Origin of the sequence: Roseibium sp. TrichSKD4, from assembly GCF_000148725.1 — a bacterium.
GTDB lineage: Bacteria > Pseudomonadota > Alphaproteobacteria > Rhizobiales > Stappiaceae > Roseibium.
On sequence record NZ_GL476320.1, the window covers coordinates 612,990 to 656,399 of the forward strand.

The window sequence follows — 43,410 nt, forward strand, 5'->3', positions numbered from 1 at the left end:
CGGCCCTTACACCGAGTTTGAAGGCACCGGAAAGGACATTGGTTATCCCTTAATGCGCGATCAGGGCAACTCGGCCTATATGCGTGATACGGGCGACCCCAAAACAGCAGAAGGCGGCCAGATCGAGTGGGGGTATTACGAGACGGACAACCCGCGCATGTGCCACCCGCGCGACCTGCAGGAAAAGGAAGAGGCGCGACTTTCACCCTCCCAGCGCGACCTGGAAATGGAACAGGTAATCGAGCCGCTGGAGCGGGCCATGGAGCTGACGCCGATCCTCGGCGAGATCGGCTACAACGAGCACTGGTCTTTCAATGGTCTTCTGCAGGTGTCTGCTGCTGGCGGTCCATCCTGTGGTGAAAGTCAGAAAGTGCGCGGTCTTTGGTACTGCGTTGCGATCTGGGTGAAGGACGCGCCGGGTTATGGCAAGCTGATCGCCGACTGGATGACGGATGGGCGGACAGAAATCGACCACGCACCGATTGATTATTCTCGCTTTTATCCGCACCAGCTGACGGAGGAGTATATCGAAGGGCGCTGCTACGAAGCGGCCCAGAAAATCTACTTCCCGGCGATCCACCCGCGTGAGCCTTATGCCAATGCACGAAATGTGAAGCGCTCCCCGTTCTATGAGCGTGAAGTTGAACTTGGCGGCTATTTCATGGAGCTTGGCGGCTGGGAGCGGGCGCATGGCTATGCGGCCAACGAACACCTTCTGGAAAAATACGGCGACCAGGTGCCGGTTCGCGAGAATGAGTGGGACAATCGCCACTTCTGGCGCGTCTCCAATGCCGAACAACTGGCGCTCAGTGAAGACTGCGGCATCATCAACCTGTCCCACTTCTACATGTTCGATGTGGAAGGCCCGGATCATGTTGCCCTGATGGAATGGCTCTGCGCAGCCAAGATCGGCGGCGACAACAACATCGGCAAAGGCATCTACACCCACTTCCTGGATGATGAAGGCAATGTACGGGCAGACCTGACCGTCTTCCGCATGGAAGACCGCTGCCGCATTGTTGACGGAGCGGATGCCGGCCCGCGTGATTATCACTACGTCAAACGCGTGGCAGAGGACAAAGGCTTTGACGTCACCGTGACTGACGTCAACGAGCAGTACACCACCATTGGCATCTGGGGCCCGAACGCCCGCGAGAACCTGAAAAAGGTGGTGAGCGAGCTGTCAGACCTTGATCTGGAAAACTTCCGGTTTGCAGGTCTTCGCCAGATTGAGATTGCGGGCAAGCCTGTTTCCGCCCTGCGCCTTTCCTATGTCGGGGAGCAAGGCTGGGAACTGCACATGAAGTATGAGGACGGTCTGGCTGTCTGGGACGCCTTGCGCGATCTCGGCATCATGGCCGTTGGCGTTGAAACCTACGCAAACTCCCGCCGATTGGAAAAGTCCCTGCGTTTGCAGAACGCGGACCTTCTGACCCAGTACAATCTTTATGAGGCTGATCTTGCCCGTCCAAAGGTCAAGGAAGCGGATTTCCGAGGCAAAGCCAAGCATCTGGAATACCGCGCACGCGACAAGCAACCGGCAATGCTCTGCACGCTGGTGATGACCGAGCACACAGATTCAAAGGGTGTGAAGCGATACCCGGTTGGTACCATGCCGGTTCAAGACCCGGACACAGGCAAGACGCTTGTCGATGAGCTGGGCCGGATTTCCTACACGACCTCAGTTGCCTACGGCCCGACGATTGGCAAGAACATCGTCCTTGCCTATCTGCCGCAGGAGTACGCGCAGGTCGGCCGCAAGCTGCAGGTGGAGTATTTCTCCGAGAGCTATCCGGTTGAAGTGGCTGGTGTCGGCTACGCCCCGCTCTACGACCCGGAAAACCTCAAGCCACGGAGTTAGGCAAGGGATCGAATGGCGCCCCGGACACCGATCCGGGGCCTTTGAGACCGTGAGATGGCCCCGGTTCAAGACCGGGGCGGCGACTACAATATACCAAAACCCGCGTAGACATCTGCGCGGGTTCTGCTATTTCGCATATACAAAGTTATCGCAGCGAAAGCTGCTTTGGTGGGCAAGAAAATCATGTCGAAATTTGAAGATCTTCTGGCGAATAAAGGTGCGCTATTGGCAGACGGGGCCACGGGCACGACCCTGTTTGATATGGGGCTCACTTCGGGTGATGCGCCAGAGCTTTGGAACGTGGATGAGCCTGAGAAAATCAAGGAACTGCACCGCGGCTTTGCCGAGGCTGGTTCGGATATCATTCTCACAAACACGTTCGGGGCCAATCGGCACCGGTTGAAGCTTCACAATGCAGAAGGACGCGTGAAAGAGCTGAATGCAGCTGGTGTTCGTCTGGCCCGGGAAGTTGGTGAAGCGTTAGGCCGCGATGTACTGGTGGCCGGATCGATCGGTCCAACAGGAGAGCTGTTCCAACCTCTCGGCGCACTGAGCTTTGAAGAGGCAGTTGAGGCATTTGTAGAGCAAATCGACGGGTTGATTGAAGGCGGCACTGATATTCTTTGGGTTGAGACCATGTCTGCCCCTGAAGAAATGAAGGCTGCAGCAGAAGCGGCCAAGGGCAAGGGCGTGCCGCTGGTGATCACGGCCAGTTTCGACACCGCTGGCAAGACCATGATGGGCCTGTCTCCAAAAGGTATGGCGCAGCTCAAGTCAGAGTTTTCCTGCGAGCCGGTGGCGATTGGGTCAAACTGCGGTGTTGGCGCGTCCGATCTTCTTGCTGCCATTTCCGAGATCACGGAAGCAGACCCTTCCGCCATCGTCGTTGCCAAGGCAAACTGCGGCATTCCGGAAGTTCGCGGCGACGAAGTCGTTTACACCGGCACGCCGGAGCTGATGGGCAAATACACCCATATGGCGCTCGACGCGGGGGCACGGATTATCGGCGGGTGCTGCGGCACGTCGGCAGGTCATCTCGCCGCTATGCGTTCAGCGATGGACACACACACCAAAGGCGAGCGCCCCACACTGGAGGCAATCCTTTCGGAAATCGGTCCGCTCGTCTCACCTCCCAATCTGGAAGCCGATGCAGCCCGGGAAAGCGATGGCGGCGGGTCTGGACGCAGGCGAGGACGACGGCGCGGGTAGTTTCCAAATATGCATATTGGACGCTGTCATTCCAGACAAGCTGAACCAGAGTGAAGCGCAGATCTGGAATCCAGACATAAGTCAGGCTTCGCGTGGCTTGAGCGTTTTTGGAATTCGCTTAGGCTCATGCTGCAACGCTGGATTCCGGATCATCGTGCAGCTTTGCTGCACTCGTTCGGAATGACTGAAGTAGATGCGCCAACAAGTTGAACACGATAGCGGTGGCTACCCCCGCCGACGCCTTCTGCGTCTACCGCCGTCATCGCTGCCGGCCGTTTCAAGTTCCTTACGCGCTGGCAGCTCGACGGCTGCGCGGAGCTTCGGGAAGGGGTCCACCTTGTTGGGCAGGGCCATGGCATTGACGAAGTGATTCTGGAACTTGGGTTCCAGCGCGGTTTCGATTTTCTCAATGTCTCGAACGGTTTGCTCGATCTCGCGGCGATATCCCATGTTGAGAAGGGCCATGCGCGCGCCTGTGCCAGCTGCGTTGCCAACTCCTGACACATGATCCACCGAGCAATCCGGGATAAGCCCCAAAACCATGGCATAGGTCGGATCAATGTAGCTGCCAAAGGCACCAGCGAGTTTGATGCGGTCAATCTTGTCTGTGCCGAGCTTGTCCTGCAGCAGTTTCACACCGGCATAAAGGGCTCCCTTGGCCAGCTGAATGGCACGGATATCCGTCTGCAGGATTTTGATTTCAACGTCCCGGTCGGCGATCTTGTACGAAAAGGTGCGGCCTGAGGCCTCAACGCGGTCTGTCCGCTCGGCCATGGAACCATCGATGATGCCATCTTCGGTGATGAGGCCTGAAAGATACATTTCAGCGACGGCTTCAATAATGCCGGAGCCGCAGATGCCGGTGACGCCGACCTGATCGATCTTTTCCTCAAAACCGTCTTCATCTGACCATTCATCAACGCCGATGACCTTGTAGCGCGGCTCCAGCGTGTTGCGATCTATGCGCAGGCGCTCAATGGCTCCGGGAGCGGCGCGTTGGCCGGAGGAGATTTCAGCCCCCTCAAAGGCTGGTCCGGTTGGAGAACTGGCCGCCAGAAGGCGGGCCTTGCCGCCCAGAACGATCTCGGCATTGGTGCCAACGTCGACCAAAAGCGTAATTTCTTCAGACGAATAGGGGCTTTCCGCCAGTGTAGCTGCTGCTGCGTCCGCCCCCACATGACCAGCAATGCACGGCAGCATGTAGACATGCGCACCAGGGTTCAGCTCCAGATCAAGATCACGGGCTTTCAGCTGCAAGGCATCAGAAACAGCAAGCGCAAACGGCGCACCGCCCAACTCTACCGGGTCAATGCCAAGGAAGAGGTGGTGCATCACCGGGTTGCCGACAAAGACGGCATCCAGAACATCGGATCGCTCTGCGCCAACATCTGCCACCAGCTTGCCGATCAGCGCGTTGATGGCATCGCGCACAGCCTTGGTGAGATCCGGCAGCTTGGCGGGGTTCATCTGCACATAAGACACCCGCGACATGAGGTCTTCGCCAAAACGGATTTGCGGGTTGGACGTGCCCTGCGAGGTCACTGTGCGGCCATTTTGCAGGTTGCAAAGGTGGGCTGCGATCGTTGTTGAGCCAATGTCGACGGCAAGGCCATAAACGCCGCGTTTTTCGCCCGGCCAGAGAGCCGAAATCGAAGCAGCGTGATCGCCATCTTCATGAAGCGCTGCGGTGACTGTCCATTTGCCTTGACGCAGGATGGTCTGGATACGCGGCAAAAGGGCCGGATCAATTGTCAAGTTGGCCACACCGCAAGCCGTGGCGACAGCTTCGCGCAGGCGGTCAGCATCCCCGCGCGGTGTTTCCATGTCCGGTTCTTCCAAAGTGACTGTGACCAGCCGGATCGGCGAATCTGCCTTTATGGCCTTGGCTTCGGCGCGCTTGCGCACAACTTGCCGGTTGGTCTGGGCATCGGTTGGAACATCAACAACCAGGTCGCCCAGAATTTTTGCCTGACAGGAAAGGCGACGGTCAGCGGGTAGGCTGCGCTTTTCCGCGTAGCGGTTTTCTGCGTCGGTTGCTGGCGCAAGGTGGCTTGCGTCACTGACGACATTTTCCTTGGCAAAGGAACCTTCGGAAACGGAAATCTGGCAGCGGCCGCAAATACCGCGACCACCACAAACAGATTCAACATAAACACCGAGAGAGCGTGCAGCATCCAAAAGAGGTGTGCCAACGGGGAAGGTACCCCGTCTTCCACTTGGCTGGAAAACGACCTTTGCCAGTTCCTTGCCGTTGCTCATTGCCGCTCCCGGTATTGTTTTTATCAGGCCGTCCGACGTGCCGCGCGCCCGCCGCGGCGGCGACCGCCCGCGCTTGGCGCTTCAGTTGGAGCAGCTGATGCCCCGGCTGCTGCCGGTTGGTGATCACGATAGGTCATGATCCATTCCTGACAGTTCGGGTCAGTGCCATTGAGCACGTTCGCTGCACGAACAGCTTCCATTTCCTGCGGACGGCACGGGTTCATGATGGCGGAGGTCATGCCTGTGGCAATAACCATCGGAATGAATGCCCCGTTGATGCCGTGACGATGCGGCAGGCCGAAGGAGATGTTGGACAGGCCACAGGTGGTGTTGACTTTCAATTCGTCGCGGAGGCGGCGAAGCAGTTGGAACACCTGCTGACCAGAAGTGCCAACAGCGCCAATGGGCATGACCAGCGGGTCTACCACAATGTCGTGTGCCGGGATGCCGTAGTCGGCAGCGCGTTCGACGATTTTCTTGGCAACGGCAAAGCGAACGTCCGGATCTTCGGAAATGCCGCTTTCATCGTTGGAAATCGCAACAACCGGCACATCATATTTTTTCACCAGCGGGAGAATCGCTTCCAGCTTTTCTTCTTCACCGGTGACAGAGTTGACCAGGGGGCGGCCCTTAGCGACCCGGAGCCCTGCCTCGATTGCGGCGGTAACTGAGGAATCGATGGAGAGCGGAACGTCGACAAGTTCCTGAACGATCTCAAGCGTCTTGACCATGAGTGGCGGCTCGGTCTCGTTCGGGTTGACCGCCGTCACACCAGCATTGACGTCCAAAACTGTTGCGCCTGCTGCGACCTGTGCCAGAGCGTCGGCTTTTACGGTTTCGAAGTTGCCTTCGTTCATTTCCGCTGCAAGCTTTTTGCGGCCGGTCGGATTGATGCGCTCGCCGATAACGCAGAACGGCTGATCAAAGCCGATGATGACTTCCCTGGTCGCCGAAGCCACAATTGTGCGTGTCATTTTCGTATTTCCCTCAAGCTCTCAGGGATGATGTGTCAGTGCTGCGAAAGGACCAACTCCGACGGTTGGCGAGCCATTCGCCGGTTTTTTGGATGCCGCCAAACGGATAAACATGCAGCTGCTGCAACTGAGTATCTGGGCGGGCTTCAACGCGGGTCTCTAATGGGCCGACCATGGTTTCCGGGTCGTATCCGGCTAGCATGGACACCACGGATCCGCCGCGTTTCTTCAAGAAGTTCAAAGAATTCTCAACACCGGCAAAGGCGGCGTATTTAATCAAGGTGGTCATTTTCGCCGGACCGGCAATGCCGATATGGACGGGGAACTGGTTGCCCCAGCCAGCGATCTCGTCCAGCCACTGGCTGACTTTGTGCGGGTCAAAGCCGAATTGCGTTGCCAGAATGAACTGTGCATCGCTCTCAGCGGCCAGTTCATGTTTGCGCATCAAGAAGGACTTGATGACATCGGGCTTGATTTCGGGCGCACCTTCCGGGTGACCGGCAACCGCAATCGTTTTGATGCCCAGTTTGTCGAAGAGACCGGTTTCCAAAAGAGCGACAGATGAGGTGAGTGGGCCGGCCTTGTCGGCTTCACCAGCAATTGCCAGCACGTCAGTTACGCCGGCTTCCTGGGTCAGGCGCGTGATCCGTGTTTCAAAAGCATCTACGCTCTGATACCGGCGTGCGGCCATATGCGGGACTGGCGTGTAGCCACGGTCGCTCAGAGTTTTTGCGGCAGAGACGATCATGTCTTCTGAGGCATTGCCCAAGTCTGTGACATAGACCCGTGTGCCTTTTGGAATGAACTCCAGCAATTCAGATTTTTCAACCACTTGCTTGGGCGACATTTCTGTCGAAGCGGCAAGGCGGCCTTCCGGCGTCAGGCGGTGATCAGACATGCTCCTTGCCTCCCTGGTCGAGCAATAATTTCAGGCGGTTTTTTGGGTAGGCCGCAATCAGGTCCTGGAGGGCTGTATCAGCCTCTTGCTCCAGTTCGTCTGAGACATCAACAGGATCAGCGCGGCGCCATTCAGCCATATAGGCCTCGCTGTCCTTGGCTCCTACGCGCATGGCGCAGGCATCAATTGCTTCCATGAAAACGGGCGGCATTTCACGGCGCGCACTTTTACGACCCTTTTTGACAAGGATCTGTGCCGGGATATCCCTCCAGAAAACAATGATTTTTTGAGCCATAACAATGTCCCTTCCTCAGCCAGATCATTGCCGGAACGCCCCAACGTCAGGCGGTTTGAATGCGGCACGCGCAAATTCAAAAACGACCTGTCCCCAATCGCCTTGATTTCACGGCAATTCTTCCCCGTGTCGAGGGTCGGTTTCCCGCAGAAAGTCGCCAAGCATTCCGTATCCGGTCACGTGCATTTGAAAGGGGAGTTCAAGGCGCTCTGCAGCAGCTCTTGCGGCGTTTTCCAGCTTGGGGTCGTTCGTCTGCGCGAGGTAAAGAATCCGGGTGTAATGCGCGAAGTAGAGATCTTTGAGTTCCGGTTTCCAATCCAGTCCCAGTGGATCAACAACCATTGTCTGGAAATGACGGGCCAGAAAATCTGTGAGGTAAAAGGTGCCAAGCTGGTCGTCTTCCAGCTGATCAAACGCCTCCAGCCCACTAAAGAAGGCGTAGCAATGGGCGCCTTCAATGCGCCGCGCGCCTGTTTCTTCCAGAACCTTGTCGAGAAGGCCGCCAGTGCCGCAATCGCCGTAACCAATCAGGATATCGTCATAGACGGCCCTGTTTGCCAGGATCGCGCGGTGAACTTCGCCCGGGATTTTGTCTGGGGTGTTGTGCAGCTGCGCAGGCAGGCAGGTGAGATCAATGTGATTGAGCCGGTTGATTTCCTTGATAGCGAGGATTTCCCGGGCCAACGCACCGCAGGCAATAACAAGAACCCGGCCAATTTTCTTGGCCGGGCCTAATTCTTCTTCAGGAAGCGGGAAGAGGGGAATATCCTCTGCCATACCGCTTCACGTCTGATCAGGCCTTGCCGGCCAGTTGGTTGTGACGACGCGCGATGAGGTCTTTTGCCATTTCAACAGCAACTGCTGCATCGCGGCAATAACCGTCAGCTCCAACAGCTTCCCCAAATTCTTCGTTGAGCGGAGCGCCGCCAACCAGAACGATGTAGTTGTCGCGAATGCCTTTTTCTTCCATCGCGTCGATGACAACCTTCATATAGGGCATGGTGGTTGTCAGCAGAGCAGACATGCCAAGGATGTCAGGCTGGTGCTCTTCAAGCGCTTCCAGATAGTTCTCGACCGGGTTGTTAATGCCAATGTCGATCACTTCGAACCCGGCACCTTCCATCATCATGGACACAAGGTTCTTGCCGATGTCGTGAATGTCGCCCTTAACCGTGCCGATGACCATCTTGCCGACTTTGGGTGCGCCGGTTTCCGCCAGAAGCGGGCGCAGAATGGTCATTCCGGCCTTCATGGCGTTGGCAGACAGGAGCACTTCCGGCACGAAGAGGATACCATCGCGGAAGTCGACGCCAACGATCCGCATGCCTTCAACAAGTGCCTTGGTCAGAATGTCGTAAGGAGCCCAGCCGCGCTCAAGCAGAATGTTGACTGCTTCGGTGATTTCTTCCTGAAGCCCGTCATAAAGGTCATCATGCATCTGCTCGACAAGTTCATCGTCGGAGAGGGCGTTCAGGTCAATATCGTCTTCTTCTGACATATGTCGCTCCAAGTGCACCAAGTCGTGCAAACCAGAAATCCAAGTAAAACCTTATGTCTGAGAAGAGTTTGTCGGATATCTTCATTCCGACATGTCTAGTCGTTTTCACGACCCTGACGGAAAGGCGGGCTCGAAAAACAGTTTTTGGGTTTGCTTGCGTTGGGTCGTTTCAGCTGCATCTTGGGCGGAGACGAAAATGCTTCTTCCTAAGTTCTTAAATTGATTCAGGGACGTTTTGTAACTGATTGTAATCGCGTTTGATTACTCGATTGAGAGAAGATCGGCTGTGCTTGGTCTACTAGGGTTCAGACACATTCATTACCAGAATGCAACGAGTGTTGCGATGGCTACAGCGGACAGGAAGTTTCTGGCGAGTTTGTCGTAGCGGGTTGCGACCCGGCGGAAATCCTTCAGGCGGCAGAAGGCGTTTTCGATGAGATGGCGGTTCTTGTAGCGTTCGGTATCATAGCGGATGGCGCGTTTACGGTTTGAGCGGCCGGGAATGACCGGGACGATTGCGCGCTGGCGCAGATGTCTGCGCAAGCTGTTGGCATCGTATCCCTTGTCAGCGAGCAGGTACCTTGCTCCCTTCAAGCCTGCCAGCAGATGAGGCGCAACCGGAGTGTCTGCGGCATTGCCGCCAGTCAGCAGGAACGCAAAAGGACGGCCGATCACGTCGGTAAGAGCATGGATTTTTGTGGTTTGCCCACCCCGCGACGGCCCGACCGCCTGATTTTTCGCCCCCCTTTACCGCCGTGGGCCGAGCGATGCGCCTTGACGTAGGTACTGTCGATGGAGGTGCTTTTGGTCACCGCGCCCGACGTTGCCAGCGTCTCGACCAGATCGGTCCAGAACCGTTTGCGAGACCAGCGGTTGAAGCGGTTGTAGATCGTCGTCGAAGGCCCATAGGCTGACGGGCAATCGCATCAGCGGCATCCCACTTTGAGAACATGGATGATGCCTGAAATCACCCTGCGGTCATCGACCCTGCGAGCGCCCCCTATGTTCCTCGGCAGAAGTGGCTCGATCGTTGCCCATTGCTCATCCGACAGCCAAAACAGATGTCCCATACAAGCCTCCAAATCACATATTTTGGAACCTTGAATCTGATTTGCTACATCAAATCAATGATTTCAATGGGAATTGCCCCCAAGTCATTGTTTCGGAGGTATATTATCTACATATCGCTTATTGTTTTGAATATTTTGGACGCGCGCTTCCGAATTTGTCCGCTCTTTGTGATCAATCAAGTACATATTCTGCGCTTCTTTATTATCCACGATCTCTTTTACTTCCTGTTTAGATATGACTTCTGGGCGGCTTAACCCTAGTTCTCGAGTCAAATCTTGCAACAGATTTCCAAAAATCTCAGCTGTATTAGGCACACTTGATTTTTTGCGTTCGCTCTCGAAAACGTCGTGTGCACTATTGGGCCCAATAAGCATACTTCGCCCCTCCTACAAATCATTCCAACCAATCAAACGATTTGCCTTATATTTAACAGTATGTGAATCAGTGTTATCTACTTAGCAACTCTCAGTGCACTCGGCCCTTGGGAAACCCATTGCAGTTATTGGTTTGGCCCATTAAATAGAATTACTAACTGAAAACAACGACTTCAATGGGTTTTGACCCTAGCGAACGTAGCAGAATAAAAAAGGCGGGCTCGATGGCCCGCCTTTGTCGTCAAGGTGATGTAATCCGCAGCCCTAGAACAGACCTTCGATCTGACCATTGTCATCCAGCTTGATGTGGTTGGCGGATGGAACGCGTGGCAAGCCCGGCATGGTCATGATCTCACCACAAATCGCGACAATGAAACCTGCGCCTGCGGACAGGCGGACTTCACGAACGGGGACGCCATGGCCAGTTGGTGCTCCGCGCATGGCCGGGTCCGTTGTGAAGGAATACTGAGTTTTGGCCATGCAGACCGGCAGATTGCCGTAGCCATCGGCTTCCCAGCGCTTCAACTGATCGCGCACGCTCTTATCGGCAAGGACTTCGTCGGCCCGATAGATGCGTTTGGCGATGGTTTCGATCTTCTCGAAGAGGGACAGGTTGTCGTCGTAAAGTGGTGCAAATTGTGCTGCGCTGCTTTCTGCAAGAGCAACGACCTTCTCAGCCAGTTCTGCCGTGCCTTCTGACCCTTTTGCCCAGTGTGAGGCGAGAACAGCTTCGACACCCAGTTCAGCGCAGTAGTCCTTAACCGCCTGTACTTCTGCGTCGGTATCTGCTGTGAAGTGGTTGATGGCGACAACTGCAGGAACGCCGAATTGTTTTACGTTCTCGATATGGCGGCCAAGGTTGGCACAGCCCTGCTTGACGGCATCGACGTTTTCTTGACCGAGATCGTCTTTGGCAACACCGCCATTCATCTTCAGGGCGCGAACAGTTGCCACGATCACAACGGCATCCGGGGAGAGGCCGGCCTTGCGACACTTGATGTTGAAGAATTTCTCTGCGCCAAGGTCAGCGCCAAACCCTGCTTCTGTCACAACATAGTCAGCCAGTTTGAGAGCGGACTGCGTGGCCATGACGGAGTTACAGCCGTGGGCGATGTTTGCGAATGGTCCGCCGTGAATGAAGGCCGGGTTGTTTTCCAGCGTCTGAACCAGGTTCGGCTGGATTGCCTCTTTCAGGAGAACGGTCATGGCGCCATCGGCGTCAAGGTCGCGTGCATAAACCGGAGTGCGGTCACGGCGATAGGCGACGATGATGTCGCCCAAGCGGCGCTGAAGGTCGTCCAGATCCGTTGCAAGGCAAAGGATGGCCATGATTTCAGAGGCAACGGTGATGTCGAAACCGCCTTCGCGCGGAAAGCCGTTGGCGACACCGCCAAGGGAACAAACGATTGACCGCAGCGCGCGGTCATTCATGTCGAGAACTCGGCGCCAAGCAACGCGGCGCTGGTCGATGCCCAGCTCGTTGCCCCAGTATATGTGGTTTTCGATCAGGGCGGATAGAAGGTTGTGCGCGGAGGTGATGGCGTGGAAGTCACCGGTAAAGTGCAGGTTGATGTCTTCCATCGGCACGACTTGCGCTTTGCCGCCGCCGGCCGCGCCGCCCTTCATGCCGAAGCAGGGGCCAAGAGAAGGTTCGCGCAGGCAGATCATTGCGTTCTTGCCGATGCGGTTCAGGCCATCGCCCAGACCTACAGTTGTCGTGGTCTTGCCTTCACCGGCGGGTGTCGGGTTGATCGCCGTCACAAGGATCAGCTTGCCGTTTTCCTTTGAAGACAGGGACTTCAGGAAGTCGCCGGAAACCTTGGCCTTTGTCTTGCCGTAAGGGATCAGGGCGTCGTCCGGAATGCTCAGCTTTTCTGCAATCTCCTGGATTGGCTTCATGTTCGCTGCGCGGGCAATTTCGATATCACTCGCCATGGGTCGTTCCTCGTTTGGTTTGGCCCTGATAGACCGAGAAAATTTCCTCGAAGCTAGGATTGAAGCTTGCGCCAAATCGTCTTGAAACCGACGCCCGCAGGGCGGGATGCGACGAGGTGTCTCGGAGGGGAAATTAGTTTGTGGTTTTTGAGCCGGGGCAGATCTGGATGGTGAAATTTATTATGAGCTTGGGAATCAGAGGAGTTCAACCGTTCTGTTGGAAATTTCTTAGCGGATTGAGATGTTTATCCGCCTTATCACTGCAGCCTGGTCCAGAAACAATAATGGGCCACATGCGTCACATATGGCCCCTCTGATTGAACTGTATATTTGGTGCTGAGAACTTGGCGGAATAGCCCGTGTCATTCAGTGGCTTGGCTGCGTCCAATCAGTCCGATTTTGGATAGAATGAAAACTCCCGGACAGGTGCCGGTAAAGGCGGCCTGGATCAGGTTGAGACCCATTAGGCCCGTCAGCCAGAGGAAATTGATATTGACCAAGGCGGCCAGGGCAGCCGAGGCCAAAACAATGACACCGACAAGAAGCAAAACCAAACGCTAATTTGACATGGAATGTGTCCTATTTAAATTATTTCGATAGTTTGAACATATTTGAGTTTTGTGCAATTTGGTAGGAAGACCCCTGCGTCACGGCGTCCCTCTCGCGCAGATGTGATGGAACTTTTCCTATTGGGAATTTTAGCACTTGAATTATACTCATAATGAGAATAAGTAAGGGTTGCTGAGGAGTTTAGCGCTACATTCTTTCGAGGGAGTCTCGGATGTCCAGTTTTGATTATGGCGTCTTCATTGGGCGCTTTCAGCCGCTGCACAGTGGCCATGAGGCCGTTATCCGGTCGGCTCTTGAGCAAGTTTCCACGCTTATCGTACTTATCGGATCAGCCCGCACCGCGCGCGATCCACGTAACCCGTTCACTCATGCAGAGCGGGTGGAGATGATTGAGCATGTGTTCAAGCACGAGGTTGCGACCGGGCGGCTCGTACTTCGGCCTGTATCAGACCACCTTTATTCTGACCCGGCCTGGTGCGCCCAAGTTCAGCGCTGCGTCGATGAGACGATTTTGGACCTGCAAAATGGCGGCGGGATCGGACTGCATGGCTTGCGCGATGTCAGCATCGCCCTGACCGGATACGGCAAGGATCGGTCCAGTTATTACCTGAAGCTGTTTCCCGAGTGGGACAACATTCAGCTGGACAGCCAGTATGGCACGTTTTCATCGACAGATATTCGCAGGCAGTTCTTTCAGCGTATTCCTGTCGTTCCAAATACTGTTGTGCCCGATGAAGTGGCAGTTTGGCTCGATCGCTTCAAAATGTCTGAGACATTCCGAGGGCTGTTGGAAGAGGCTGAATATCTGGAAGCCTATCCGACGGAATGGGGCCGCGGACCGTTCGTGACAGCCGATGCCGTGGTGATCCAGTCTGGGCACATTCTTCTGGTGGAGCGGGGACGCTTGCCGGGGAAGGGCCTTCTGGCAATTCCCGGCGGCTTTCTGGATCCGAAGGAAACGGTGCGCAACGCTGCCGTTCGCGAGCTTCGTGAAGAAACCCGCATTCGCGATGAGAAAGGGGAGATCCCGCCGGCAATGCTGGCTTCATTCATTGATGATCGAAAGACCCGTGTCTTCGACCATCCCGAGCGGTCTTTGCGGGCGCGGATCATCACTCACGCCCACCTGTTTCGTCTGCCGGATCGCCGTCAGCTGTTTGAGGTAACTGGCAGCGATGATGCGCGAGCGGCCAACTGGTACAGGCTCGGCGATCTGAGACCTGAGCTGTTTTTCGAGGATCACTGGTCGATCATCAATCTCATGGTTGATCTTTGATCGGCTTTCCGTTTTCTGGCTGCGAGGGAGCCTTGCAGCATATTCCAACCGTCGTGTGAGGAGTTCATATGACCAATCCACTTTTGGCTGTCGACAGCTACAAGCAGTCCCACTTCCTGCAATACCCGCCTGAGGCGCGGCGGATTTCGGCCTATGTCGAGGCGCGTCCCAACGACTTCTCCAAGGAAGTGTTGTTCTTCGGTCTGCAGGCCTTTTTGAAAAACGTGCTCTCAAAGCCGTTCACTCAAGAGGATATAGATCAAGCAGAGGTGATCTGCCGGGCGCATGGCGAACCGTTCAACCGGGCTGGTTGGGAAGTCATTTTGAAAAAGCATGGCGGATTGTTTCCGCTTGAAATCTCCGCACTTGAAGAAGGGAATGTTGTTCCAAGCGGTGTTCCGCTCATTCAGTTACAGAACACCGATGACCGCTTTCCGTGGCTGACAACCTGGATCGAAACTGGGTTGTTGCGCGCGATATGGTACCCCTCGACTGTTGCGACATTGTCGTTCAAATGCAAGGAGATCATCTATGCTGGGCTTCTGAAGACCTCGGAAGCGCCAGATGCACAAGTTCCCTTCAAGCTGCATGACTTTGGCGCGCGCGGTGTCTCGTCTGCCGAAAGTGCGGCGCTGGGTGGCATGGCACATCTGGTGAACTTCGCCGGAACGGACACAATGGAAGCGCTTGGTGCGGCCATGACCTACTATGGCGGTGATGTGCCGGGTTACTCCATTCCGGCAGCTGAGCACTCGACCATGACAAGCTGGGGCCCCAATCGTGAGCGGGATGCCTTTGCCAACATGCTGGACCAGTTCGCGGGCGAAGGGAAACTGGTTGCCGTGGTCTCCGACAGCTACGACCTGTTCCACGCAGTCGATACTATCTGGGGACAGGAGCTGAAGGACAAGGTTCTGGCCAGTAAGGGTACGATCGTGGTGCGGCCAGACAGCGGCGATCCTGTTGAAACACCGTTGAAGGTTCTGGAAAGCCTTTGGAACAGCTTTGGCGGGCGTGAAAACGCCAAGGGTTTCCGCGTTCTGAATGACGCCGTTCGCGTCATTCAGGGGGATGGTATGACCCTGTCGACCATCAAGCAGCTGGTGGACAAGATGATCGCGGGAGGCTGGTCGCTGGACAACATGGCCTTCGGCATGGGGGCAGGCCTTTTGCAGAAGGTTAACCGTGACACGCTTAGCTTTGCCATGAAGGCAAACGCCATGCAGACAGCAGATGGTGACTGGGTGGACGTCAACAAGGCTCCGAAAACCGATGCCCGCAAGGCTTCGAAAGCCGGTCGTCAGGTTGTGGTGCAAGAAGGTGGCCAGCTGGTCAGCAAGGCGCTGGATGCTTCTAACGAAGCAGCTTCGCTTTTGAAGCCTGTGTTCCGAAATGGCGAGCTGCTTGCTGAAACGACCTTTGCAGACGTGCGCGAGCGGGCACAAACTGCGCTGGTTGCTCGGGTGTCCTGAGCAGCCTTCAACGGAAATGGGTCCGTCTGGCCTTTCGGTCAGGCGGACCTTTGCCAATCAGGCTCGAACGTCGTGGTTGAGCAGCCTGCGAAACGCGCCATCCGGTCCAGCTCGGCTTCCAGTTTTTTCAATCGGGCTTTGGACGGGCGAACGCCCAGCTCTGGCCAGAAGGCGCGGACATGCAACCGGTCTTCAGCTCGAAGCGCCTTCATGTCGATCCGTCCAATCAAGCGATCGCCTTCCAGGACCGGAAAGACGTAGTAGCCGTATTGCCGCTTGGGTTCAGGCACGAACACCTCGATGCGATAGTGAAATCCGAACAGTCGCTCGGCGCGCTTACGGTCTCTCAGCGCAGGATCAAAGGGGGACAGAATGCGGACGCGTGATGTGGGTTCCGGCAGGTCGGCCAATTGATCCAGTGTTTCGGGAAACAGGAAGCTTTGTCTGGGCTTGTGGCCTGGCACCATCTCGATGTCCGCTTCGATGATCCTGCCGTCGGCAAGAGCCTTCTGGCACCAGTCCTTTGCCTCCGCTGGTGTGATCAAATCCCAGAATGCAGCGATTTCACCGGATGTTGCAAAGCCAAGACGGGCGAGCGCGTTTGTGGCCGCCCATTCAATCGTCTCCGCTTCGTGTGGCACGTTGGATCGAATGTCCTGTGGAATCACCCGCTCGGAAAGATCATAAGCCTTCTGGAAATTGGTGCGGTGGCAGACCGCCAGTTCACCCGTTCGCCAGAGATATTCCAATGCTGTCTTGGATGGATGCCAGTCCCACCAGCCGCCGCTCTTGCGCTGTTCATTCTCGCCAACATCGCCGGAGGTGCAGGTGCCTGTTTCGGTGATCTGCTGCAAGACACCATCGATCTTGTCGAGAAAACCTTCGCGGCGCCATTTCTGCCAGCGCTCCGACAGTTTTTCCCGATGGCGGCGGAAATGCAGATGCCAATGGGGATAGAACTCGGTCGGGATGATGGACGCATCATGGGTCCAGTGCTCGAACAGGGCGCGGTCTTTCTCAAGCAGCTTTTTGAGCGCAGTTTCCTTGTAGGCGGGACGACGGGCAAACAGGATCATGTGGTGGGCACGGGCGACCGTGTTGATGCTGTCCACTTGAACGAACCCGATCTGCCGGATCACGTTCAATAGGTCTTCACCCTTGGCAGGTCCTTTCGGGGCTTCCGCGAGGCCGTGCTTGTCGAGAAACAGGTGGCGAGCTTGCCGATTGTCGAGCCGGGGAAGGATTATACGAGTCATAGCAACAGCTAACATTGTTCTTATTTTGTTCGCAATCCGAAAACCGCTTTTCTTTGCGTCAATTCGCTTCTAGCCTGCGGTCATGGAATTTCCGGATGTCTTTCTCGTTGCAGGTTTGATCTTTGTTGTCGCTGGTTTGGTGAAAGGACTGGTCGGCTTTGGTCTTCCAGCGCTCAGTCTCGGCCTTCTCACCCTCATCATGGGGCATCAGACAGCCATCACTCTCATTCTGGTGCCATCGCTGGTCACCAATTTCTGGCAGGCCTTTTCGGGCGGTAATTTCTCGGTCCTCGTGAAGCGCTTGTGGCTGTTTCTGGTCTTTGCTGCCGTCACCGTCTGGGCGGGTGCGTTGGTTCTGACCCGCCTTCAGGACGGGTGGTCCGAAACCCTGCTTGGAAGCCTCTTCATTCTCTATGCATTGCCGGGGCTTGCGGGATTGCAGCCGCGACTGTCACCATCGGCGGAACGCTGGCTCGCAGTCCCGCTTGGCTTGCTGAACGGTCTCTTTACCGGTTTGACCGGAACTTTCAATTTTCCCGGCGTTATCTATTTCCAGTCGTTAGGTCTGACTCGCGATGAACTGGTGCAGGCGATGGGGCTTTTGTTCCTGATCTCCACCGTCGCTCTGTGGCTATCCCTTTCGCGCGTCGGCTATCTGGAGGCCGATCAGTTGGGGCCGTCAGTCGTCATGATGCTTCCGACCTTCATCGGGGTTTATGTTGGCCAGCGGTTTCGGAAGGGGTTGAGCGAGAAGGCATTCCGGCGTGTCGTGTTGGCGACCATTCTGGGTCTGGGGCTTTATCTGTTTGCAGTCGGTGTTTCGGCTCTGCTTGGCTAACTTACAAAAATGTAAAACTCACGCCCGGCGCCTGTCAGGTGGGCGGAATATCTCTTTTGTCATCGGCGGACGAAAAGCCGGCAACCTAAGGAGATTGATTGATGAAAACCCTTCGTACCTTGCTTATCGCTACTTCCCTGACAGCGGTTGGTGTTTCAGGTGTTGCACTTGCTCAAAGCTCAAATTCTCAACCTCTCGATGTTTCGCAGGCGAGCGTTTCCATGGAACAGGCGACCCAGATTGCACTTGCTGAAGTTGATGGCATCGTGAGCGAAATCGAGCTTGAATCCGAGCGTGGTGAGCTGGTCTATGAAATCGAAATTGAATCGGCAGACAGTGAAACAGAAGTCACGATTAACGCTAAAAGTGGCGAAATCGTTTCGGTCGAAAAGGATGATGACGGTTTTGGCTGGGGACGGGATGATGATGACGACGACGATGATTATCGCCGCGGTGGAAAGGATCGGGATGACAAAAATGGTGCTGCCACCACTGTCCAGTAAGGCGATGGACAATTGACCTTTTGCAGTCAATTCCCGCAGTTCGGATGACATGTCCGGGCTGCGGTCCCGTATTTGGAATTGACCCTTTCAGCAATGCTATGCATCAAACGGACAAAATGACCGGACATTTATCCACTCGGCAGACGGAGCACGCGACACTATGCGATTGATGGTTCTGGAAGATGATCCGGAAATTGGTCAGTGGGTCTATGATGGTTTGACCCGCGAAGGCCATGTGGTCGACTGGCTCAAGGATGGCCGGGAAGCGCTCGCCGCTGGTTCCATCAACTCTTATGACGTTCTGATCCTGGATCGCATGACGCCAGGTCTGGACGGTCTGTCCGTACTCAAGGCGCTTCGGGCTGCCAAGGTGGCGACGCCTGTGCTGTTTCTGACCGCGATGGGCGATGTAGACGATCGGGTCGAGGGATTGGAAGCGGGGGGAGATGACTATCTCGCCAAGCCATTTGCGTTTTCAGAACTCAAGGCCCGTGTGGGTGCGCTCGGGCGTCGGTCTTCGTTTGCCTCTGAGCAAACAGAAACCACCAAGTTGAACGTGAAAGACATTGAGCTCGATTTGTTACGGCGCAAGTGTACCCGGGCCGGTCAGGATGTTGATCTTAATGGCAAGGAGTTTGCCCTGCTCGAAGCCCTGATCCGATCCAACGGGCGAATCCAGACACGCAACATGCTGTTGGAAAAGGTCTGGAACATGAACTTTGATCCAACGACCAGCGTGGTGGAAACGCATATCAGTCGTCTTCGTGGCAAGATCGAGAAACCGTTTGGAGATACCGTGATACGAACGGTCCGAGGTGCTGGTTATGTCATTGAGGACTGAGATCAAAGGGCTATTCAGATCAAGTGCGCTAAGGCTTTCCTTGGCGCTTTCTGTGCTTTTTGTTCTGATCCTTTTGGTTGCAGGTGGTGTTGCGCAGTATCTCTTGTCTGAGGCACTGGAAGATCAAATTGATGATGACCTGAAGGTTCGTTTTGAAGCGCTGGCCGTCCAAATCACCCAAAGCCTCGATGGCGAAGATGATGACGATGAGCCAGAGTTTGAGATTGATCTTTTTGGCGACCCACGTCGGTCCGATGATCTGATCTTTTTCGCCAGCTTTCAAACCCGGTCCGGCGCTACGCTGGGGTTTTCCCCTCGAAGACTGTTTTCAAAAAACGGTTACCGCACGATCCCCTTGAAGGTGGAAGCTAGCGAGGATGAAGTCAGCCTTTGGCGCATTTATACCGGGCCTGCGGCTGGTGGCCGACTCACTGTTGCGCAGCGCTGGGATACGGCAGAAGACTTGTTGGAGCTGCTGCCCGGTGCCTTCATTGCAGCTGGGGCAATTGCGACCGTGCTCACGATTAGCGCCGGAATTGGATTCGGGTATGTCGCCCAACGCCGTCTTGGAAAAATAACCCGCGTGCTTGATGAGATCGCTGAGGGCAATTTGAGCGCACGTGTTGGGGCACTCGGACGACGAGATGACCTTAGTGATCTGGCGTCCCACATCGATGCGACGACGGATCGTTTGGAGGTGTTGTTGCGGCAAACTCGCGAGTTGTCCGTCAATATCGCACACGATTTAAAAACCCCATTGACCCGTCTTCGAGTTCGGCTCGAAGCGCTGGCGCTTGAAAATGAAGAAGGGCGGGCAGGTGAAACGGCTGAGCATGCCTTGGCCGAGCTTGACCGCATCCTGATCACCTTTGACGCTATTCTGCAGATTGCCTGCATGGATGCCGGAGCAAGCAAAAAGCGTTTTGAAGATGTCGACCTGGTCCAGCTGGCAAACGAGCTTTCGGACGCCTACAGCGCGGTTATTGAGGACAACGGCTTTCGTTTTGAGTTTGAAAGCACAGTTCCGGCCGCAACAGTGCGCGCCGACCCCGCACTTTTAAAGCAAGCCATTGCCAACCTTATCGAAAATGCACTGCGCTATAGTGTGCCCGGTGGGGCAATTCGGTTGATTGTGAACTCGAACAGCATTTCCGTTGCAGACGAGGGACCCGGAATTCCCGATGAACATAAGCTGAGGGTGTTGAAACCGTTCATACGTTTGGACGATGCCCGGTCAAATGGCGGATTCGGGCTGGGGCTTGCGCTCGTTCAATCTGTTGCCCAGCTTCATAAGGCCGATGTTGTCTTGGCGGATACAAAAAAGGTCGCGTCAGTTGGACTGACAACATCGCTCGTTTTCAAGGCGTGAGCGCATTTTCCTTTCAGCAATTGCCTGTCTGACATTTTTGTAAGGTTGGAGACAGGCATCGGTCATCTCGGCTCTCCATATCAGGTGTATCGAAAGATCACGCAGAGGAGATGAAAAGAGATGATGAGCAAACGTGAACGCACCATATTCATGATCGCCGGTCTTGTTGTTGGCCTGATCATTATGCCGATTGCCTTCGCCTTCGGCATCGCGGTTATCGGTGTTGGGTTTTTGGCAGCTTGTGCGAATTCAATGATATCAATGGCCGAAAGCTGGTGGAACAAGGCGAAGCCAGAGCCAAAGACAGAGATGCACCATACAGATGCACCAGCCGCTTGATGGTGAGACAGAACGTAAAACGGGAGCCAGTTGGCTCCCGTTTTCGTTTGAAATGACGATTGTTTTTTACTTTGCAGTCATGCGGGATGAGCGACCTTGAGGCCCACTGGCCTGCGCCTTGTTGGCCCATTGATAGGACTGCCGTTCCTCAGTTGGCGTGCAGAGAAACCGCTCCCGGTAGCATTTGGTGAAGTGTGAGGTGGAGGCAAAACCACAGGCCAAAGCGACATCCAGCACAGGACGGCTGGTCCGGCGCAACAGGTCGCGCGCGGTTTCAAGCCGTAGACGCAGATAATACTGGCCCGGCGTGCAATTGAAGTGGCGGCGGAACAGGCGTTCCAACTGGCGTGGAGAGAGGCTCACCGTCATGGCTAGCTGCTGGCAGCTCAGCGGATCCTCAATGTGGAGGTCCATGATACGGATTGCATCAAGAATCTTGGCGTTGGAGATGCCGGTACGCGCTTCAATGTCATGACGCTGGGCGGATTCGCCGGACCGCATGTTCTGATAAAGAGAGATTTCGGAAATCTCATGTGCGAGATACGCGCCATGCTGGATCGCAATCAGTCGCAGCATCATGTCGAGTGACGCCATTCCGCCCGCACAGGTGATGCAATTGCGATCAATCGCAAAAATGTCCGACGTCACTTCAACATCCGGGAACTCTTCGCGCAAGGACCGAAGGTTCTCCCAGTGAATTGTGCACCGCCGTCCATCAAGCAGGTTATAGCGAGCGAGGAGGTAGGCTCCGGTACAGACTGCCCCAAAGGTACGACCCATGGCATTTAGCCGGCGAAGGCGTTTTCCCAGCTCTGGATCGAGGGGGAGGCGCTCAACATCCAGACCACTGCAGACCAGTGTTACATCCGCGTCATCAAGTTCTTTGATGGATTTATCGACGTTAATCTGGCAGCCATTGCTGGCTGTTACGGGATTTCCGTCCATTGAGTATGTTGTCCATTGGTAAAATGGACGGCCCAATAGGCGGTTAGACAATCGTAGTGGTTCCACGACCGACGAAAATGCAATCATCGAAAATCGGTCAGTGACAACGAGTGCTATTGTTTGACCTGGTTCTTCTTTTTGGTTGTCTCGCATTTACTTGCTTCCCGCGCCGAAGGTGCAGTAATATTTTTTTTTTCTTTAGCAACACTGATCTCTTTTTAAGAAGCTGTCAAACAAAAAACATGTGATCACATTGTATTCGATTGTGAGTGTGATTGTTGCGTTGCACCTAACTCTAGGGTTGAGTTAGCGTGTCTGGATTGGGAGCCGGCAGGTCTGATGAGTAGCTTGGGCAATTTGCTGGACGTGCGATATTGAGATCGTTATTCCTCATTGCGCGCTCGTTGGAGGTTGGTTTTGCTTCAAGTCAATGCTGACCGGGTGCTAAGTGGTAGGAAAACTATGCTCCTGCTTGTGAATAGAAAGCGAAACATATGAATGCCCTTGCCAAGCCTGCTGATTTGCAGGCCGTCGCCCCAGCCGGTGTGTTTGTTGAAGAGGTGAAATCCGTTCAGCATTATACGGATCGGCTTTTCAAATTCCGCATGACCCGACCATCGAGCTTCCGCTTCCGGTCCGGCGAGTTTGTCATGATTGGCTTGATGCTTGACGGCAAGCCGCTTTACCGCGCCTATTCCATTGCAAGCCCTGCCTGGGACGAGGAGCTGGAGTTCTTTTCCATCAAGGTTCCGGACGGACCTTTGACGTCGCATCTGCAAAAGATTCAGCCGGGCGACGCTGTGTTGATGAAAAAGAAGCCGACGGGAACGCTGGTCAATGACGCACTGATCCCGGGCAAACGCGTTTACATGTTCTCAACCGGCACCGGCATTGCACCGTTTGCCAGCCTGATCCGGGATCCGGATACGTACGAGAAGTTCGATCAGGTGATCTTGACCCATACTTGTCGGGAAGTGGCAGAACTGAAGTATGGCGAGCAATTGGTGGAAGAGACACTAAGTGACCCGTTGATCGGCGAATACGCGCAAGACAAACTGGTTCATTATACCTCCGTTACGCGCGAAGATTTTCCGCGCATTGGCCGCATCACTGACCTGATTGAAGGCGGCAAATTGTTTGAAGACCTCGGGGTGCCGCCGCTGGACCCTGCCATCGACCGTGGCATGATCTGTGGGTCAATGGATATGCTGCGTGATACCAAGGCGCTGCTTGAAAAAGCAGGTTTGAACGAAGGGGCAAACAACAAGCCTGCTGAGTTCGTGGTTGAGCGGGCGTTTGTTGGGTAAATAGGTTCGCTTCCCGCACCTGTTGTTTTGCCAAGTAGATTCGCAATGGCAGCAAAAACAGCGTTTGCAAGCAGGATATTGTCATAAAACGGGGGGGGTCAGGACCTTCCGTTGGATAACGCTGAATGATGTGGCGAAAAACCACATAAATTGCAGCCATTCAGCATGAGTCTCTGCTAACCTCATTGGAGTGTTGCTGTGTATTAAAGAGACTCGACCGTCCATGACTTCATCCAGTGGAATTAACGTCATCGCGGAGATTGGCTGCAATCATAAAGGCAATATGGATATTGCCTGCGAGATGATCGAGATCGCCGCCCGAGACTGTAAAGTCGAGGCGGTAAAGTTTCAAAAACGCCATAACAGATCCCTTCTGCCAACCAGTGTTTACGATGCTCCACATCCGGTGCCTGCCAATTCTTATGGCCGGACTTACGGTGAGCATCGTGAATTTCTTGAGTTTACTCTGCCTCAGCACAAGGAACTGATAGAGGAGTGTCAACGGAAAGGGATTGTTTACTCGACCTCCGTCTGGGATGTGATTTCTGCTGAGGAAATAACAAGCCTGCGGCCCGAGATGATCAAGGTGCCCTCGGCAACAAACCAGAATTTTGAGGTTCAGGAGTTTTTATGCCGCAACTTTGATGGCGAGATCCATGTCTCTATGGGCATGACCACGCGAGACGAGGTTGATACCTGCATTTCATTTTACGAAAAGATGGGCCGCGCAAAAGATGTGGTGCTTTACGCCTGCACATCCGGTTATCCAGTTCCGCCAAGCGAAGTTTGTCTTCTTGAGATCAATGCCTTGCAGCAACGTTTCGGCGACAGAGTAAAAGCGTATGGTTTTTCCGGTCACCATGAGGGCGTTGCCATCGATATGGCGGCTGCGGCGATCGGGATTGCAGGCGTGAAAACGCATGCGTCCAGCCCATTTGCATATATTGAGCGCCATTTTACGCTCGACCGGTCGTGGAAGGGGACGGATCATGCGGCAAGCCTTGAGCCGGATGATTTGGCAAAACTTCGCTCCAATCTTGATGATGTCTGTTCCGCAGTGTCTTACAAATACACCGATGTGCTTGATATCGAAGTTGAGCAACGGCGCAAGTTGAAGTGGGTGGATATGAGCGAGGCCTTACGCCGGAAAGCCTTGTTGAATAAGGTGTCCTGAATGGGTGACGCAACCGATGGGTCGGCGCTACATGGGACCGTCAAATATCGTGCACTGATCACAGATTTTGACGGGGTGCACACCGATAATTCGGTTTTCCTGGATCAGGATGGACGAGAGTTTGTTCGTTGCAGTCGCGCCGATGGGTTGGGTATTGAAATGCTGCGGGCAAGAGGACTTCGTCTGATGATCCTGTCACGCGAAGAAAACCCGGTCGTGGCCGCGAGAGCTCGAAAGCTCAAGATGGATGTCCTTCATAACATCAAGGAAAAGCTTCCTGTCTTGGACGAGTGGCGTTTGGGTGAAGGGCTGGAGTGGTCAGAAATCGTTTATATCGGTGATGATGTGAACGACCTGGAATGCATCAAAGCCTGCGGTCTTGGTGTCGCACCGAAAAATGGACATCCCGATGTCCTTAGCGCAGCGGACCTCTGCCTTGACAAAAAGGGTGGGGACGGGGCGCTGCGTGAGCTTTGCGATTATTTGATCAAGAATGATCTGAAAGCCTGATCGAGTTTCGTTGTGAACACACCCAGCCAAGTTTTGAGTAGTTTGATGGAGGGGATTGTTCTGGTGAACAAGGAGCAGGCCGCAGACTGAATACCCGAGCCTCATTCGAAGATTTCGAAGTAGATGGTCTGGAAAATGCCCAAAAGTTGGGGGAACAAAACTTTTCCAGAGATAAAACCATTTGAGATTGGTATTGTAGGCTCTGGCAGTCTTGCTTGTGCCTTGGTGGTTGGATGCATCACGGAATCCATCGCGCCTAGTCAACCCGAAAAATCAGGACGAAATGCTTCTCTAATTCGTCCGCACAGCTTAGCTCATGGCTTCACGACGAAACTCGGAACGCTGTAGTATGGTAGTTTTTGCAGTCGAAGGCTCTTTTTTGTAATGAAGTTGTCGATGGCGAGCGTCGCACCTACCACGGCTTGATAGTCGTCAAAAACTAGGAGACCTCCGGGCACAACACGGTCGTAAAGCTGCTCAAGAGCAAAGGCTGTCGGTTCAAGAACATCCATGTCGAGATGCAAAATGGAAATTTTTATAGCTGGTTTTTGTGCAAGGAATTCCGGGATTGTTTTAAGAATGTTTCCGGCGATCAGCTCAATGTTCTGCAGGTTTTTGGATGCTAGTATTGTTTCTAAATCCTCAACCTTGAGCCCCGACCCCGCTGTAGCTACATAATTTTTAATGAAGGCCAAGTCACCAGGATGGCTGAGTTGGTCCGTCGGAAATTCCCCAAATGTGTCAAAACCAAAGATTTTTCTTGACGATTGGTCTTCAAGACAATTTCTAAAGCTGGCGAAACGAAGTAATGATAGTCCTTTGAAGACGCCTAGTTCTAAGATATCTCCCGGCAAGTCGATTATCTTCTTGTAGAGTTCATATTGAGCAAGGACTTTGTTAATGCGGGTAGGATCAGAGAACCAATGGTATCCGTTCTCGTAGTCCCAGATGTCGGCCGGGTTTAGGCCCTGAATTGAACTGTAAGGGGGAGCTTTGATCTGCAAGTCAGTGTTTCCCCTAGGTTAGTGTGGCAAAATTTAGACTTGCAATCATTGGTTGCATTGTCAATTCATATCTATGCTTTTGAAACTTTTTATGGGGAGTTCTTGGATTTCGTGAATTATTTGGTTGAGCGAGACTAGGAAGTTGTTCTGTAATGAATCGTTCTGAAAATGGGCTGCGAATTATCTGCGATGGAGAAGAGCTTCTTGCCATGGACATCGATGTGATCAAGCGCGGCGGAGCAGATATAGAACGGCTCTTTCTCACAGACAAAACGTTTCAATTGCAATCCGGGCGGGCTGTCGAGGTAAGGGCGACTGACATTCCCGGTATCGACATGCAAGACACAATCGCCCGGCACAAAGCGCGCTACATGCAAGTTGGCCTCTTTTGCCGTCCGGGATTGAGTGTTTTGGACTTTCCCTGTGGCAGCGGCTATGGATCGGAGGTGCTCGGCGCGCTTGGTGTTCGCTATCAGGGACTGGATATTGACCCGATCTCGATCGAATATGCCGAAAAAGTCTATGGAGCACCCGATAAGAGTTTTAGGCGGGGGAACCTCAAGAAACCCGTTCTCCCGAATGAGGCGTTCGATATCATTGGGTGTATTGAAGGATTGGAGCATATTGAACTGGAGTTTCAGGACGTACTTGTAGGGTCCTTTCATAAAGCATTGAAATCCGGAGGGGTTTTGGTTGTTAGTAGTCCGGTGGCGCTGTCCGGTGTTTCGGGACCTAATCCGAAAAATCCTCATCATCTCGGGGAGTTGACCAAACCTGACTTTGTTGCCCTTCTGCAACGATATTTCGCACCAACTGCTGTTGAGATCGTCACACATAGGGCACGATTGACTACGGGCATTGATACCGAGTGCCTTTATGGGATTTGCCACAAACGGTGACAGGTTTTTGAATCCTACCTATCAAGTCCTACGGAACTACATTGAGTTGCAGTCTCTATTGGTATGTTTTCCAGTATAGATAATTGGTTTTTATAGGGTTCTTCGTACATAAACCTTTGGATATGCCGAGAATTAGCGCTTGTGACCTTAGGGTGGTCGTGACACGCTATTCCTGCTGTGGTGGCAGAATCGGTATGATCGCAGAACCGAAAGCTTATTGTGTGTTGTCTGCGATCAGCATCTTCTTGAAATGCGAGTTCCGATAACCTCCAGACAGATCATTTTTCTGCTTGTCGGTGGACAGGAGACGCAATTGGAAGAGGTAAGCTGAAGGCATGAACCTGGTTCTACCAAATCGCTTTCTTGACAGTTTGAGTCCGACTGCGCTGAGCGGTGTGAAGGTGACCTTCATCAATATGCCGATCAGGGAGCAAGCCAAGCCGAACAATCCGCCCCTTGGACCGGCATTGCTGGCTGCGCGTTTGCGTGAATATGGGGCCCAACCGACGATCATCGATCTCAATATCTACAGGATCAAGGATCAGGTTGCAGCAGAGCGGGGTCTGACTTCCGGTCGCTGTCTGTCATACCAGGAGGCTCGGGGGCTGATTGAACGAACGCTTGCTAAAGCCGGTGAGCAACATTTGATTGGTTTGTCGGGTCTGATCACGACACTGTCTTGGCAAACCAAAGTTGCTCAGATGGTGAGGGAGCTTGATCCAGATGCAATCCTTGTCAGCGGCGGTGGTCTTGCCACACAATTTCGCACTGGGCTGTTCGATTGGATCCCCGAACTGGATGCTGTTTCTCACAGCGAAGGCGATGATATTATCCTTAAAATCGCATTGGATGCGAAAGCTATTCGAGACAGGGGACTGGAGAGTGCCAGACTGAGCGGGCAGCTGTCGCCGTTTCTTCAGGAAGTTCAAAATGGACGGCCCAGATTCTACTATCACGGTGGGCGCACGCCAGATCTCGATGCGTTGCCGCATCCTGCCTATGACCTTCTAGATAGTGATGTTGATGGTTTCAAGGTTCTGGAGGAATACCTTTCGGTGCCTGTTTGGGGGGGGCAAGCCAAAAATAGCTCGGCAACCAGTTTTGAAATGTCTCGCAGCATTTCGACGGTCTCCAGCCGGGGATGCCCGTTTGCCTGCAAGTTTTGTTTCCGTGGTGCTCAGGGTGAGCGCAATTATGGTGTACGAAGTGCCGAAAACCTTGCTGCGGAATTCATGGACTATAAGGCGCGATATGGCGTCGATTTTGTTGGGCTGCTGGATGATAATTTTATGGTCAGTCCGAAACGGATCTCGGAGCTGGCGGATATTCTTGAGCCTTATGCGGCGGCTGGCCAGTTGAGGTGGGGCGCGCATGGGCGGTTGGATGAGGCTGCAGACCTGCGTCCGACGCGTGACGGGGGGTATAAGTCGGCCGAGGTGTTGAGAGTTCGCGAAATGCGACGGGCTGGATGCATGTATATCGGTTTTGGAGCGGAATCTGCGTCACCCATGACACTGGAGGAAATGGGCAAGGGCGGATTTATGCTCACTGTTGGCCTTGAGCGGATCGGCGGCTTCGAATTCCCCAGGGCTATGACACAGGGTATACGCAACACTTTGGAAGCGGGGATCCAAGCCAATTGTACCTGGATTATGGGTTATCCGGGGGAGCGGCTGGAGGACCTTCAAACCAGTCTTGGATTTATCAAATGGCAGCAGGAGTTTGTGACCGAAGGTCATGCGCCCGGAACGGATGCGTATGAGACCGCGTTGCAATCGATAAACACTTCGGTGTTCACCGCGACAGCTTATCCGGGAACGGAAATGTTCCGACACGAAAAAGTCCGGGAGGTTTTGTCGGATGTCTTCAGTTTGCGTTTTGATCCAAATACCAAACAGCCTGTGATGGACGAAAACTTCAAGACCTATGTTCTGGAATTGAACGACGCGACGAAAATGATCACCAATCAATCCGGTCGTCCGTTGAATTTCAGCAATATTCCAGACGATCAGTTTGTCGAAATTCGAAATAAACTGGATTCTGGAGATCTGGACGCTGTATTGGGATTTTAGGGCTTTGGCCCGTAGTAGCTGGTTCGTGCTGGAGTTCAGATGAAGAATATTGTCGCAATGATCCCGGCCCGTGCGGGCAGTGAGGGGCTGCGAAACAAGAACATTAAGCCTTTGAACGGATTGCCACTTCTCGCACATAGCGTGAAACCTGCCTTGTCCTGCGATGCCATCTGCGATGTGTATCTGAACAGCGACAGTGATGAATACCTTGAGATTGGCAAGCAACACGGTGCAATTCCCTATAAACGCCCCGAGAGCCTTGGCTTATTTGACACCACTATGCAGGCTGTTGTCTCAGAATTTGTACGCACGTTGCGCGAAAACGGTAAACCCATTGACGCTGTTATGGTGCTGTATCCAACCTATCCATTCCGCACACCCGATATGTTGACTGATGTGATCCGCTTTTTCTGTGAAAGCGAAGATTGCCACAGCCTGATTGGTCTGAAGCAACCGGATACCCACCCTTTTTTGTGTGTTGAAAAGACAGCTGGTGGCCATCTGAAGTCGGTCATCGATTATGATCCCGACATTTACTATCGACGTCAGGATTATCCTGAGCATTATCAAATGACGGCATGGGCGATGGTCATCGGCGCAGACCACGTGGATGATCTGAGCGCGATGATGATATGTGACAAGACAGTCGGGTATGTCTTGCCGCACTCAGTTCGCACTGTCGACATAGATACGATTGCAGAATTCCATTATGCGGAATTCCTGATCGAAAAAGGTTATGTATAAAGGCTGAGTTCTCGCGACCAATTTGGCGGACTTTAAATGACAGCGCCTCTTCTTCAATCAGGATTTCAGGCCGATCCTTCTAAGTCTATCGTCAATACTCACGTCCGCTAGTTTTTCTAGAAGAGCGTTTTTGATGGTGGGCACAAATTCGGCTGTGGTTTTTTCTTCATCAATGACGAAATACTTGGTGGATGGAAACCAAGGTAAGTAATCTTCGCCAAGCTGGCCTACACTGTCATAGTCGCCAAAACGGATAACCGGCATGTCGAGTAACCCAGGAAGCACTGCAACTGTAGTGCTTGGGGAAACTACAATGTCGCAAATGGACGTCAAGGCCATGGCATCGTCCAGATCGTCGAACAGATCAACGTCAGGAAAGTCCACGACATTTCCATTTGTGCGTTCGATCAGATACTTCACCTCCCGATCAATGCTCTTGTACTGGAGGTTTACGAAGGTAACGCCATCTATCTGGACAATGGGCAGGTAGTCGATGACAGAGAGATAGTACCGCGCTCTAGCTGTATCGAGATTTTTGGATCTCCAGCCAATCCCGACAATTGGGCCATTGGCTCGATCGCCCAACCGAGCATGCAATTCCTGGGCTCGGTTTTGGTCGAAAGTGAACGCTGGAGTTTGGGCCTTTTGAAAGGCCGCGATACTGCCCCGAAAATATCGCGCCAGATCGGAAATGCAGATTTGGCAGTCAAAATCGTCAGCAGTTGCAATGTAGTCCGGAGCTTCTCCAACACTTGGCACACGGACTTCAACTTCGGGAAAGGCGCGGCGGAACATCTCATGCGTTTTGCGGGGGCCCTCGTAGATCACTTTTCCTGCCGCCTTAATCAGGTCCGGAAAGATGGTTCCGCTTCTGATTGTGTCGCCAACACCCTGATCCGTCCATACAAGGATTGTCTTGTCGGAGATATCCTCGCCAAGCCAAACACGATGCTCTGGGAATGTGCGCTTGATTACCCCTGGAACACCGGATCCTATAAACCGGTTTGGGTGAAGGGCCCAGCCTTTTTCAAGATCGCCCAGTGCCAGGAAGGTGAGGGAAATGTTCCAGTCAATGTTGGTGGTTATACCCTGTGTAAGCCGCTTAGCCTCCGTGAGGTGTTTCAGTGCTTTATGAGGGTTTCCGCTTTTCAGATAATGAACTGCAAGCGTGACCTGACGCTGGTGGTCATTGGGGTTGTCCCGAACTGCGTCTAGGGCATAAGGGAGCCCTTCGGCGACACGGCTGACAGAAAACATAAGTCGGGCGATCTCGTGTTTCAGCTTCCCGTTATTTGGGTTTCTTTTCAGCGCAATGAATAGTTCTTTCTCTGCAACATCGTGCTGTTTGAGTTCCGTTCGGCACCGCGAAATTTCAACGATTGTTTCGACTTCGTTCGGCTGGAACCTCATTGCGGTGATGAAAAAATCTAATGCCTCTTCAAAGCGTTTTTGTTCGCGAAGCAAAACACCATAGTTTCTGTTGATTTCCGGGTTGTGCGGATAAAGCTCAACGAGCTTCTTCAAAAGCTCTTCGGCTTCCTCATTCCGATCCAGCTTCTTAAGAGCCAAGGCCCTGAGATTGTGTGCCTCGGGCAGCGAGCTGTCGAGCGTTATCGCTTTTTCTGATAGCTCAAGAATTTCATCAGCCGGGATATTCGGTAGGTCGGATTTTGCCCGTGCCAAATTTGCATAAAAGGAGCCCTGATTGGGATCCAGTTTGATCGCCTTGGTGATGAATTCGATTGCTCGTTTCGGAAACCCAAGTTGTCGGTAAGAAACACCCAATAGGTGCAGGGCGTCCTTGTTGTTCGGTTGTTTTTTCAGGATTTGCTTGTAGATGCGCTGCGCTTTTTCGTACTCACCCGCTCCCTGAAGAGTGAGCCCCTCGCGGAGCTTGTCCAGTGTGGTCGCCGGTTTGGCTTTTTGAGCAGCAGAGCGCATGGAACACCGATCATTGAGAAGGAGACAAGGATTCGGCTTTCATGGTAGCAAGGATTGTGAGTGACATCAGAAGAACCATGGGCTTTCTGGCCGAAATATTGGGGATTTCCCTGTTGTTTTGGTATTCAGCGGACGCATTGGCAAAACCGCAATCAGCTCTGGGTTCTATGGCTGCGGGATCTACTGCTCTGGAAGTAGTGTTTTGATGGCACCAAAAAGCTCGTCAAAATGCGAGATGATGTGATCAGGTTTCAGGTCTTGAATGGGAACCGGTGAATACCCGAAGTCCACCGCAATCACGGGTACATCGGCCGCGCGGGCCGCATTGATGTCGGTGGAGGTGTCCCCAACCATGACGCTTGTCTCAATCGTCCCACCAGCGGTTTGGATAGCTCCCAGAAGCGGCTCCGCGTGGGGTTTGGCATTCGCATAGGTGTCGCCGGCGACAACGGCTGCAAAGAGGTGTTCGATCTCCAGCTTTTCCAGAAGCGGACCTGTCAGGCGGGTGGATTTGTTGGTGCAGACAGCGAGCGTCCAGTCGTGCGCGATCAGATCGTCGAGGGCTGGTCTGGCCCCGTCAAACAATCGGGTTTTGACGGCCATATGCTGTTCGTAATGGTCGAGGAATTTTGGCAACAGCGCGTCCAACTTTTCTGCGGTGGTCTCCAGTCCATTGGCCGCAAATCCTTTTTCCATCAGTTTTTTGGCACCGAACCCGACCCATGGACGAAAGGGGGCGACTTCAACTTCTTCAAGTCCTTCCGTTTTCAGAACGTAGTTAAGCGTACTGATCAGATCTTCAGCTGATGAAACAAGCGTCCCATCAAGGTCAAAAACGGCTAGGGGCATTCGCTGGTCCAGTATTGGTTGAATAAACTGCGAGTTGCCCGTGGTTTAGCTCTTTTTCCAAAAAGCGCCAAGCGGCTCAAGAGTGCCTTTTTCAGCGCTTCTTTTGCTGGACCATGACTTGCAGAGCATGTTAAGCAGCCTGCAAAATTGACAGCCTAACGGCAAAGCTGTCCTTGAATGGGGGGTGCATGAGCGCCACACAAAAACAAAAGGCTGCAGAGCGGGCAGCTGATGACGTGTCGTCCGGCATGAAACTTGGTATCGGAACCGGATCAACGGCTGAATTCTTCGTCAAGGCTCTTGGGCAGAAAGTACGTGATGGGCTGGATGTTGTTGGTGTTCCGACATCCGAGCGCACACGTGAACTCGCTGAACAAGAGGGCATTCGTCTTTCAACTTTGGATGCGCTTGGAACCCTTGATTTGACTGTCGACGGCGCTGATGAAATCGGTCCTGAACTTGCCCTGATAAAGGGCGGCGGCGGCGCTTTGTTGCGCGAAAAGATTGTTGCCGCTGCCTCAGATCGGATGATCGTCATTGCCGATGAAAGCAAGACCGTTGATGTCCTTGGACAATTCCCGTTGCCGATTGAAGTCAATCCGTTTGGATTGGGTGCCACTCGCGTTGCGATTGAGGCGGTTCTGAAAGGGATGGTGCTGCCTGCGCAGTTGGAATTACGGGGTGGTGATGACCATCCTTTCGTCACAGATGGCGGTCATTACATCCTCGATGCCCACCTTCAAGCGATTCCGGATCCTTCCGGCCTGGCGGAAAAGCTGGTTGCGATCCCCGGTGTTGTGGAACACGGTCTTTTCATCAGTCTTGCAAGCAAGGCTTATGTTGCGACGGCAGATAGTGTAATTACACTCGAAAAATAAAAGCGTATTTGGTTAGGGTTTTGGGCCGATCCCAAAGCCGGAATGGAGTTTGGAAATGAACCTCAAGTCACTCATCCCGCTCGGGTCTGCTTTCGCGGCGGTCATGATGGTTGCAAGTTATACTCCAGCTGCTGCGGAAGACGAGTTTACCGAAAGCCATCTGAACGCAGCGCGTGAAGTGGTTGCGGTCACCGATTCCTTGAGCACGTTTGATGATATTCTTCCGCTTCTGGCAGAACAGACCCGGACGCTGTTCATCCAGTCTGACCCGTCCCGTACGCAGGAAGTCATTGACGTTACCAACGAAGTAGCTCTGCAATTGGCCGCAAAGCGCGGTGATCTCAACGGCATCATCTATGAAGTCTGGGCGCGTCGCTTCACCGAGGAAGAACTGCGTGAGTTGGCAGTCTTCTATCAAAGCCCGCTGGGGGCGAAACTAACAAAAAATGGCCCGACTATCACAGCTCTTTCGATTGGGGCTGCTCGCCAATGGCAGGATGCCATTTCTACCGAAATGGTTTCGCTGGTTCGTGAAGAACTGGATAAGCGCGCTGCAGCACCTGCTGCGGAATAAACGTGCAATATCCGTTCGGTTCTCACAAGCCGTTCAAACATTTGACAGGGCCGCTTCTGCGGCCTTGTTTTTTGAGGCTGATCTACAATATGGCATCAAGCGACCACATGCTCTAAACGTGGTGTTCCAGCCAAAATGACCAACGCTACAGGTGAGGTTTCATGAGCCAGTACGACTATGATCTTTTTGTAATTGGTGGCGGTTCGGGCGGTGTTCGCGCTGCGCGTATTGCTGCAACACATGGGGCCAAAGTCGGTTTGGCAGAGGAATATCGCTATGGCGGCACCTGTGTTATCCGAGGCTGTGTTCCCAAGAAGCTCTTTGTGTACGCTTCCAAGTTCTCAGAGGAATTTGAAGATGCAGAAGGGTTCGGTTGGAGTGTAGGGGAGCGCTCGTTTTCCTGGGACAAGTTGATCGATGAGAAGGATCAGGAAATCACGCGCCTTGAGGGCATTTATCGTCGTAACCTCGATCGAACCGGCGTTGAAATGCATGACAGCCGGGCCATTATTGAAGGCCCGCACGAGGTGCGCCTTTTGTCGACCGGGCAGACGATTACAGCGAAATACATTCTTGTGGCTGTTGGTGCGACGCCGAATGTCGATCTTTCCTTGCCAGGCGGCGAGCATGTCATAACCTCCAATGAGGCCTTTCATCTGAGCGAGCTGCCAAACAGCATTGTTGTTGCAGGTGGTGGTTACATTGCCGTGGAATTTGCCGGGATTTTCAACGGACTTGGTGTTGAGACCACTTTGATTTACCGCGGCGAGGAAATCCTTCGCGGCTTCGACATGGACTTCCGGCAGGCTGTTCATGAAGAGATGGAGAAGAAGGGCATTCGTGTCATTTGCGAAGACACGTTCACCTCCATTGAAAAGCAGGACAACGGAACGCTGATTGGAGGCACCAAACAAGGCAAGCGTCTTGAGGTGGATCAGATCATGTTTGCCATTGGCCGCAAACCGCACTCGCGGGATTTGGGTCTTGAGGCTGCAGGTGTCGAAATGGAGAAAGACGGCTCCATCAAAGTTGATGAAACATCCCAGTCCTCTGTCCCGTCGATCTACGCTGTTGGGGATGTGACCAATCGGGCAAACCTGACGCCGGTTGCCATTCGCGAAGGACATGCCTTTGCTGACACAATCTTTGGCAACAAGCCGTGGGTCGTTGATCACAGTCTTATTCCAACGGCGGTTTTCTCGCAGCCGGAGCTAGGGACTGTTGGTCTGTCGCAGGAAGATGCGCTGAAGAAGACGCCGAATATCGACATCTACAAATCCTCATTCCGGCCGATGAAGCACACCTTGTCCGGCCGCGACGAGAAGATGCTGATGAAGCTGATTGTCGATGCGGATACCGACAAGGTTCTAGGCGTGCATGTGCTCGGTCCGGATGCAGGTGAATTGGCTCAGGTTTTGGGAATTACGGTTCAGATGGGGGCAACCAAGGCGGATTTTGATCGCACTGTCGCAGTCCACCCGACAGCAGCCGAGGAGCTTGTGACCATGCGGGAACCAACCGAAAAGATCCGAGGTTAAGGAAAGTTGCGCAATAAAGTCGCTTGCGATTGAATTTCGCGCGCCTTTATTCAAGGAAAGGCTGCAGCGCTATCCCGTATTCGCTGCAGCCTTTTTTGTGTCCTCGGTTGGGCTGTGAACTGTCTTCTCACCAAAGAAGGCGACGCATCCACGGCCCTCATCCTTGGAGTGATAGAGGGCATAGTCGGACGCACCAACCAGAGTTTCTTCGTCCTGTCCGTCCTTAGGGGCGATGGAGATGCCGACGCTCAAGCCAACGCTCACATGAACGCCATTGTCCAGTGTAATAGGGGTGCTGATCGACTTGATCATTTCGAGACCAAGTTTGCTCAGAACCGGTTTGCTGATCGTCCGGTGATACAGGATCACGAACTCATCACCGCCAGTCCGGCTGACGAGGCCATCCTTGCCAATTGCGTCTCTCAGGCGCTCAGCAACCGTTTTGATCACGATATCTCCAGCTGCGTGGCCATAGGTGTCATTGACGCTTTTGAAGCGATCAAGGTCACAATGCATAAGGGCAAACGCATTGGCAGGCAGATGTCCAACGGCGCGCTCCAACTCCTGATTGAACATCAAACGGTTGGCAAGGCCTGACAAGGTGTCGTGATGCGCCAGAAACCGGTTCTTGCTCTCGCTGTCCTGCAAGGAGTTTGTCAGGTGTCCAATACGCCACGCAATTCCGAACGCAAGGACCGACAGGGCAAGGCTTAGCAGCAGGACGACAGGGATTACTGTTGGCCAGATCGACGCCCCTTGCGATTTGCTGGTCCACTCGAAAATGCCCAGGTTATCGCCGTTGAGGGTCTGGATTGACCAGTTCGGCATGTCGTCCGCAGCTTCCAGACCTGCTCTGAACGTCAATCCATCCAGTGCAAGAGAGCCACCCAGCTCTGTAAAGACAGTTGTGCCCAGTCCGGAAAGGTCACCCGTCAGATCTTTCAGCAGCCCTCCGTCGACGAAAATGGCCGAGATCAAAATGGTTGCGCGTTTATCAGGCAGCGAAACCGTGTGATCTCCGGGCATCAAGGGAACGGCGCTGATCATGGCGACACGGTCGTCAATGACTGCAAAACCGGCTGTCGCGTAGTCTTCGGTTTGCAGCCCGAGAAGAGACTGATGGCCATAGCCACCTGGCACCCGTACCCGGTTGGTTTCAAACAGTGTTCGCGTGCGTGACACAATCGGGACGAGGGCAGGGGTTTCTGCCAACGCCGAGTTGGTGATGTGGGTGTAGTCGGCAAATCCTTCTACGCGGATGCGGTCATCGCCGGTCACAATAAAGGTGCGATTGTGCCGATAGTCCTTCCACAGGCGCTCGACCTTCTCCAGAACAAACTGGACATTCTGTTTGCGGACCAGCTCTTTTACAGTCTCGTCTGACCGGGCAAACGTCAGCTGCTCCTGAACAAACATGTTCAAGCGGTTGGTGATCGCGCTTTGAAGGCGAGCCTTTTCGTTCTGGATCGTCTGGTAACTTGAAGCAGTTGAGGCAACATGCCCTACAAACAAGAGGCTGCTGGCAGTGACGGCAATCAGAAGGCCCGCCAACAGAAACGCAAGGCTTGAAATGGATAGCTTCCGCTTCTTCTGCCCTGAAGGTGTAGGAGTGCTCGTGCTTTCGGTCACGTTCATTGCTCGCCAGTCGTTTTTGCCAACCTAAACCAGAAGGCTAAACGTTTCCCTACGCCTGCCAGACTGGGCCTGCCGAGCTAATCTGTTCTTTTCCCCAAAGGGTGTTTGAACGCTTCACGATTTGCGAACGCACTCAACAAAGGTGGTGATTTCGTCCTCGGTATTGAATGCATGAACGGAGGCGCGCACGAGGGCTTCCAGTCCTCGGGCAGGCAGGTCAATTTGGCAGGAGCTTGCTCGGGAAAACGAGACATTTATGTTCTCTTTTGCAAGACGGGCCTGTGTTTGCTGCGGTGTCTCGCCGTCCTTCATGAACGTGACAATGCCGCCCTTTTTCAGTCCCTTGTCATGCAACGAGATGCCCGGAATGTTTGAGAGTTCTAACCTTAAGGTCTCTGCAAGTGAACAAATGCGTGCAGATAGGCGATCGATCCCAAAATCGAGGGCATAGCGCACTGCGACTCCTAGGCTAATTTGCCCCGCCACATAGCGTTCCCAGTTTTCAAACCGGGTTGCATCCGGCTTGAGCTCATAAGTATTCGCATCCAGCCAGTTTGTTGCCTTCAGGTCGATGAACGCTGGATTAAGCCGGTCCAGAATTTTGCTGCTGACATAAAGGAACCCTGTGCCTCTCGGGCCACGCAGATATTTTCGCCCTGTCCCGGAGAGCATGTCACATCCGAGTGTTTCAACATCCAGTGGGACCTGCCCAACCGATTGGCAAGCGTCCAGCAGATAGAGAATTCCGTGTTTGCGGGCGATGACACCAACAGCTTCGGCCGGATTGATCAGGCCGCCAAAGGTGGAAATGTGGGTGAGGGCGATCAGGCGGGTTTTCTGAGTGATAGCTGCTTCCAACGCAACAAGATCAATCTGCCCGTGTTCGTCATCCTCGATTAAGTCAATTTCTATGCCCTTTCGCTCCTTCATTTGAAGAAGCGCCACATAGTTGGATACATACTCGGCGCGCCCGGTAATCACCCGGTCTCCGGGCCTGAAATCGATAGAGTAGAAGGCCATATCCCACGCCCGGGTCGCATTTTCGATATAGGCGATCTCGGTGGGCTTTGCGTTGATCATCTCTGCGATGTTTGCGTAAAAGGCATCAGCTGCCTCGGCGGCGGCCTCATGAGCTTCATACCCGCCAATCTCTGCCTCAAGATCAAGATGAGCCTTCACAGCGTCCAGCACCGGATTCGGAGCCAGACCTGTTCCGGCGTTGTTGAAATGAATGCGGGATTTGGTGCCGGGCGTTTCTGTGCGAAGCCGGGCAACCTCGTCAGGTGTGAGGGGGGAGGCGTGTTTCATTGCGCTGATCCGAAAAACAAGAAGGGCGAGTCGGTCAGACTTTACGCCATTCTTTTGCGCAGGTAGAACCCCGCCATGACAATTTCCTATTTTGGCTACGGCTCCCTTGTAAACACACAAACCCTGCCGGAAGGGGCGCAGGTCGTTCCCGGCCAACTGGAGGGATGGGTGCGCGAGTGGCGCATCTGGGGAACCACTGAATTCAGTCGTGGGATTTGCGCGCTTTCAGTAGCTCCAAAGCCGGGGGTGACAATTCGCGGGGTGCTCGCACGCGAACCCAAAGAACGTCTGGCAGAGCTGGATGCGCGGGAGGCGAAGTATCACCGTGTTGCTGGGATCGGACCGGCGTTTCTTTGTGACGCCAAGAAAGAAGCTGGCCCACAAGACATGTTTCTCTATCGATCACGCCCTGAGCATTATGGATGGGGAAGTGACGCGTATCCAATCCTTCAAAGCTATGTCGACTGCGTTTTGCAAGGCTTTCATGCCTTTTGGGGACTTGAGGGCGTCGATCATTTTCTAAAAACAACAGATGGATGGCATGTTCCAATCTTGAAAGATCGCCAAGCGCCAATTTATCCACGTGCCCAGGTTATCGGGGATGATCTTCTGGCTGAATTTGATCAACGGCTGAACGACTTGAGCGTTCGTTACCTGAAATTATGAATAGGTGCTTCAAGAAATGGTGCGCACTATCATGGTCGCAAATGTCATAGGCGTTATTATGCAGGTGAGTTCGATTCCTGTTACAACAGCTGTCGGATGTATTAGAGAAAATCTGGGAGATATAGTGTGATGAGTAGTGCTCATTACACTATATATTGATAATGACCGAAGAGCAGCTTTCATTGTGGGACTATGATTCTGAGGCGGCTATTGATGCGCTTTGGGAGCCGCGGGATATTTGGTTGAACTTGTCCGAAGAGCGAGTACCTCGTTTTTCAGAAGACGGACGTGTTGAGTACAAAAGCGTCAGACGTGTTAATCGTTCGGGATTGAGTGAATATTACTCTATGTTTTCCAACACCAGTTCGGGCGGCGTGTTGGTATATGGAGTTGCTGACAATGGGCTAATTGAAGGTGTCCTCCGTCAGCGCTTAATGGACAAATTGGTTTGATTTCGTAAGGGGGTGATTTTGGCTCATCATTGCTAACTCAGGAGCAAATGATGAGACGAAAGAAGGACCGAGTGACCGACGATGCGGATCGGATCGTAAAAGACATCAAACGCCAGACCCGCCGTCGGTTTTCCGCTGAAGAGAAGATCCGCATAGTGGTTTCTGGTCTTCGAGGCGAAGACAGCATTGCAGAACTTTGCCGCCAGGAAGGTATCGCCCAGAGCCAGTATTATTCCTGGTCCAAGGACTTCATGGAAGCGGGCAAGAAACGGCTTGCTGGGGACGCAGCTCGTGAAGCCAGTTCTGATGAAGTAAAGTCTCTTCGCAAAGAGACGAGGGACTTGAAGGAAGTGGTTGCAGAACAGGCTCTGGAACTTCGCCTTCTCAAAAAAAGCATGATCGGGGATGGGGTCGACGACGAATGAGATATCCCGCCTCCGAGAAACTTGAAATCATTCGACTGGTGGAGCAGTCCCATCTTCCAGTCAGACAGACGCTGGATCGGCTGGGTATTCCAAGGTCAACCTTCTACGTCTGGTATGACAAATATCAAACCGGTGGCATAGATGCCTTGCAGGACACGGCCCCCATGCCTGCACGGGTCTGGAACCGGAACCCCGATGATATCCGCCAACAGGTCATTGATCTGGCCCTGGAAGAACCGGAACTCTCACCTCGGGAGCTGGCTGTCCAGTTTACGGACACAAAGCAGTACTTCGTGTCTGAGGCCAGTGTTTACCGGTTGCTGAAAGCCCATGACCTCATCACCAATCCGGCCTTTATCGTGGTCAAGGCAGCTGACGAGTTCAAGAACAAGACCACAGCGCCCAATGAGCTGTGGCAGACAGACTTCACCTATCTGAAGGTTATTGGCTGGGGTTGGTTTTACCTGTCAACAATCCTTGATGATTACAGCCGCTATGTCATCGCGTGGAAGCTGTGTACGACGATGTTGGCCAGTGATGTCACGGATACGTTGGAACTGGCCTTACAGGCTTCAGGCTGTAATCAGGCCAGTGTCCGCCACCGGCCAAGACTGTTGTCGGACAATGGGTCAAGTTACTTCGCCGGTGAGCTGGCCGACTGGCTCGACGACAAAGGCATGGACCATGTGCGTGGAGCCCCATACCACCCCCAAACGCAGGGCAAGATCGAAAGATGGCATCAGACCTTGAAAAACCGGATCCTTCTGGAGAACTACTTCCTGCCCGGTGACCTCAAAGCCCAAATAAGCAAGTTCATCAGCCACTACAATCATCACCGATATCACGAGAGCTTGAAGAACCTCACACCCGCTGACGTCTACTTCGGGCGCGGCGAACAAATCCTGCGCAAACGAGAAAGGATCAAACAAAGCACCATCGAACAACGCCGCTTGCAACACCGCAAACAGGCCGCCTAATATCGACAAACAGATGAGCCAGATACTCCCTTAAACAAAACTCATATCTGTCCAAAAATCCCTGACGATGGACAATAGTGGGCCTCGATAAGAATTATTCTAGGTCAGAGATTTAATTGAAACTCGCCTAAGTGCTAGGCATAAGATCGTAGATGAAGTCAATATTTATTACTGCGCTCTCTCCATTTTCTCGAGCATAACTCACTTGGTCCGTGTGCCAATATTTTCTAGCCCGTCAGCCCACGCAACAGGTAGCCGACCAGATAGGCAATCCCTGCTGCGGACAGCCCAATCACAGTCGTTTCCATGCCGGACCAGAACCAGTGCTGTGTGGACCATTTCGCCTTTGTGGAGCCGATCAGGAAGAAGGCGAGGGCAGTCAGGATGATGGTTGCCTGAGTGGACGCCGTCATGCCAATCACAAAAGGTAGAAGCGGCAGGCTGCCACAGACCACAAACGCGACAAATGTTGAGCCTGCTGCTTTTAAAGGTGAGCGCGTTGCACTGGAGAGCCCATATTCTTCCTGCATCATGGTTTCGATCCAGGCCGCCTTTCGAGAGGTCAGAATGGAAACAAGCGTTTCCAGTTCTTCGCCGTCATATCCCTTGTTGCGATAGATTTGACGCACCTCTTCACGTTCGCCTTCCGGGTCATGGCGAATGTGCTTATCTTCGATCTCTTGTAGCCGGTCGAAATCGTCGTTTTCGGACTTGGTGCCGGAATAGTTGGCAGCGGCCATGGAAAAACCATCCGCCAGAAGGTTGGCAACACCCAGAACGAGGACAATCGTGGCAGAAAGATTGGCGCCGACGGCACCTGCCACAATTGCAAATGTGGTGACCGCGCCATCGATCCCGCCATAAACCCAATCCCTGAGATAGCTGATCTTTGGCCCTGCGCTTAGTCTTTGTTCAATGGCGGCGGGATCGTGGCTGTGCTCAAGAGATGGCTGTGTGCTCATGGTCGCCCTCGCTGAATTTGTGTCAGATTCGAGCAATTTAGAGGTGTTCTAATTTAGGGCATTGATATTCAGCAAAACCGTACCGACCTTTGTGCTCTGAGTGCTTGTCTCACCGGGAATGTGCCGTTGCGTTTGTGCCACGGTTGAGAGAAACAGGATTGTCGGCTTAACCAAGCTGTTTCTGCTGTGGTTTTCCGATCCTTGAACGTGTATAAGGCCGCACGTTTCCTTCGTCCGGACGAGGGGTTGCGCAAGATTTGTATCGCGGGCTTAAAAACATACAATGTGGGACTGCCCGATCCCAGGCTAGGAGTTGGTAAAATGGCGGAGAAGTGGACACCGGACAGCTGGAGATCGAAACCGATCTTGCAGGTGCCGGAATATCCCGACCAAGAGGCCCTTTCAGACGTTGAGCAGCGTTTGTCGACCTATCCGCCGCTGGTGTTTGCCGGCGAGGCGCGTGATCTGAAAAAACAGCTTGCCGATGTCGCAGTTGGCAAGGGGTTTTTGTTGCAAGGTGGCGACTGCGCCGAGAGCTTTGCTGAACACCATCCGGACCATATCCGTGACTTCTTCCGCGTGTTCCTGCAGATGTCTGTTGTCCTGACTTATGCTGCCAGCCAGCCAGTGGTGAAGGTCGGTCGGATTGCAGGTCAGTTTGCCAAGCCGCGCTCGTCCAATACCGAGACAAAAGATGGTTTGGAGTTGCCGAGCTACCGTGGTGACATCATCAATGATATCGCGTTCACGGAAAAGGGACGGGTTCCGGATCCATCGCGCATGGCGATGGCGTATCGGCAGTCTGCTGCCTCGTTGAACCTTCTGCGTGCATTCGCGCAAGGTGGTTTTGCCAATCTTGATCAGGTGCATCAGTGGATGCTCGGTTTTATTTCCGACAGCCCGCAAGGCCATCGGTACAAGGAATTGGCGGACCGGATTACCGAGTCACTCGATTTCATGCGTGCATGTGGTATCGACAGCTCGTCTGTTCCGCAGTTCCGGTCGACTGATTTCTTCACCAGCCATGAGGCTCTGCTACTTGGCTATGAGGAAGCATTGACCCGCGTCGATTCAACCTCTGGCGACTGGTATGCGACTTCTGGACACATGATCTGGATTGGTGACCGGACACGCCAGCCGGATCATGCTCATGTTGAATTCTTCCGCGGTATCAAAAACCCAATTGGTCTGAAGTGTGGCCCGTCCATGACCCCGGATGGTCTTCTTGAACTGATTGATGTTCTCAATCCGGACAACGAAGCTGGCCGTTTGACCCTGATCGCGCGTTTTGGGGCAGACAAGGTCTTTGACCATTTGCCGCAACTGGTTCGTGCTGTTGAGCGTGAAGGCAAGACTGTTGTCTGGTCCTGTGACCCGATGCATGGCAACACTGTCACGGCGAATGGCTACAAGACCCGTCCGTTCGAGCGGATCTTGAAGGAAGTGGAAGCTTTCTTTGCAGTCCACCGTGCAGAAGGCACTCACGCTGGTGGTGTTCATGTTGAGATGACCGGGCGGGATGTGACCGAGTGTACTGGTGGTGCGCATGCGTTGACCGCTGAGCAACTCGGTGACCGGTATCACACTCACTGCGATCCGCGTCTAAACGCAAATCAGGCTCTGGAATTGGCTTTCCTTATCGCGGAAAACCTGAAGAAAGAGCGTGATGGTCGTCGTGACGACAGGGTTGCTGTGAACGGTTGATTGCCTGA

39 protein-coding genes and 1 pseudogene (1 of these 40 cut by a window edge) are annotated in these 43,410 nt (G+C 53.5%); 22 read left to right on the forward strand and 18 right to left on the reverse strand.

Going from position 1 to position 43,410, the window contains the following annotated elements; genetic code table 11:
* Window positions 1-1,861, forward strand: the 3' portion of a protein-coding gene (locus tag TRICHSKD4_RS23660) for an FAD-dependent oxidoreductase (protein WP_009759759.1). 701 nt of this gene lie to the left of the window's left edge; only the last 1,861 of its 2,562 coding nucleotides appear in the window; its start codon lies off the left edge, out of view; its stop codon occupies window positions 1,859-1,861.
* Between the two features lie 183 nt (window positions 1,862-2,044).
* Window positions 2,045-3,070 (forward strand): betaine--homocysteine S-methyltransferase, encoded by a 1,026-nt coding sequence (gene bmt / locus TRICHSKD4_RS23665; RefSeq protein WP_040617522.1) that lies wholly within the window; start codon window positions 2,045-2,047, stop codon window positions 3,068-3,070.
* A gap of 225 nt (window positions 3,071-3,295) precedes the next feature.
* On the opposite strand, the gene TRICHSKD4_RS23670 is transcribed toward bmt, so the two are convergent.
* The 10 genes and pseudogenes from TRICHSKD4_RS23670 to TRICHSKD4_RS23715 form a co-directional block, all read right to left on the reverse strand.
* On the reverse strand, window positions 3,296-5,329 hold the full coding sequence (locus TRICHSKD4_RS23670; RefSeq protein WP_009759762.1) for an ASKHA domain-containing protein: 2,034 nt from the start codon (window positions 5,327-5,329) through the stop codon (window positions 3,296-3,298).
* 23 nt (window positions 5,330-5,352) lie between these two features.
* Entirely contained in the window at window positions 5,353-6,303 is a 951-nt protein-coding gene (locus tag TRICHSKD4_RS23675) for a methyltetrahydrofolate cobalamin methyltransferase (protein ID WP_009759763.1), read from the reverse strand.
* A 13-nt stretch (window positions 6,304-6,316) separates the two neighbouring features.
* Complete coding sequence (locus tag TRICHSKD4_RS23680; protein WP_009759764.1) at window positions 6,317-7,201, reverse strand: methylenetetrahydrofolate reductase; 885 nt, start codon at window positions 7,199-7,201, stop codon at window positions 6,317-6,319.
* The gene (locus tag TRICHSKD4_RS23685) at window positions 7,194-7,496 is read right to left on the reverse strand and encodes a virulence factor (protein ID WP_009759765.1); all 303 of its coding nucleotides are present in this window, start codon (window positions 7,494-7,496) and stop codon (window positions 7,194-7,196) included. The genes TRICHSKD4_RS23680 and TRICHSKD4_RS23685 overlap by 8 nt, the downstream gene beginning before the upstream one ends.
* A 108-nt stretch (window positions 7,497-7,604) precedes the next feature.
* Window positions 7,605-8,273, reverse strand: coding sequence for a DUF1638 domain-containing protein (locus TRICHSKD4_RS23690; protein ID WP_009759766.1), 669 nt, complete (start codon window positions 8,271-8,273; stop codon window positions 7,605-7,607).
* A 16-nt stretch (window positions 8,274-8,289) separates the two neighbouring features.
* Window positions 8,290-8,994 carry a cobalamin-binding protein gene (locus tag TRICHSKD4_RS23695; RefSeq protein WP_009759767.1) on the reverse strand — a complete coding sequence of 235 codons (705 nt, stop codon included), beginning with the start codon at window positions 8,992-8,994 and terminating at the stop codon, window positions 8,290-8,292.
* A 318-nt stretch (window positions 8,995-9,312) separates the two neighbouring features.
* Window positions 9,313-10,064 (reverse strand): annotated as a pseudogene (locus tag TRICHSKD4_RS29710) (IS5 family transposase).
* 84 nt (window positions 10,065-10,148) lie between these two features.
* Complete coding sequence (locus tag TRICHSKD4_RS23705; protein ID WP_040615985.1) at window positions 10,149-10,439, reverse strand: hypothetical protein; 291 nt, start codon at window positions 10,437-10,439, stop codon at window positions 10,149-10,151.
* A gap of 264 nt (window positions 10,440-10,703) precedes the next feature.
* Window positions 10,704-12,374 (reverse strand): formate--tetrahydrofolate ligase, encoded by a 1,671-nt coding sequence (locus tag TRICHSKD4_RS23710; RefSeq protein WP_009759768.1) that lies wholly within the window; start codon window positions 12,372-12,374, stop codon window positions 10,704-10,706.
* 362 nt (window positions 12,375-12,736) lie between these two features.
* Window positions 12,737-12,928, reverse strand: a complete 192-nt coding sequence (locus tag TRICHSKD4_RS23715; RefSeq protein WP_009759769.1) for a YgaP-like transmembrane domain — start codon at window positions 12,926-12,928, stop codon at window positions 12,737-12,739.
* 227 nt (window positions 12,929-13,155) lie between these two features.
* On the opposite strand from TRICHSKD4_RS23715, the gene TRICHSKD4_RS23720 reads away from it, so the two are divergent.
* Both TRICHSKD4_RS23720 and TRICHSKD4_RS23725 read left to right on the forward strand, forming a co-directional pair.
* Window positions 13,156-14,220, forward strand: a complete 1,065-nt coding sequence (locus TRICHSKD4_RS23720; protein ID WP_009759770.1) for an NUDIX domain-containing protein — start codon at window positions 13,156-13,158, stop codon at window positions 14,218-14,220.
* Between the two features lie 68 nt (window positions 14,221-14,288).
* Window positions 14,289-15,692, forward strand: a complete 1,404-nt coding sequence (locus tag TRICHSKD4_RS23725; protein WP_009759771.1) for a nicotinate phosphoribosyltransferase — start codon at window positions 14,289-14,291, stop codon at window positions 15,690-15,692.
* Between the two features lie 38 nt (window positions 15,693-15,730).
* Here the strand turns inward: TRICHSKD4_RS23725 and TRICHSKD4_RS23730 are convergent, their stop codons facing one another.
* Window positions 15,731-16,948 carry a winged helix-turn-helix domain-containing protein gene (locus TRICHSKD4_RS23730; protein ID WP_040617523.1) on the reverse strand — a complete coding sequence of 406 codons (1,218 nt, stop codon included), beginning with the start codon at window positions 16,946-16,948 and terminating at the stop codon, window positions 15,731-15,733.
* Window positions 16,949-17,030: 82 nt separating this feature from the next.
* On the opposite strand from TRICHSKD4_RS23730, the gene TRICHSKD4_RS23735 reads away from it, so the two are divergent.
* From TRICHSKD4_RS23735 to TRICHSKD4_RS23755, 5 genes are all read left to right on the forward strand, one after another.
* On the forward strand, window positions 17,031-17,786 hold the full coding sequence (locus TRICHSKD4_RS23735) for a sulfite exporter TauE/SafE family protein (RefSeq protein ID WP_009759773.1): 756 nt from the start codon (window positions 17,031-17,033) through the stop codon (window positions 17,784-17,786).
* Between the two features lie 101 nt (window positions 17,787-17,887).
* Window positions 17,888-18,289, forward strand: a complete 402-nt coding sequence (locus TRICHSKD4_RS28590; RefSeq protein WP_009759774.1) for a PepSY domain-containing protein — start codon at window positions 17,888-17,890, stop codon at window positions 18,287-18,289.
* Window positions 18,290-18,449: 160 nt separating this feature from the next.
* Window positions 18,450-19,130, forward strand: coding sequence for a response regulator transcription factor (locus TRICHSKD4_RS23745; RefSeq protein WP_009759775.1), 681 nt, complete (start codon window positions 18,450-18,452; stop codon window positions 19,128-19,130).
* Window positions 19,114-20,499 carry an ATP-binding protein gene (locus TRICHSKD4_RS23750; protein WP_139052266.1) on the forward strand — a complete coding sequence of 462 codons (1,386 nt, stop codon included), beginning with the start codon at window positions 19,114-19,116 and terminating at the stop codon, window positions 20,497-20,499. The genes TRICHSKD4_RS23745 and TRICHSKD4_RS23750 overlap by 17 nt, the downstream gene beginning before the upstream one ends.
* A gap of 120 nt (window positions 20,500-20,619) precedes the next feature.
* Window positions 20,620-20,838, forward strand: coding sequence for a hypothetical protein (locus TRICHSKD4_RS23755; protein WP_009759777.1), 219 nt, complete (start codon window positions 20,620-20,622; stop codon window positions 20,836-20,838).
* Window positions 20,839-20,904: 66 nt separating this feature from the next.
* On the opposite strand, the gene TRICHSKD4_RS23760 is transcribed toward TRICHSKD4_RS23755, so the two are convergent.
* A complete protein-coding gene (locus tag TRICHSKD4_RS23760) occupies window positions 20,905-21,936 on the reverse strand; it encodes a GlxA family transcriptional regulator (protein WP_009759778.1) in 1,032 nt (343 codons plus the stop codon).
* Between the two features lie 341 nt (window positions 21,937-22,277).
* On the opposite strand from TRICHSKD4_RS23760, the gene TRICHSKD4_RS23765 reads away from it, so the two are divergent.
* The 3 genes from TRICHSKD4_RS23765 (at window position 22,278) to TRICHSKD4_RS23775 (ending at window position 24,774) form a co-directional block, all read left to right on the forward strand.
* The gene (locus TRICHSKD4_RS23765) at window positions 22,278-23,090 is read left to right on the forward strand and encodes a ferredoxin--NADP reductase (protein ID WP_009759779.1); all 813 of its coding nucleotides are present in this window, start codon (window positions 22,278-22,280) and stop codon (window positions 23,088-23,090) included.
* Between the two features lie 223 nt (window positions 23,091-23,313).
* On the forward strand, window positions 23,314-24,264 hold the full coding sequence (locus TRICHSKD4_RS23770) for an N-acetylneuraminate synthase family protein (protein ID WP_040617377.1): 951 nt from the start codon (window positions 23,314-23,316) through the stop codon (window positions 24,262-24,264).
* Window positions 24,265-24,774 carry an HAD family hydrolase gene (locus TRICHSKD4_RS23775; RefSeq protein WP_009759781.1) on the forward strand — a complete coding sequence of 170 codons (510 nt, stop codon included), beginning with the start codon at window positions 24,265-24,267 and terminating at the stop codon, window positions 24,772-24,774.
* 314 nt (window positions 24,775-25,088) lie between these two features.
* Here the strand turns inward: TRICHSKD4_RS23775 and TRICHSKD4_RS23780 are convergent, their stop codons facing one another.
* Window positions 25,089-25,778 carry a TylF/MycF/NovP-related O-methyltransferase gene (locus TRICHSKD4_RS23780; protein WP_009759783.1) on the reverse strand — a complete coding sequence of 230 codons (690 nt, stop codon included), beginning with the start codon at window positions 25,776-25,778 and terminating at the stop codon, window positions 25,089-25,091.
* A 152-nt stretch (window positions 25,779-25,930) separates the two neighbouring features.
* Between TRICHSKD4_RS23780 and TRICHSKD4_RS23785 the strand changes: the two genes are divergently transcribed.
* From TRICHSKD4_RS23785 to TRICHSKD4_RS23795, 3 genes are all read left to right on the forward strand, one after another.
* Window positions 25,931-26,677, forward strand: a complete 747-nt coding sequence (locus tag TRICHSKD4_RS23785) for a bifunctional 2-polyprenyl-6-hydroxyphenol methylase/3-demethylubiquinol 3-O-methyltransferase UbiG (RefSeq protein WP_009759785.1) — start codon at window positions 25,931-25,933, stop codon at window positions 26,675-26,677.
* Window positions 26,678-27,012: 335 nt separating this feature from the next.
* Window positions 27,013-28,749, forward strand: coding sequence for a B12-binding domain-containing radical SAM protein (locus tag TRICHSKD4_RS23790; RefSeq protein WP_009759787.1), 1,737 nt, complete (start codon window positions 27,013-27,015; stop codon window positions 28,747-28,749).
* Window positions 28,750-28,788: 39 nt separating this feature from the next.
* Window positions 28,789-29,493 (forward strand): cytidylyltransferase domain-containing protein, encoded by a 705-nt coding sequence (locus tag TRICHSKD4_RS23795; protein ID WP_009759788.1) that lies wholly within the window; start codon window positions 28,789-28,791, stop codon window positions 29,491-29,493.
* A gap of 57 nt (window positions 29,494-29,550) precedes the next feature.
* On the opposite strand, the gene TRICHSKD4_RS23800 is transcribed toward TRICHSKD4_RS23795, so the two are convergent.
* Window positions 29,551-31,434: a lipopolysaccharide assembly protein LapB gene (locus tag TRICHSKD4_RS23800; protein ID WP_009759789.1), complete on the reverse strand. Its 1,884-nt coding sequence runs from the start codon at window positions 31,432-31,434 to the stop codon at window positions 29,551-29,553.
* 180 nt (window positions 31,435-31,614) lie between these two features.
* A complete protein-coding gene (locus tag TRICHSKD4_RS23805; protein ID WP_009759791.1) occupies window positions 31,615-32,283 on the reverse strand; it encodes an HAD family hydrolase in 669 nt (222 codons plus the stop codon).
* 188 nt (window positions 32,284-32,471) lie between these two features.
* On the opposite strand from TRICHSKD4_RS23805, the gene rpiA reads away from it, so the two are divergent.
* The 3 genes from rpiA to gor all read left to right on the forward strand — a co-directional run bounded on the left by rpiA (window position 32,472) and on the right by gor (window position 35,273).
* Window positions 32,472-33,161 (forward strand): ribose-5-phosphate isomerase RpiA, encoded by a 690-nt coding sequence (gene rpiA / locus TRICHSKD4_RS23810; RefSeq protein ID WP_009759792.1) that lies wholly within the window; start codon window positions 32,472-32,474, stop codon window positions 33,159-33,161.
* 55 nt (window positions 33,162-33,216) lie between these two features.
* Window positions 33,217-33,735: a DUF2059 domain-containing protein gene (locus TRICHSKD4_RS23815; protein WP_009759793.1), complete on the forward strand. Its 519-nt coding sequence runs from the start codon at window positions 33,217-33,219 to the stop codon at window positions 33,733-33,735.
* Window positions 33,736-33,896: 161 nt separating this feature from the next.
* Window positions 33,897-35,273 (forward strand): glutathione-disulfide reductase, encoded by a 1,377-nt coding sequence (gor, locus tag TRICHSKD4_RS23820; protein WP_009759794.1) that lies wholly within the window; start codon window positions 33,897-33,899, stop codon window positions 35,271-35,273.
* 69 nt (window positions 35,274-35,342) lie between these two features.
* Here gor and TRICHSKD4_RS23825 read toward each other — a convergent pair whose 3' ends face one another.
* Both TRICHSKD4_RS23825 and TRICHSKD4_RS23830 read right to left on the reverse strand, forming a co-directional pair.
* A complete protein-coding gene (locus TRICHSKD4_RS23825) occupies window positions 35,343-36,902 on the reverse strand; it encodes a GGDEF domain-containing protein (protein WP_168157069.1) in 1,560 nt (519 codons plus the stop codon).
* Between the two features lie 120 nt (window positions 36,903-37,022).
* On the reverse strand, window positions 37,023-38,216 hold the full coding sequence (locus TRICHSKD4_RS23830) for an aminotransferase class V-fold PLP-dependent enzyme (protein WP_009759796.1): 1,194 nt from the start codon (window positions 38,214-38,216) through the stop codon (window positions 37,023-37,025).
* A 75-nt stretch (window positions 38,217-38,291) separates the two neighbouring features.
* On the opposite strand from TRICHSKD4_RS23830, the gene TRICHSKD4_RS23835 reads away from it, so the two are divergent.
* The 3 genes from TRICHSKD4_RS23835 to TRICHSKD4_RS23850 all read left to right on the forward strand — a co-directional run bounded on the left by TRICHSKD4_RS23835 (window position 38,292) and on the right by TRICHSKD4_RS23850 (window position 40,736).
* The gene (locus TRICHSKD4_RS23835) at window positions 38,292-38,882 is read left to right on the forward strand and encodes a gamma-glutamylcyclotransferase family protein (RefSeq protein ID WP_009759797.1); all 591 of its coding nucleotides are present in this window, start codon (window positions 38,292-38,294) and stop codon (window positions 38,880-38,882) included.
* A gap of 161 nt (window positions 38,883-39,043) precedes the next feature.
* Window positions 39,044-39,334: a helix-turn-helix domain-containing protein gene (locus TRICHSKD4_RS23840; RefSeq protein WP_009759798.1), complete on the forward strand. Its 291-nt coding sequence runs from the start codon at window positions 39,044-39,046 to the stop codon at window positions 39,332-39,334.
* Between the two features lie 50 nt (window positions 39,335-39,384).
* Window positions 39,385-40,736 (forward strand): IS3 family transposase gene (locus TRICHSKD4_RS23850; RefSeq protein ID WP_247642859.1). Its coding sequence is split into 2 segments (ribosomal slippage): window positions 39,385-39,720 and window positions 39,723-40,736, totalling 1,350 coding nucleotides; the frame shifts between segments, so codons are not numbered across the junction.
* Window positions 40,737-40,963: 227 nt separating this feature from the next.
* Here TRICHSKD4_RS23850 and TRICHSKD4_RS23855 read toward each other — a convergent pair.
* A complete protein-coding gene (locus tag TRICHSKD4_RS23855; RefSeq protein ID WP_009759800.1) occupies window positions 40,964-41,698 on the reverse strand; it encodes a VIT1/CCC1 transporter family protein in 735 nt (244 codons plus the stop codon).
* 321 nt (window positions 41,699-42,019) lie between these two features.
* Here TRICHSKD4_RS23855 and TRICHSKD4_RS23860 point away from each other — a divergent pair, with 321 nt between their 5' ends.
* Window positions 42,020-43,402, forward strand: coding sequence for a class II 3-deoxy-7-phosphoheptulonate synthase (locus TRICHSKD4_RS23860; protein WP_009759802.1), 1,383 nt, complete (start codon window positions 42,020-42,022; stop codon window positions 43,400-43,402).
* Window positions 43,403-43,410 lie beyond the last annotated feature (8 nt).

Coding starts and splice junctions, on each gene's coding strand:
- bmt (WP_040617522.1), top strand. CDS start 2,045: ATGTCGAAATTTGAAGATCTTCTGGCGAATAAAGGTGCGCTATTGGCA.
- TRICHSKD4_RS23670 (WP_009759762.1), bottom strand. CDS start 5,329: ATGAGCAACGGCAAGGAACTGGCAAAGGTCGTTTTCCAGCCAAGTGGA.
- TRICHSKD4_RS23675 (WP_009759763.1), bottom strand. CDS start 6,303: ATGACACGCACAATTGTGGCTTCGGCGACCAGGGAAGTCATCATCGGC.
- TRICHSKD4_RS23680 (WP_009759764.1), bottom strand. CDS start 7,201: ATGTCTGATCACCGCCTGACGCCGGAAGGCCGCCTTGCCGCTTCGACA.
- TRICHSKD4_RS23685 (WP_009759765.1), bottom strand. CDS start 7,496: ATGGCTCAAAAAATCATTGTTTTCTGGAGGGATATCCCGGCACAGATC.
- TRICHSKD4_RS23690 (WP_009759766.1), bottom strand. CDS start 8,273: ATGGCAGAGGATATTCCCCTCTTCCCGCTTCCTGAAGAAGAATTAGGC.
- TRICHSKD4_RS23695 (WP_009759767.1), bottom strand. CDS start 8,994: ATGTCAGAAGAAGACGATATTGACCTGAACGCCCTCTCCGACGATGAA.
- TRICHSKD4_RS23705 (WP_040615985.1), bottom strand. CDS start 10,439: ATGCTTATTGGGCCCAATAGTGCACACGACGTTTTCGAGAGCGAACGC.
- TRICHSKD4_RS23710 (WP_009759768.1), bottom strand. CDS start 12,374: ATGGCGAGTGATATCGAAATTGCCCGCGCAGCGAACATGAAGCCAATC.
- TRICHSKD4_RS23720 (WP_009759770.1), top strand. CDS start 13,156: ATGTCCAGTTTTGATTATGGCGTCTTCATTGGGCGCTTTCAGCCGCTG.
- TRICHSKD4_RS23725 (WP_009759771.1), top strand. CDS start 14,289: ATGACCAATCCACTTTTGGCTGTCGACAGCTACAAGCAGTCCCACTTC.
- TRICHSKD4_RS23730 (WP_040617523.1), bottom strand. CDS start 16,948: ATGACTCGTATAATCCTTCCCCGGCTCGACAATCGGCAAGCTCGCCAC.
- TRICHSKD4_RS23735 (WP_009759773.1), top strand. CDS start 17,031: ATGGAATTTCCGGATGTCTTTCTCGTTGCAGGTTTGATCTTTGTTGTC.
- TRICHSKD4_RS28590 (WP_009759774.1), top strand. CDS start 17,888: ATGAAAACCCTTCGTACCTTGCTTATCGCTACTTCCCTGACAGCGGTT.
- TRICHSKD4_RS23745 (WP_009759775.1), top strand. CDS start 18,450: ATGCGATTGATGGTTCTGGAAGATGATCCGGAAATTGGTCAGTGGGTC.
- TRICHSKD4_RS23750 (WP_139052266.1), top strand. CDS start 19,114: ATGTCATTGAGGACTGAGATCAAAGGGCTATTCAGATCAAGTGCGCTA.
- TRICHSKD4_RS23755 (WP_009759777.1), top strand. CDS start 20,620: ATGATGAGCAAACGTGAACGCACCATATTCATGATCGCCGGTCTTGTT.
- TRICHSKD4_RS23760 (WP_009759778.1), bottom strand. CDS start 21,936: ATGCGAGACAACCAAAAAGAAGAACCAGGTCAAACAATAGCACTCGTT.
- TRICHSKD4_RS23765 (WP_009759779.1), top strand. CDS start 22,278: ATGAATGCCCTTGCCAAGCCTGCTGATTTGCAGGCCGTCGCCCCAGCC.
- TRICHSKD4_RS23770 (WP_040617377.1), top strand. CDS start 23,314: ATGACTTCATCCAGTGGAATTAACGTCATCGCGGAGATTGGCTGCAAT.
- TRICHSKD4_RS23775 (WP_009759781.1), top strand. CDS start 24,265: ATGGGTGACGCAACCGATGGGTCGGCGCTACATGGGACCGTCAAATAT.
- TRICHSKD4_RS23785 (WP_009759785.1), top strand. CDS start 25,931: ATGAATCGTTCTGAAAATGGGCTGCGAATTATCTGCGATGGAGAAGAG.
- TRICHSKD4_RS23790 (WP_009759787.1), top strand. CDS start 27,013: ATGAACCTGGTTCTACCAAATCGCTTTCTTGACAGTTTGAGTCCGACT.
- TRICHSKD4_RS23795 (WP_009759788.1), top strand. CDS start 28,789: ATGAAGAATATTGTCGCAATGATCCCGGCCCGTGCGGGCAGTGAGGGG.
- TRICHSKD4_RS23800 (WP_009759789.1), bottom strand. CDS start 31,434: ATGCGCTCTGCTGCTCAAAAAGCCAAACCGGCGACCACACTGGACAAG.
- TRICHSKD4_RS23805 (WP_009759791.1), bottom strand. CDS start 32,283: ATGCCCCTAGCCGTTTTTGACCTTGATGGGACGCTTGTTTCATCAGCT.
- rpiA (WP_009759792.1), top strand. CDS start 32,472: ATGAGCGCCACACAAAAACAAAAGGCTGCAGAGCGGGCAGCTGATGAC.
- TRICHSKD4_RS23815 (WP_009759793.1), top strand. CDS start 33,217: ATGAACCTCAAGTCACTCATCCCGCTCGGGTCTGCTTTCGCGGCGGTC.
- gor (WP_009759794.1), top strand. CDS start 33,897: ATGAGCCAGTACGACTATGATCTTTTTGTAATTGGTGGCGGTTCGGGC.
- TRICHSKD4_RS23830 (WP_009759796.1), bottom strand. CDS start 38,216: ATGAAACACGCCTCCCCCCTCACACCTGACGAGGTTGCCCGGCTTCGC.
- TRICHSKD4_RS23835 (WP_009759797.1), top strand. CDS start 38,292: ATGACAATTTCCTATTTTGGCTACGGCTCCCTTGTAAACACACAAACC.
- TRICHSKD4_RS23840 (WP_009759798.1), top strand. CDS start 39,044: ATGACCGAAGAGCAGCTTTCATTGTGGGACTATGATTCTGAGGCGGCT.
- TRICHSKD4_RS23855 (WP_009759800.1), bottom strand. CDS start 41,698: ATGAGCACACAGCCATCTCTTGAGCACAGCCACGATCCCGCCGCCATT.
- TRICHSKD4_RS23860 (WP_009759802.1), top strand. CDS start 42,020: ATGGCGGAGAAGTGGACACCGGACAGCTGGAGATCGAAACCGATCTTG.